This is a genomic window from Kitasatospora sp. NPDC096140 (assembly GCF_040303045.1).
In the GTDB taxonomy this organism is placed as follows: domain Bacteria; phylum Actinomycetota; class Actinomycetes; order Streptomycetales; family Streptomycetaceae; genus Kitasatospora.
In genome coordinates, this window is the sequence record NZ_JBEOUW010000040.1 from 1 (window position 1) to 57,671 (window position 57,671).

Sequence of the window (57,671 nt, forward strand, 5' to 3'; positions counted from 1 at the left end):
CCGGCCTGTCCGTCCACGTCGGCTCCCAGCAGATGACCGCCGAAGCCTGGAGCGCCGCCCTGGACTCCCTCGCCGCCGTCCTGGAAGCCCTCAACCGGCGCGGCATCACCCCCCGGCGCATCAACCTCGGCGGCGGACTACCCGCCCTCGGCGTCCTCGACCGCCACGGCAACCCCCTCGACCCCCCACTCGACAAGATGTTCACCGTCATCCGCGAAGGCACCGACCGGCTGCGCGCCGTCAACGCCGGACCACTGGAGTTCCTCGTCGAACCCGGACGCCACCTGGTCGCCGACCACGGCGCCATCCGCGCCCACGTCGCCCGCCTCACCACCCGCCACCGCCTCGACGGCACCCGCGAGGACTGGCTCTACCTCAGCTGCGGCAAGTTCAACGGCCTCTACGAGATGGACCAGCTCCAGTACCGCCTGGAGTTCCCCGGCCACCCCGGCGGCCAGTTCGTCAACGCCGTCGTCGCCGGCCCCACCTGCGACAGCGACGACGCCTACACCCGCGACGGCGCCCCCGTCCGCGTCCCCCACGCCGTCGCCTCCGGCGACCCCGTCTGGATCCACTCCTGCGGCGCCTACGCCACCGCCTACACCACCCAGGGCTTCAACGGCTTCACCCCCCTACCCCACACCAGCATCGGCGGCGCCCGGACCCCGAACGGAGACCCCGCATGACCGACCCCCGGATCCGACTCCTGCGCGCCGACGACTGGGACACCGTCGTCGCACTCGAAGAACACGCCTACGCCACCAGCGGCCTGTCCGAAGGCCGCGACGCACTCCAGTCCCGACACCGCACCTCACCCTCCACCTGCTTCGTCCTCGACCACGCAGGCCACGTCGGCGGCTACCTCCTCGCCCTGCCCTACCCCCTCCACCACTGCCCCGACCTCCACCACACCGAAAACACCACCAGCGCCGAACAGCCACCCACCACCAACATGCACGCCCACGACCTCGTCATCGCCGAAAACCTCCGCGGCCACGGCCACGCCCACCGCATGCTGCGCCACCTGGAGGCCACCGCCAGGGCGGCCGGCTACCGGACCCTCTCACTGGTCGCCGTCCGCGGCTCGCACGTCCTGTGGACTCCACTGGGCTACCGCGCCCGGCCCGAGACCGACCTGCCCGCAAGCTACGGCGACGAGGCCGTCTACATGACGATGCCGCTGGAGTCTGCCGTTGCCGTCCCGACCCCCGGGCCCTCGCCCAGGGCCGAGGTGGGCTGAGGCGGACGCACGGCGGCCTGCCGGGCTCAGCGATGCGCGAAGGCGATGAGCCGGTCCTCGACCGGCTCATCGCCCGGGAAACGACGGTGCGGAACCGGCGCTCGTCAGTAGCGCCAGCGGACGGCCTCGATGACGTCGGCGTCCGTGTGCATCGCGAACGCCTCCGCCTCCGCGCGCCGGACGGCCAGCACGGTCTCGTAGAGCTCCGGGCCGAGCGCCTGTCGCAGCAGTGCGGACTTCTCGTACGCGTCGATCGCCTCCGGCAGGCTCGCCGGGAGGCGCTCGGCGTCGGCGAGGACGGCGGGGTCGCGCAGGGTCTCGGGCGGGAGGGGAAGGCCGGCGTCGAGGCCGGCGAGTCCGGCGGCCAGCACACCGCCGACCGTCAGGTACGGGTTGGCGGCGGCGTCGAAGCACTTGAGTTCGGCGTTGGCCTGCCGGGCGGCGGAGCCGGCGATCAGGCGCAGCGCCGCCTCACGGTTCTCCAGGCCCCAGCAGCGGTAGGCCCCGGCGAAGTGGCAGGGCACCAGCCGCAGGTAGGAGGCGACGCCGGGCGCGCCGAGGGCGAGCAGGGCGGGCAGCTCGGCCAGCACGCCCGCGAGGAAGTGCTCCGCCTCGGGGTGCAGCCCGTGGCGGCCGGGGCCGCCGTGCGCGAGGTTCCGGCCCTCGCGCCAGAGGCTGAGATGCAGGTGGCCGCCGTTGCCGACCGAGCCCTCGGTGAAGACGGGGGCGTACGAGACCCGCAGGCCGTGCCGGGCGGAGACGGCCCGGATGGTGTGGCGCACCAGCATCGTGGTGTCGGCCGCCTCGACCGGCCCCTCGGCGGCGACGGAGACCTCGAACTGCCCGGCGGCGTACTCGGGGTGGATCTGGAGGACGGCCAGTCCCTGGGCGGTGAGGGCCCGCAGCACCTCGCGCAGGTAGTCGGAGTGCTCGATGAAGCGGGTCATCCCGTACGCGGGCGCGACCGTGGCGGGTGCCCCGGCGGCGTCGGCCACCACCCACTCGATCTCGATCCCGGCCCGGACCGCGAGCCCGCGCTGCTCGACGGCCTCGGTGACCCGGCGGGCGAAGTGGCGCTGGCAGCCGGGGTGCGGGGTGCCGTCCTGGGTGTAGCGGTCGGCCGGGGCCCAGGCCCAGCCGGGCTGGGCGGCGAGCGGGGTGAGCCGGTCGAGGTCGGGGACGAGCCGCAGGTCGCCCACCGGGCCGGTGCTCGAAGGCGCGGTGGTGAAGGTGTCGTCCACCAGGGCGACGTCGAAGCACGGCACGGCGCCGACGCCGTACTCGGCGGCGTGTTCGAGCTGGGCGAGCGGGACGGACTTCACCCGGGTGAGCCCGGCGTTGTCGACCCAGCCGAACACCACCCCGTCGATTCCGTCGGCGGCGAGCTGGGCTTCGGCCGCCCGGGCCTGGGCGGCCCGCTCGGCTGGGGTGTTCGTGGTGGTCATGCGGGCCATGCTGGCGTTCGCGGCGGCCGGTGGGCGAGCTGTCGGCCGGGATTTCACCCGTCCGTGGAAGGTCGGGCCGGCGGGGTGACACGGCACCCGGGGGCGTTGCGGTGACCCCGGGCCGCCGGTCGGGTGCGGGGCGGTCGATTCCGGCGGTTCCGGTCGATTCCGCGGGACGGTTCCGGACGATTCCGTGGGGCGGTCCGGCGTCGGGCCTGGTGGATGGGGGAATGACTCTGGCAGAGATCGGTTTTCGAGCCCTTGCGGAGGACCGATGCGCCGGGACGGACGGGTCACGGACTCCTTGCTCGCGTTACTGAGCCGGGACTGGCTGGGTGTGCCGGTCGCGGTGCTGGTGGTGGCGGTGGGTGGCGTTCTGCTCGGTGTGGGGTCGGCGTGGGCGGTGGTGCTCGGCGGCCTGGTGACGGCCGCCGGTGTGCTGCTGGCGGTGGGAGCCGTGCGGCACCTGGTACTGGTGGCCCGGGAGGCGCGGGCGAATCCGCCGCCGGGGCGGCTGGTCGACGTGGGCGGTCACCGGATGCACCTCCTCGCCGAGGGGGAGGCCGCGGGCGGGCCGACGGTGGTCTGGGTGCCCGGCGGGCACGCCCCCGGTGCGGACTTCCGGGAGCTGCACACGATGCTGTCGGCCCGGGCCCGCTCGGTGCTGGTCGACCGCCTCGGAACGGGCTGGAGCGATGTCGGGCCGTTCCCGCGGACGACGGCGGGCGAGGCGGAGGAGTTGGTGGCGGCGCTGCAGGGGGCGGGGGAACGGCCGCCGTTCGTGTTCGTCGGCCATTCCTTCGGCGGCTTGCTGGTCGCGAACGTGGCCAGGCGCCGGCCGGAGCTGGTGGCCGGGCTCGTCCTGCTGGATCCGACACCGCTGGAGGTCATCGCCTTCGCGCCGCCGAGCCGGCAGCTCGCCGGGATGCGTCGCGGCTTCGTGCGGGCGGCGGTGCGGCAGCTGTTCGGCGCCCACCGCAGTCCCGAGGGCCGGGCCGGGCAGGGCTGCGCCGCCGCGTCGGTCTTCGCCGAGCTGTCGGCGTCCGGGCTGGCGCGGGTGGGCTGGGACACCGTGGTGTACGACGGGGACCTCGGGGACCTGCCGCTGGTGCTGGTGATACCCCGGGACCTCATCGGCGGCGAGGCGGTGCTGGCCGGGGCCCGGGACGCGGTCGAGGCCGAGCGGATCCGCCGCTTCTACCTCCGGAGCCGGACGCGGTACCTGGCGGCGTCGACGGCGTCACGGCTGGTGCACACCCCGGCGGGGACGGGACACGACTTCCCGCACGAGGCGCCCGGGTTCGTGGTCGACGTGGTCGCGGGCCTGGTGCAGGAGCTGCGGGTGGTCAGCCCATGACGGTCCGCGCCGGGTCCGCCCGGGGCGGGCGCCGGCGGGAGAAGGCGCCCAGGTCCACGACGTTGCCGGTGTGCTCGCAGCGGTACCGGAGCGGGTCGCCGTCGTGGTCGTGGCCGGCTTCGACCGAGTCGATCAGGGCGGCGAGGAAGCGGCCCACCAGCGGGGCGTTCTTGAACTGGTTGCCGCTGGTGCCCATGGCGACGTAGTAGCCGTCGAGGGCGGTGCGGTCGTAGATCGGCGTCCAGTCGTCGGCGACGTCGTACACCCCCGCGACCCCGAGCGGCCGGTTGGGGACGCCGATCGCGGGGAGGCGCCGGGCGGCCCGGGTCACCTGGGTGCGGAAGCGGCGGGCGGTGGGGCGGGGGTCGGCCGCGTCCGGGTCGTCGATCCACTCGTGCGGGTCGCAGTCCGGTTCCGTCCCGCCGACCAGGAGGTGTCCGCCCGGGGCCGACCGCAGGTAGGTGCCGAGGTCGAGGTCGGCGACGACCGGCACGGCGGTGTGGCCGGTGGGCAGGGGGACCTGGTGGACCTCCTCACGCAGGGGCCGTACGCGGATCGTGAAGTCGTGGCCGACGCCGGCCAGCCGGTTGAGGCCGCCCGACCAGGGGCCGGCGGCGTTGACCACGACCGGCGCGGCGATCCGCGTGCCGTCGGCGAGCCGGACGCCCGCCACCCGGTCCGCGTGCCGGTCGACGGCCGTCACGGTGTGGTGGAACAGGAAGCGCGCGCCCCGTTCGGCTGCCGCGTCGGCGAGGTTCCGGGCGGCGAGCTGCGGGTCGTCGACGAACCCGGCGTCCGGGGTGAACAGGGCGCCGAGTTCGCCGGCCGGCCCGTCGAAGAAGGCGTCGTCCTCCACCGGCTTCGGCGGCCAGTACCGGCCGGGGTCGATCCCCGGGAGGCGTTCGCGCAGGGTCGGGGTGTCCCATCGCTCGTACGGGACGCCGACGCGGTCGAACAGGGCGGCCACCTCGGCCGGCGCGGCGCCGGGGGAGTCGAGCACGACGGCGCCGGTGCGGTGGAAGGCGGCGAGCGGGTGGCGGTGGGTGAGCCGGAGGTGGTCGGGCCAGGACGTCCAGAGGTGCCGGGCCTCCCAGGCCGTGGCGACGCCGTCGAAGGTGGAGTAGTTGAAGCGGATGATCGCACTGGAGGCGCTGGTGGAGCCGTGCCCGGCGGCGCCCGCCTTGTCCACGACGACCACCCGGCGTCCGGCGCGGGCGAGTTCGAGGGCGACGGCCGCGCCGATCACGCCGGCTCCGACGACCACCGCGTCCGGGTGCCTGGGGGTCATGGGAGCCTCTCCTCGGGTGGGGGCGTGCGCAGGCTCGGTACGGCGGCGAGCAGTTCCCGGGTGTACGGGTGCTGCGGGGCGCGCAGGACGGCCGCGGTGGGGGCGGTCTCCACGATCCGGCCGTGCCGCATGACGGCCACCGCGTCGGAGACGTGGCAGACCGCCGGCAGGTTGTGGCCGATGAACAGCATGGACAGGCCGAGCCGCCGCTGGAGGTCGCGGATGGTGTTGAGCACGGCGGCCTGCACCGAGACGTCGAGCGCGGAGGTGATCTCGTCGGCGATCAGCAGGCCGGGTTCGACGGCCAGGGCGCGGGCGACGGCGACCCGCTGGCGCTGGCCGCCGGACAGCTGCCGGGGCAGGCGGTCCGCGAACCGGGGGTCCAGGCCGACGAGTTCGAGCAGGGCGGGGACGCGCTCGGCACGGGCCCGCCGGTCGAGCCGGCGGAACGCGGTGGCCGCTTCGAGCAGGGTCCGGCGGACGGTCATCCGGGGGTCCAGCGCGGTGTCCGGGTCCTGGAGGACGATCTGGACCAGCCGGCCGAGGCGGCGGCGGTCGCCGATCGTACGGACCCGGACCTCCCGGTCGTCCAGCAGGATCCGGCCCCCGTGCACGGGGGTCAGCCCGACGATCGCGCGGGCCAGGCTCGACTTCCCCGAGCCGGACTCGCCCACCAGGCCGAGCGAGGTGCCCGGCGGGATCTCCAGCGAGACCCCGTCGACGGCGGCGACCGGGCCGCGCGGTCCGCGGTGGCGGACGGTGAGGTCGCAGACCCGGAGTTCGGTCATGACACCACCACCTCCGCCGCCACCGGGTACCAGCAGGCCACCCGGTGGACCGCGTCGAGGTCCCCCAGCGGCGGGGCCTGCTCGGCGCAGTGGTCCCGGCGGCGCGGGCAGCGGGGCTCGAACGCGCAGCCCGGCGCGGTGGCGAGCGGGTCGGGTGGCGCGCCCTCGACCGTCGGCAGCGGCCGGTCGCGGTCGGCGGTGAGGTCCGGCACCGAGGCGACCAGTGCGCGGGTGTACGGGTGCCGGGTGCCGTCGGCGAGGCGGTCGGCGGGCAGGGACTCGACGACGCTGCCCGCGTACATCACCAGGACGCGGTCGCAGAAGCCGCCGACCAGCGCGATGTCATGGCTGATGAACAGGATCGCGGTGGCGGTGTCCCGCCGGAGGTCGCCGAGCAGGCGGGTGATCTGCCGCTGCACGGTGACGTCGAGCGCGGTGGTCGGCTCGTCGGCGATGACGAGGGCCGGCCGCACCATCAGCCCGGCGGCGATCATCACGCGCTGGCGCTGGCCGCCGGAGAGCTGGTGCGGGCGCGAGCGCAGCAGCGCGGGGGGAAGGGCCACCCGGCGCAGCGCCTCGGCGGCCTCGGCCTCGGCCCGGGCGCGGCTCGCGCCGCGGTGGGCCCGGACGGCTTCGGTGAGCTGGGTGGAGATCCGCAGGGACGGGTTGAGCGCGGAGGCCGGGTTCTGGAAGACCGTCGCCAGGGCGGTCGCGAGGTGCCGGTCGCGCTGTTTCGGGGTCATGGTGGCGAGGTCGGCGCCGAGCAGGCGCAGGGTCCGCCGGGTGACCCGGGCCCGTTCGGGGAGCAGGTCGGCGACGGCGAGTGCGGTCAGCGACTTGCCGGAGCCCGACTCGCCGACGAGCCCGACGATCTCGCCCGGGCGCAGGGCGAGGCTCACACCGCGCACCGGCCGGATCGTGCCGTCCGGGGTGGGGAGTTCGACGCTGAGGTCCTCGACCTGGAGCACCAGGCCCTCCTCGGCCGGCCCGCTCGGGGCGGGCGGTGGCGCGGGGGTCCGGGGTGCCGGATCGCGCCCGGCGACGCGACGGGCCAGGACCTCGCCGAGCAGCTGGAAGGTCAGGGCCGCGTAGAGGACGGCCAGGCCGGGGGCGAGCGCGGGCAGCGGGTCGGCGTAGATGCGGTCGAGGCCCTGGTTGAGCAGCTGCCCCCAGTCGTAGTCGGGCGGCTGGACGCCCAGACCGAGGAAGCTCAGCCCGGAGAGCGCGACCAGGGCCGTGCCCGCGGCCGTGGTGGCGGCCAGCAGCAGCGGCTCGGCGATGTTGGGCAGGACGTGCCGCCACAGCAGCCGGTGCCGGCGCAGGCCGAGGACCCGGGCCGCGGCCAGGTGGTCGGTGCCGGCCACGGCGGCGGCGAGGGTCTGGGAGAGCCGGGCGAAGCCGGGGACGCCGGCGACGGCGAGCGCGAGCACCGCCCCGCCGGCGCCCGCGCCGAACACCACCGCGAGGAACATCGCGACCAGCAGCGCGGGGAAGGCGAGCAGCAGGGTGATCAGGCCGGCGAGCAGCCGGCGGGCGCGCGGGCCGACCACGGCGGTGGCCGCGCCGAGCAGGACGCCGCCGGTGGCGCCGAGCACCGTGGCGGCGAGGGCCGGCAGCAGGGAGGGCCGGGTGGCGGTCAGGACCCGGGCGAGCACGTCCCGGCCGAGGTTGTCGGTGCCGAACGGGTGGGCCGCGGACGGGCCCTGGAGCACCGCGAAGGGGTCGGGGCGGTCGGCCGCGGTGCCCCACACGAGCGGTGCGGCCACGGCGAGGACGAGCAGCGACGTCAGCATGACCGCCGAGATCCAGGCCATCGGCGAGCGGGGGTGCCTGGTGGGACGGGGCATCTCAGCTCTCCCGGATCGTCGAACGAGGGTCCAGCACGGCCAGCAGCACGTCGACCAGGAGGCCGGAGAGCAGCACGGCGGTGCCCAGGACCAGCACCATCGCCTGGATCACCGGGTAGTCCTGGGCCACCACGGACTGGGCCATCGCCGATCCGATGCCCGGCCAGGCGAACACCTTCTCGACCAGGACGGTACCGGCGATCATGCCGGGCAGCAGGCTCCCGGCGACGGTGAGCGCGGCGGTGGCCGTGTTGGGCGCGGCGTGCCGCAGGTAGCGGCGGGCGGGGGACAGCCGCTTGCTCCGGGCGGTGCGCAGGTAGTCCTCGCCCAGCACCTTCAGCGCCTCGACCCGGACGATGCGCAGCAGGACGGCCGTCGGCGCGAGGGAGAGCGCCAGGACCGGCAGGACGAGGGACTCGGCTCCCGCCGTGCCGGCCACCGGCAGCAGTCGCAGGCCGACGGCCAGCAGCGCGGTGAGTCCGGCGGCCAGCACGAAGTCCGGCACTCCGGCCAGGCCGGCGGTGACCACGGTGAACGTCAGCTCGCTGCGCGGGTGGCGGCCGTCCCGGGTGCGGACGGCGGCGAGCAGTCCGCCGGGCAGGGCGACGGCGAGGGTGACCAGGAAGGCCAGGGCGGCGATCTCCAGGGTGGCCGGCAGCCGGGTGCGGACCAGCTCCGCGACCGGGGTGCCGGTGACCAGGGAGGTCCCGAGGTCCCCGTGCAGCAGGCCGTCGAGGTAGTGCCGGTACTGGTCGAGGAAGGGCACGTCGAGGCCCAGTTCGTGCCGGCGGGCGGCGACCAGGTCGGGGGCGGCGTCGACGCCGAGGGCGGCGCGGACCGGGTCGCCCGGGACGAGGCGGACCATCGCGAAGGACGCGGTGAGCACGACGGCGAGGGAGAGCAGCAGCCGGGCGGCGCGGCGGCCGAGGAACGCCGTCCACGGGTGTCGCAGCAGGTCGGGCAGGGACAACACGGTGGGCCCCCGGGTCATCGGTGGAGGCGGATGCTGGTGGGGACGAGCCGGCCGCCGAAGGTGGTGGCGAAGGTGGTGCGGTAGCCGTACACGGTGCTCCGGCCGTCCGCGATCGGCAGGGCGGCGGCCGAGCGGAAGAGCGCGGCGGCGGCCCGGTTCCAGGTGCCGCAGCCCTCGGTGTCCGGTTCCCGGAGGGCCTGGGAGACCAGGGCGTCGTACTCGGGGTCGGCGACCCCGGCGAAGTTCAGGCCCTGGGCGGGGGTGGGGCCGGAGAAGAACGGGACGAAGCCGACCGGCAGGGTGAAGCCCGGGGTGCTGCCGACCACGACGTCGAAGTCGCCGGTCCGGTACATGGCGTTGACGAGGGCGGGCAGGCTCTCGGTGACCAGTTCGACGTCCGCGCCGAGCGCCGTCCAGGTCCGGGCCATCAGTTCGGCGGCGGGCGGCAGGGTCGGGCCGAGGTCCGGGCTGGTGATCAGGCGCAGCCTCAGCGGCCGGCCGTCCTTGCCGAGCGGGCCGTCGCCGGTGCGGGTCCAGCCGGCGGCGCGCAGGGCCGCGGGGGCGTCCTGCCCGGGCAGGTTGGCGGTGGCGAGGTCGGCGTGGCAGACGGCGCCCACGGCGCCGAAGTCGCGGGCCGGGTGGCCGGTGCCGCCGACGGCGACGTTGGCGAGCCCCTGGCGGTCGAGGGCGGACACCAGGGCGCGGCGCAGCGCCGGGTCGGCGAGGGGGCGGCCGGGGCGCTGGTTGAAGAAGGTCAGCCCGACCACCGTCGCCACGTCCTCGGCGGCCAGGCCGTGCCCGGTGAGCCGGGCGCGGTCGGGCCCGGTGACGTTCGCGATGTCGAGGCCTCCGGTGAGCAGCAGGTTCGCGGTGGTGGAGGCCTGGGGCACCACGGACAGGACGATCCGGGCCGGCAGGCCGGGTGCGGCGGTGGTCGCCCCGCCGGGGCCCCAGGTGTAGCCCTCGCGGACGGTGAACTCGTAGGGCCCGCCGGGGGAGTAGCGGGTGAGCACGTACGGGCCGGTGCCCTGGGTGGTGCGCTCCAGCGTCTCGGGCCGGTCGAGGCCGGCGGGGCAGACGATCGGCAGCAGCCCGAGAGTGCGGGTCAGGAACGGGAAGGGCGCGGCGGTGGTGACCGACACCGTGCCGGCCCGGTCGTCGGCGTCCGCGGTGAACGGGACGTTCGGCAGGACGGTCCGGGCGCCGGCCAGCCGGCGGGCCGGGTCGCCCGCGTACGTCAGCGCCCGGACCACGGCGGAGGCGGTGAGCGGGGTGCCGTCGGAGCAGGTGACGCCCGGGCGGAGGGTGAAGGTGGCCGCGGTGGTGGTGGCCTGCCAGGAGGAGGCGAGTCCGGAAACGACGGTGCCGTCGGGGGCGACGTCGACCAGCGAGTCGTAGGCGTAGCGGGCCTGACCGGCGCCGAAGGTGGAGTACGGGTCGAAGCTCGGCGTCTCGCTGGACTCGGCGATCCGGACGGTCCCGTGGTCGACGAGCGGGGTGCTCGTCGAGGACCGGGCGGCGCCTCCGCAGCCGGCCAGCGCGACGGCCGCGGCGGTGAGGGCGGCCGCCGGCGCGACCGGCGGAGTGCGTCGGGGCATGGCGGCCATGGTGCCACCGGGTCCTCGCCGTGACGGTTCAACTGACCGGCGCCGCAGTCATGTTCGAACGCCCGGAGCCGCCTGTCGGCCCGGCCGGGAGCCGTGGGCGGCGGCCGGGGAGGGGATCGTGATTCACCCTTTCGAGGGGTGTCACGTCCGTGCGTCCCGGAGCGGGGGCGCTCGGCGGCCGGCCGTCGCCAGGATGGCCGCATGAGCACGAGTGCGAACGAACCGGGCCGGGAGGTCCACCGACTGACGGACCGCTACTGGGGCTTCCTGTCGGAGCGCGATCCGCTGCTGAGGGTCCGCCAGGGACTCCCGGTCGAGACGCTGCCCAGGGCCTCCCCGGCCGAGGCGGATGAGCGGGCGCGGTTCGCCGAGGAGGTGCTGGGCCGGGTGCGGGCGCTCGACGGCGCGGGGCTGTCCGGTGCCGACGCCGACACCGCCGCGTTCCTGGCGGGGCTGGCCGATCAGGAGCTGCGCACCCACCGCAGCTACTGGCTGACGTCCGCGGCCACGCCCTACCGGCTGTTCCCGCTGTCGCTGTACGTCGACGCGGTGCTGCGCCCGCTGTCCTTCGCCCAGCCGTCGGACGTCGAGCGATACGTGGGGCTGGTGCGGGAGCTGGCCGGGGTGGTCGGCTCGATCGGCGACAAGGTGGCGGGTCAGGCGGCGCGCGGCTTCCGGGTGCCCGCCCCGGCGCTGGCCGGAGCGCGCGCCACCCTCGCCGGGCTGCGGACGTCGGTGGCGGGCCGGGTGGAGGTGGCCGAGGACCGGCTCGACGGGCTGGGGCCGGCCGGGCGCGGGCGCCTCCGGGACGGCGTACGGCGGCTGGTCGAGGACGAGTTGACGCCGGGCTTCGACCGGCTGCTCGCCCTCCTCGACGAACCGGCCCACCTGGGCGCGGCGCCGCGGGCCGTCGGCTGGGCGCACTACCGGGACGGCGAGGCGGCGTACCGGGACTTCGCCCGGATCCACAGCGGGGGCGACACCGCGCCCGAGCGGCTGCACGAACTCGGCCGCGAGCAGTGCCGGGAACTCGCCGAGCGGATGCGGGAGGTCCGCGCGACGCTGGGTTTCCACGGCTCGGAGGCCGAGTTCCACGAGCGGCTGCGGACCGAGCCCCGGCTGTACGCCCGGACGCCGGAGGAGGTCGAGGCGCGCTACCGGGGCCACCTCGACCGGCTGGCCCCGGTGCTGCCGCGCCTGTTCGCCACCGTGCCGCGGGCGCCGTACGGGCTGGCCCGGCTGGATCCGGCGCTGGAGCCGGGGATGACCTTCGGCTACTACGAGGCTCCGACGGCGGCCGAGCCGGTCGGGCGCTACCGCTACAACGGCTCCGACCTGGAGCACAGGTCCCTGCTGGGCTCGGCCTCGCTGATCCTCCACGAGCTGGCTCCGGGCCACCACTTCCACCTCGCCCGGCAGGCCGAGGACCGCTCGCTGCCGCAACTGCGGCGCGAGGCGGCGGAGTTCGGTGCCTTCAACGAGGGCTGGGCCGAGTACGCGGCGGGCCTCGGCTGGGAGGCGGGTCTCTATGCGGACCCGTGGGACGCCTACGGGCGCCTGGCGCAGGAGCGGTTCACCGCCCAGCGACTCGTCGTCGACACCGGGCTCAACCTCGGGACGATGGGCCTGGAGCAGGCGCGGGAGTTCATGCGCGCCAACTGCACCGAGGCGGACGGCCAGATCACCTCCGACCTGCTGCGCTACTCGACCGACCTGCCCGGTCAGGCGCTCTCCTACCGGGCGGGCTTCCTGGAGTTCGGCGGGCTCCGGGCGCGGGCCGAGGCGGAGCTGGGGGCCGGGTTCGACGTGCGGGCCTTCCACGAGGCGGTACTGGGAGGCGGGGCGTTGCCGTTCCCGGGACTGCGGCGGAGGGTGGCGCGTGAACTGGGCCTTCCACGTGACTTCGAATGAATATGAAAAGCGGGTCAATGCATTCTTGTCCTGCAGGGCGCGCCGCCATTCAGGGTGCGGGTGCAAGCCATGAACACTCACAAGAGTGAACCGGCGGAGCCCGCTTGGCTCCGGCGGACATGGTTCGACTACGGTGGCCACGAGATCGGGCGGCGCATGCCGGTGTCCGGAATACCGATTCGGTAGGTGAATCCCGGATTCCGAGGTGGAATGCTTCCGTCCACCCGGCTGTGCGCTGCTCCGTGTCCGCAGTGCCCGGGTCCCAGTCATACCTGTGTGTGGAGAGGATGGAGCATCATGCCGCCCGTAGTACCGCCCTTCCTGATCGGCCTCGTGGTCGCGCCCCTGGCCAAGCGTCTGCTCAAGCCGCTGGTGCGAGGAGTCGTCAAGACGTCCGTCGGCATCGCGATGGAGGTGAAGAAGGCCGCGCACGAGGCCGGGGAGAACATCCACGACCTCGCGGCCGAGGTGGCCGCCGACATGATGGCGGCCCAGATCGCCGCCGGTGAGGCCGGACCCCGGCCGGCCGACGGCCAGCGCACCACCGCCGAGGGCGCCGCCCCGAGCAACGCGAAGGACGAGGCCACCGAGCGGGCCCGCCGGGCCGCGGAGGAGGACCCCAGGGCCCCCAAGATCCGCGCGACCGCGGGCGCCGGCAAGACGCACTGACGGCCCGTCCGCAACCCGGCCCGCCGCCGGGCTCGCATTCCGATCGATTGCGAAGGAATGCGCCCCGGCGGCGGGCGACTGCAGGCCCGCCGGCCGCAGCGCATTCGCTTCCCGACATTCCCAATCCGTCGTGTGATCCGTCGTGCCCGAGACGATTTTCCGCGACCTCCGCAAACAGGTGATCGTACACATGCCATCGCTACTGGGTGCCGCAGCCGGATTCCGCTCCGTGGAATTGGACGCGAGCCCGCGCTCGGTCATTCCGGGCCGCCAGCGCTGGGACGTCAAGCTGGTGCTCGGACGGCCCCGGACGGCCGAGGTCCTCGCCGCCGTGCTGCGCCGCATCCCCGGGATCACCGAGGCCCGGGCCAACCCGGTCACCGGCGGGCTGCTCGTCCGGCACGATGCGCGGGTGCGCGCCGCGGACGTCGGCCGGATCGTCCGCAGAGCCGTCAGCCTGGTCGCGGCGGACCCGACCGGCGCAGGGCGCCCGGCACCGGCCCGGCCCGCCGCCGCACCGGCCCCGCGGACGGACCGGGGCCTGGTCGTGCGACCCGTGCTCGCTGTCGGCGGCGGCGTCGCGGCCGGAGTCGCCCTGATCAAGGGCTCGGCACTGAGCAGGCAGCTGGTGGCGGTGGGCGGGGTGGCCGCCGCGACCGCGGCCGTCCTCCGGAACGCCTGGCGCAGAACGGTCGACGCGTCCCGGGACGCGGTCGGCGCCGGCGCCCTGCGCCACCCCCTGCTGGAGATCGTCGGCCCGCACCGCACCCGCCTCTACCGGGCCGCCGCGCTGTCGGTCTCCTGCCAGGTCTCGGAGATGGCGCTCGGCACCTTCCTCGGCTGGACCGGACTGGTCCTCATCAAGGGCGAGGCGGCGCCCCTGGTCAGCCTCGGCCTGACCACCGCGTCCGCCCAACTCTGGGGCCTGGCCGGGCTGGTGGCCGCCGCCTGCGCCGCCGTGGCGGGCCTCTCGTACGCCTCGAACCTCCAGTGGCGCCGGCTCGGCCAGGACATCGAGCACGACTGGCGCAGCCGCACCTACCGGCACGTCCAGCACCTCGAACTGGGACACCTGGAGGGCGAGCGGACCACCCGGGTCGCCGGGGCGCTCACCGACGACGTCGGCCAGCTCGGCGCCTTCTTCGCCGGCCCGGCCAACGACGTGCTGCAACTCGGCACCAGCCTGGCCCTCCTGGTACCGGCGTTCCTCCTGCTGGCGCCGCAGATCGCCTGGATCGCGTTCCTGCCGATCCCGGTCATCGCCTGGCTGTCGCTGCACCACCAGGACAGGGCCGCGGCCGACTACGCCGACACCGGCGAGCACCGCGCCAGGCTGGGCAGCCAGGTGATCAACTCCCTGGAAGCCGGCGCCACCGTCAAGAGCTTCTGCACCGAGGACCACGAGGCCGGACGCGTCGACGAGTTGAGCGCGGCGGCCCGGGAGAGCAGGACCCGGACCGACCGGGGCACACTCCGCCACGCCGAGACCGTCCGGGCCTGCACCACCGCGTCGATGGCCGGCACCCTGCTGATCGGCGGCCGGTCGGTGCTCGACGGCACCCTGCGCTTCGAGGTGTTCAGCCCGCTGATCGGGCTGCCCCAGATGCTGCTGATGCGGATGAGCCGGCTCGGCGGCATCGTCGACCAGTACCAGCGCACCCTCGCCTCCTACGACCGGGTCCAGCGGCTGCGCGGCCTGCCCGTCGAGGCCGACGGCAGCAACGGCACGCTCGACCCCGCCGAGGTGCGGGGCGAGCTCGTCCTCGACGCGGTCACCTTCGCCTACCCCGGCCGGCCGGCGGCGCTGGAGGACCTCTCGCTGACCATCCCGGCCGGGCAGGTGACCGCCCTGGTCGGCGCCACCGGCTCCGGCAAGACGACGATCGCCAAACTCCTGATGCGCTTCCAGGACGCGGAATCCGGCAGCGTCCGGCTCGACGGACAGGACGTCCGCGACCTGCGGCGGCACGACCTGCGCCACGCCATCGGCTTCGTCGCCCAGGACCCGTTCCTCTTCGACGGCAGCATCGCCGACAACATCCGCTACGGCAGCTTCGGAGCCTCCGACGAGGCCGTGCTCCGGGCGGCCGCCATGGCCGAGGCACACACCTTCATCGCGACGCTGCCGGACGGCTACGACACCCTGATCGGCGAACGCGGCGCCGCGCTCTCCGGCGGCCAGCGGCAGCGGATCGCCCTGGCCCGCGCGATCCTCAAGGACCCGCCGGTCGTCGTCCTCGACGAGGCCACCTCCGCCGTGGACAACGAGACCGAGGCCGCCATCCAGCGCACGCTGCGCAGCTTCGCCGCCGACCGGACGATGGTCGTCATCGCCCACCGGCTCTCCACCGTCCGCCACGCCGACCGGATCTACGTCATGGACAAGGGCGGCGTCGTCGCCGAACAGGGCACCCACGACGAACTGCTCGACCGGCACGGACTCTACGCATCCCTCTGGCAGCTCCAGGCCGGCGAACTCGCCGCCTGACCGCAGCCGCCGCGACCGCCCGCCGGCCGACCGCGTGACGACACCGCGGTCGGCGCGGTCCGGCGTGCCCCGCCACCACGCCTGCCCACATCCCCGGAGGTACCCCCATGTCCCGTCGCGACGGTGACGTCCTTCCCCTGACAGCCGCCCAGCGCGAGATCTGGCTCGCCGAGCAGAGCTCCCGGACACCGATCCCGGGCTACCGCGTCGGCGAATGCCTGGAGATCCACGGGCCGGTCGACCGGGAGCTGTTCGAGACCGCACTGCGCCGGGTCGTCGACGAGGTCGACGCCCTGCACGTGACCTTCGTCGACGACGGCGAGGGCCCGCGCCAGGTCCTCCGGAAGAGCTGGGACTGGGCGCCCGCGCACCTCGACCTCAGCGGGGAGCCCGACCCCCGAACGGCAGCCGTCGAGTGGATGGAACGGGACCTGCAGCGCCCGCTGGACCTCGCCCGCGACCCGCTGTTCGGCCACGCGCTGATCAAAGCCGCGCCGACCGAGTTCCTCTGGTACCTGAACTACCACCACGTGGTGCTGGACGCGATCAGCAGCTCCATGCTCCGCCGGCGGGTCGGCGAGGTGTACTCGGCCCTCGCCGAGGACGGCGCCGTGCCGCCGTGCCCGTTCGGCTCGCTGCAGGACCTCGTCGACAGCGACGCCGCCTACCGCGCGTCCGCCGACTTCGCCGCCGACCGCGCCCACTGGACCGGGCGCTTCGCCGACCTGCCCGCCCCGACCCGGCTCACCGACACCTCCGCGACCGACCCGCACCGCGCGCTGCGCCTGGCCGAGGAGCGCGAACTGCGCCGCCCGGACGCCCTGCGGGCCGCGGCCGGCCGTTCCGGCGTCCGGTGGTCCCGGCTGGTGATCGCGGCGACGGCGCTCTACGCCCACCGGATGACCGGCAACCGGGACGTGGTGCTCGCCATGCCCGTCACCGCGCGCCGCGGCGCCGACCGGGACCTCAGGGCCGTACCGGGCACCGTGTCCAACGTGGTGCCGCTGCGGCTGACGGTGCGACCGGACATGCCCTGGCGCGACCTCGTCGCCCAGGCGGCGCGGGAGGTCGAGACGGCCGTCGCCCACGAGCGCTACCGCAGCGAGGACCTGCTGCGCGACCTCGGCGCCCCGGGCGGCATCGCGACGGCGTTCCCGCTGATCGTCAACATCATGGCCTTCAACTCCAGGCCGAGCTTCGCCGGGCACCCCGCCGACGTGCACCACTTCGTGTCCGGCTCGACCACCGACCTCGCCGTCTGGGTCTTCGACTACCGGGACGGCAACCCGCCGCTGCTCCGGCTGCACGGCTCGCCGGAGGCGTACGGCGACGACGACCTCGCGGCCCACCGGCAGCGCCTGCTCGCACTGTTCGACACCGTCGCGGACTGCGACCCGGACGCCCCGGTGGGCCGGATCGGGCTGCTCACCGCGGAGGAACACGGCGCGCTGACGGCCCTCGGCACCGGACCGTTGGCGCAGCCCCCGGCCGCGAGCCTGCCGGAGCTGTTCCGGGAGCACGTGCGGGCGACCCCGGACGCCGTCGCGCTGGTGTGCGGCGAGGTCTCGCTGACGTACGCGGAGCTGGACGCGCGGGCCAACCGGCTGGCGCACGAGCTGATCGCGCGGGGCGCCGGGCCGGAGCAGCTGGTGGCGGTGGCGCTGCCGCGCTCGGCCGAGCTGGTGGTGGCCGTCCTCGCGGTGCTGAAGACCGGCGCGGCGTACCTCCCGGTCGACCCCGAGTACCCGGCCGCCCGCATCGCGTACCTGCTCGACGACGCCCGGCCGGCCCTGGTGGTCACCGACTCCCGCAGCGGGGCCCGCCTGCCCGACGGCGCTCCCGTCGGCCGGCTGGTGCTCGACGACCCGGAGACGGCCGCCCTGCTGGCGGGCCGTCCGGCGGCGGACCCGGCGGTCGCCGTCGATCCGCGGCACCCGGCGTACGTCATCCACACCTCCGGCTCCACCGGACGGCCCAAGGGCGTGACACCGACCCACGGCGGCCTGCTCGACCTGCTCGCCGAGCTGCGGCAGGTGCACTTCGCGTCGGTGCTCGGGGAGCGGCAGCGGCTGCGGGTGGCCCTGACCACCTCGGTGTCCTTCGACGCGTCGTGGAACCAGCTGCTCGCCCTGTTCGCGGGCCACGAGCTGCACGTCCTGGAGCACGCGACCTGGACCGACCCGGACGCCTTCGTCCGCTACGCGGCGCGCTGCGGACTGGACTACATCGAAGCCACCCCCTCCTACCTGCACGTCCTCGTCGCCCACGGGCTGCTGGGTGACCCGGACTGGCGCCCGGCGCTGGTCGCGGCGGGCGGCGAGGCCGTCCCGGAGCAGCTGTGGGAGCAGCTGCGCGCGGCCGAGGGGGTGACCTGCCTCAACCTCTACGGACCGTCCGAGTGCACCGTCAACCCGGTGATCGCGTCCGTGGGTTCGAGCCCGCGCCCGGTGATCGGCCGACCGGCCGCCAACGTCCGGCTGCACGTGCTCGACGGCGCCCTGCGGCCGCTGCCGGCCGGCGTGGCGGGGGAGCTGTACATCGCGGGCGCGTGCCTCGCGCGCGGCTACCTGAACCGGCCCGCCCTGACCGCCGCGCGCTTCGTCGCCGACCCGTACGGGCCGAGCGGATCCCGGATGTACCGCACCGGGGACCTGGTCCGGTGGGGCGCCGACGGCAACCTGGAGTTCCTCGGCCGTCTCGACGACCAGGTGAAGATCCGCGGCTTCCGGGTCGAGCTCGGCGAGATCGAGGCCGTCCTCGCCGAGCACCCGCTGGTCACCCGGACCGCCGCCGTGGTGCGGACCGAGGACGAGCCCCGGCTGGTGGCCTACGCCGTCGCCGAGCCCGGCACCACCGTGACCGAAGCCGTCCTGCGCGACCACCTGCGCGAGCGGCTGCCCCGGCACCTGGTGCCGTCGGACCTCGTGCTGCTGGACGCGCTGCCGCTGACCCCGAACGGCAAGCTCGACCGGCGGGCCCTGCCGGCGCCCGGGCGGCAGTCCGCCGCGCCGGGCCGAGCGCCGCGCAGCGCGACCGAGCACCTGCTCGTCGGGCTGTTCGCCGAGGTGCTCGGGGTCTCCGAACCCGGGCCGGACGACAGCTTCTTCGACCTCGGCGGGCACTCCCTGCTGGCCACTCGGCTGGTCGCCCGGGTCCGCTCGGTCCTCGGCGTGGAGCTGCGGCTCGGCGACCTGTTCGAGGCGCCGACGGTGGCGGAACTGGCGGCAGCGGTGGACGTCGCGGGCCGGGCCCGCCCGGCGCTGGCGCGCCGCGAGCGGCCGGAGACCGTCCCGCTGTCCTTCGCGCAGCGACGGCTGTGGTTCCTGCACCGCATGGAGGGCCCCAGCGCCACCTACAACATCCCGCTGACCCTGCGGCTGTCCGGCAGCCTGGACCAGCGGGCGCTGGCGACCGCCCTGGCGGACCTGGTCGAGCGGCACGAGAGCCTGCGCACCGTCGTCCCGACGGTCGACGGCGTGCCGTGCCAACGGGTGCTGAACCCCGACGAGGCCCGGCCGCGGCTGCGGGTCACCGAGCTCGCCGAACGCGAACTGCCGGAGCGGCTGGCGCAGGCGGCCCGGCACGGGTTCGACCTCGCCGCGGAACCGCCGCTGCACGCCGAGCTCTTCCGCCTGGCGCCCGAGGACCACGTGCTGCTGCTGGTGGTGCACCACATCGCCGGTGACGGCTGGTCGACGGGGCCGCTCTCGCGGGACCTGACGACCGCCTACGCGGCCCGCGCCGAGGGCGCGAAGCCGGAATGGTCGCCGCTGCCCGTCCAGTACGCCGACTACGCCCTCTGGCAGCGGGAGCTGCTGGGGGACGGCTCGGACCCGGACAGCCTGCTGGCCGGCCAACTCGCCTACTGGCGTGAGCAGTTGTCCGGCCTGCCCGAGCAGGTCGAGCTGCCGTTCGACCGCCCCCGGCCGGCCGCGATGTCCTACCGGGGCGCCCAGCTGCCGGTGCGGATCGACGCCGAACTGCACCAGGGCCTGCGGGAACTCGCCCGCGACGGCGGGGCCAGCCTCTTCATGGTGCTCCAGGCCGGACTCGCCGCCCTGCTCGGCAAGCTCGGCGCCGGCACCGATGTCCCGATCGGCACCCCGATCGCCGGGCGCACCGACGAGGCCGTCGACGAGCTGGTCGGCTTCTTCGTCAACACCCTGGTGCTGCGCACCGACCTCTCCGGCGACCCGTCGTTCACCGAACTCCTCGGCCGGGTGCGCGCCGACGCGCTGGCCGCGTACGCGCACCAGGACGTGCCGTTCGAGCACCTGGTGGAGGCGCTCAACCCGACCCGCACACTGGCGCACCACCCGCTGTTCCAGACCATGCTCGCCCTGCAGAACGCGCCGCTCGGCACCTTCGACCTGCCGGGGCTGCGGGTGGCGACCGACCTCGTCCCCACCGGGACGGCCAAGTGCGACCTCACCTTCGTCCTGGCCGAACAGCCCGGCGAGGACGGCCTGTCGGGCGTGCTGGAGTACAGCACGGACCTGTTCGACGCGGCCACCGCGGCCGGGATCGTCGAGCGGTGGCTGCGGCTGCTGCGCGCCGTGGCCGCCGACCCCGGCCGGCGGATCGGCCGGGTCGACGTGCTGTCCGCCGAGGAACTCGGCGCGCTGCTCCCGGCCGGAACGGACCAGGGCGAGGCCCTGCCGGCGGAGGGCCTGACCGCGCTGTTCGAGCGGCGAGTGCGGGCGACCCCGGCCGCCGTCGCCCTGACGGACGGCGACGTCACCCTGACCTACGGCGAGTTGAACGCCCGCGCGAACCGGCTCGCACACGCCCTGATCGACCGGGGCGTGGGCCCGGAGCAGCTGGTCGCGCTGGCCCTGCCGCGCTCGGCCGAGCTGGTCGTGGCGGTGCTCGCCGTGCTGAAGGCCGGCGGCGCGTACCTCCCGGTGGACCCGCGGTACCCGGCGGCCCGGATCGCCTACCTGCTCCAGGACGGCCGGCCCGCACTGCTGGTGACCACCGGCGCGGCCGGTGAGCTGCCCGGAGCGGAGGGCGTGGACCGGCTGCTGCTGGACACCGCCGACCTCGCCGGACAGCCGGACACCGACCCCCGGGTCGCGATCGACCCCGCCCAGGCGGCCTACGTCATCCACACCTCCGGCTCCACCGGCAACCCCAAGGGCGTCGTCGTCCCGCACCGGAACGTGGTGCGGCTGTTCGACACCACCCGCGAGCTGTTCGGCTTCACCACCGAGGACGTCTGGACGCTCTTCCACTCCTACGCCTTCGACTTCTCGGTGTGGGAGCTGTGGGGCGCGCTGCTGCACGGCGGCCGGCTGGTGGTCGTCGACCACGAGACCAGCCGTTCGCCCGGCCGGTTCCTGGAACTCCTCGCCCGCGAGCGGGTGACGGTGCTCAACCAGACGCCCTCGGCCTTCTACCAGCTGATGCAGGCGGACCAGGAGGCGGAGCCCGAACTCGCCCTGCGCACCGTGGTGTTCGGCGGCGAGGCGCTGGAGCACGCCCGGCTGGCGAGCTGGTACGAGCGGCACCCGGAGGACACGCCGCGGCTGGTCAACATGTACGGCATCACCGAGACCACCGTGCACGTCACCCACGCCGCGCTCGACCGCTCCGGCACCGCCGCCGGGCAGATCGGCACGGCGCTGCCGGACCTGCGGACGTACGTGCTCGACGCCGGCCTGCGCCCGGTGGCGCCGGGCGTCGCCGGCGAGCTGTACGTGGCCGGCCCCGGCCTGGCCCGCGGCTACCTCGGCCGGCCCGGCCTGACCGCCGGCCGCTTCGTCGCCGACCCCTTCGGGCCGGCCGGCTCCCGGATGTACCGCAGCGGCGACGTCGTGCGCCGCGCGGCGGACAGCGGCCTGCGCTACGTCGGCCGGGCCGACCAGCAGGTGAAGGTGCGCGGCTTCCGGATCGAACTCGGCGAGATCGAGGCGGCGCTGGCCGCGCACCCCGGCGTCGCCCAGGTCGCCGTACTGGCCCGGCAGGACCGCGCCGACGACACCCGGCTGGTCGCCTACGTGGTGCCGGCCGCCGGAGCCGCGCCGCGCCCGGCCGAGCTGCGCCCCGCCGAGCCGCGCCCCGCCGAGCTGCGCGGGTACCTGGCCGAGCGGCTGCCGGAGCACCTGGTGCCGTCCGCGTTCGTCCTGCTGGACGCACTGCCGCTGACCGCCAACGGCAAGCTCGACCACCGCGCCCTGCCCGCCCCCGACCTCGCCCCCGCGGTCGGCGGCCGCGCGCCGCGCACCGCGCAGGAGCAGGTCCTCTGCGAGCTGTTCGCCGAGGTCCTGGGCGTGGCGTCGGCCGGCGTCGACGATGGCTTCTTCGACCTGGGCGGGCACTCACTGCTGGCCACCCGCCTGGCCGCCCGGATCCGGGCGACGCTCGGCGTGGAGATGCCGCTGCGCACCCTGTTCGAGGCGCCGACCCCGGCGGGCCTGGCCGCCACCCTGGTGGCCGCCGGGCCGGCGCAGGCCGCCCTGGCACGGCGCGAGCGCCCCGAGGTGGTCCCGCTGTCGTTCGCCCAGCGGCGACTGTGGTTCCTGCACCAGCTGGAGGGTGCCGGCGCGAACTACCACATCGCCCTGGCCTGGCGGCTGTCCGGGAGCCTGGACCGGCGGGCCCTGGAGGCCGCCGTGGCGGACGTGGTGGCCCGGCACGAGAGCCTGCGCACCGTCTTCCCGGCGGTGGACGGCGTGCCGCACCAGCGGGTGCTGGACGTCGTGGCGGGGAGCCCGCGGCTGCGGGTGAGCCGGACCACCGAGGCCGGGCTGCCGGCCGTCCTGGCGGAAGCGAAGGACCGTCCGTTCGACCTGGCGGTCGACGTGCCGCTGCGGGTCCGGCTGTTCGAGCTGGCACCGGACGACCACGTGTTCCAGCTGGTGCTCCACCACATCGCGGGCGACGGCTGGTCGCTGGGCCCGCTCGCGCAGGGACTGACCGCCGCCTACGCGGCCCGCTGCCGGGGCGAGGAGCCCCGGTGGGAGGAACTGCCGGTCCAGTACGCCGACCACACCCTGTGGCAGCACGAGCTGCTGGGCGAGTCCACCGACGAGGACAGCCTGTTCGCCCGCCAGGCGGCCTACTGGACCCGGCAGTTGGCGGACCTGCCGGAGCGGATCCAGCTGCCCACCGACCGACCCCGCCCCGCGGTCGCCTCGCACCGGGGCGGCTCCGTGCACGCCGGGCTGGACGCCGAACTGCACCGCGGGCTGCGCGAGCTCGCCCGCCGGCACGGGACCAGTCTGTTCATGGTGCTCCAGGCAGGCCTGGCGGCGCTGTTGAGCAAGCTCGGCGCGGGCGAGGACATCCCGGTCGGCAGCCCGGTGGCGGGCCGGACCGACCAGGCGCAGGACGAACTGATCGGCTACTTCGTCAACACCCTGGTGTTCCGCACCGACACCTCGGGCGACCCGACCTTCGCCGAACTGCTGGGCAGGGTCCGGGACACCGCGCTGGCCGGGTACGCCCACCAGGACCTCCCGTTCGAGCACCTGGTCGAGCTCCTGAACCCGTCCCGGTCGCTGGCGCACCACCCGCTGTTCCAGGTCATGCTGGTGCTGCAGAACGCCCCCCGGGCCGAGTTCGCACCGCCCGGCCTGCGCGTCGACGACGTGCCGTCGGCGTCGACCACCGCCAAGCTCGACCTGATCTTCACCGTGTCCGAGCGGCACGCGCCGGACGGTCCCGCCACGCCGGGCGGCCCGGGAGGCGCCCCCGCGCCGGAGGGGGTCGACGTCTTCGTCGAGTACGCCGGCGACCTGTACGACCGGGCCACCATCGAGACGATGATCGGACGGTGGGAGCGGCTGCTGCGCGCCGCGGTCGCCGACCCGGCGCGGCGGCTCAGCCGGTTCGGCCTGCTCACCGCCGAGGAGCGCGGCGAGTTGACGGCGCTGGGCACCGGCCCGGCGGCCGGGGCCCTCACCGCGGGCATGCCGGAGCTGTTCCGCGCCCAGGTGCGGGCGACCCCGGACGCCGTCGCGGTGGTCGGGCCGGAGGCGTCGCTGACGTACGCGGAGCTGGACGCGCGGGCGAACCGGCTGGCGCACGCGCTGATCGCGCGCGGGGCCGGGCCGGAGCAGCTGGTGGCGGTGGCGCTGCCGCGCTCGGCCGGGCTGGTGGTGGCGATCCTCGCGGTGCTGAAGACCGGCGCGGCGTACCTCCCGGTCGATCCCGGGTACCCGGCCGCGCGGATCGGGCACATGCTCGACGACGCCCGGCCGGTCCTGGTGCTGACCGACTCCCGCACCCGCGGCGGGCTGCCGGACGGCCCGGCCGGGTGGCTGGTCACGGACGCCCCGGAGACGGCCGCCCTGCTGGCGGCCTGCCCGGCGACGGACCCGGCGGTGGCCGTCGACCCCGGCCACCCCGCGTACGTCATCTACACCTCCGGTTCCACCGGACGGCCCAAGGGCGTCGTGGTGACGCACGGCGGCCTGTCCAACCTGTTCGCCAACCAGCGTCCGCTGATGTTCCGCACGGGGGAGCGGGTGCGGATGGGGCTGACCACGTCCGTGTCGTTCGACGCCTCCTGCGACCAGCTGTTCGGCCTGTACGACGGCCACGAACTGCACGTCCTGGACGAGGAGACCTGGTCCGACCCGGACGCCTTCGTCGCGTACGCCGCGCGGGTCGGTCTGGACATGGTCGGCGGCACCCCGTCCTACCTGGAAGTCCTCGTCGCGCACGGCCTGTTGGACCACCCGCGGTGGCGTCCGTCGCTGGTCGGCCTGGGCGGGGAGGCCGTGACGGAGCAGCTGTGGGAGCGGCTGCGCGCCGCCGACGACCTGGTCTCGCTGAACTACTACGGGCCGTCCGAGTGCACGGTGGACTCGGTCGTCGCGCCGCTGGATTCGAGCCCGCGCCCGGTGATCGGCCGGCCGCTCGCCGGCGTCCGGCTGCACGTGCTCGACGCCAGGCTGCAGCCGGTGCCCGCGGGCGTCCCGGGCGAGCTGTACATCGCCGGTGCGGGCCTGGCCCGCGGCTACCTGAACCGGCATGCCCTGACCGCCGCGCGCTTCGTCGCCGACCCGTCCGGGCCGAGCGGATCCCGGATGTACCGCACCGGGGACCTGGTGCGCTGGGACGCCTCCGGCAACCTGGAGTTCCTCGGCCGTCTCGACGACCAGGTCAAGGTCCGGGGCTTCCGGATCGAACTCGGTGAGATCGAGGCGGCACTCGCGGAACACCCGCAGGTCGCGCGGGCCGCCGTGGTCGTCCGGCAGGCCCGGGCCGAGGACCGCCGGCTGGTCGCCTACCCGGTGCCCGTCGCCGGGGCGGAACTCCAGCCGGAGGCGCTGCGGGCACACCTGCGCGAGCGACTGCCGGACTACATGGTCCCGGCCGCGTTCGTCCCCCTGGAGAGCCTGCCGATGACGGTCAGCGGCAAGCTGGACCGCCGGGCGCTGCCCGAGCCCGTGTACACCGCGGCACGGGGCGGCCGGGCCCCGCGCACCGCGCAGGAGCACGTCCTCGCCGAACTGTTCGCCGAGGTGCTGGGCGTGGCCCGGGTCGGCGTCGACGACGACTTCTTCGACCTCGGCGGGCACTCGCTGCTCGCGACCAGGCTGGTCGCCCGGGCGCGCACCACCCTCGGGGTCGAGCTGGAGCTGCGCAGCCTGTTCGAGACCCCGACGGTGGCCGGGCTCGCGGCCGGGCTCGGCGGCGCCGGCCGGGCGCGGCTCGCACTGCGCCGCGCGGAGCGCCCCGAGGTGGTCCCGCTGTCGTTCGCGCAGCAGCGGCTGTGGTTCCTGCACCAGCTGGAGGACGCCGGCCCGGTGTACAACATGCCGCTGGCCTGGCGGCTGTCGGGCGAGCTCGACCGGGCCGCCCTGCACGCGGCCCTCGGCGACGTCGTCGCCCGGCACGAGAGCCTGCGCACGGTCTACCCCCAGAGCGACGGAGTGCCCCACCAGGTGGTGCTGGACGCCGGCGCCGCCGCGCCGCGGCTGCCCGTCACCCGGGCCGCCGAGGCGGACCTGCCGGGGCTGCTGACGGCGGAGGCGGCGCGGGGATTCGACCTCGCGACCGAACCGCCGCTGCGCGCCGGACTGTTCGAGACGGCGCCGGACGAGCACGTGCTGCTGCTGGTGATCCACCACATCGCCGGTGACGGCTGGTCGCTCGGCCCGATGGCCGCCGACCTGGCCGACGCGTACGCGGCCCGCCGCCGGGGCGAGGAGCCGCAGTGGGCGCCGCTGCCGGTGCAGTACGCCGACTACAGCCTGTGGCAGCACGAGCTGCTGGGCGGATCCACCGACGAGGACAGCCTGTTCGCCCGTCAGACGGCCTACTGGAAGGAGACGCTGGCGGGGCTGCCGGAGCAGATCCGGCTGCCCGCCGACCGCCCCCGCCCGGCGAGCCCCACCCACGCCGGCGGCCACCTCGCGATCGAACTCGACGCGGACCTGCACGCCGGGCTGGTCCGGCTGGGCCGGGAGCACGGCGCCAGTGCGTACATGGTGCTGCAGGCCGCCCTGGCCTCGCTGCTGGACAAGCTCGGCGCGGGCACGGACATCCCGGTCGGCAGCCTGATCGCCGGCCGCACCGACCAGGCGCTGGACGACCTCGTCGGGTTCTTCGTCAACACCCTGGTGCTCCGGACGGACACCGGCGGCGACCCGTCCTTCGCCGAGCTGCTGGTCCGGGTCCGGGAGGGCGCGCTCGGCGCGTACGCCCACCAGGACCTGCCGTTCGAGCACGTCGTGGAGGCCCTCAACCCCTCCCGGTCGCCGGACCGGCAGCCGCTGTTCCAGGTGCTGCTCGCGCTCCAGAACACGCCCCGCACGGACTTCGCGCCGAGCGGTCTGGCCGCCGAGATCGTCCTGGTGCGCACGCCCACGACGATGTTCGACCTCGGCTTCCACCTGCTGGAGCGCGGCGGCAGCGGCGGCCCGGCCGAGGGCATCGTCGGGCGGGTCGAGTACAGCACCGACCTGTTCGACCACGCCACGGTGGAGACCCTGGTCGCCCGGTGGCTGCGGCTGCTGGCGGCGGTGGTCGCCGAGCCCGACCGGCCGCTCAGCCGGATCGACGTGCTCACCGCCGAGGAGCGGCACGAGCTGCTGGTCGCGCGCAACGACACCGCCCGCCCGGCGCCCGCCGTCACGTTGCCCGCCCTGTTCGAGGCGCAGGTCCGGGCGACCCCGGAGGCCCCGGCGGTGGTCGTCGACGACAGCGCGCTGACCTACCGCGAACTGAACCGCCGGGCCAACCGGCTGGCCCACGCGCTGATCGCGCGCGGGGTGGGGCCGGAGCAGGTCGTCGCCCTGCGGCTGCCGCGTTCCGCCGAGCTGGTCGTCGCCGTCCTCGCGGTGCTCAAGACGGGTGCGGCCTACCTGCCGGTCGACCCGGACTACCCGGCCGCCCGCATCGCGTACATGCTGGAGGACGCCCGCCCGGCCGTGGTGCTCGACGACCTCGCCGCCGTCACACCGTCCGAGGAGCAGCCGGAGCACGACCCGGCCGTCGCCGTGGACCCGCGCCACCCGGCCTACGTCATCTACACCTCGGGCTCCACCGGCCGGCCCAAGGCCGTGGTGATGCCCGCCGCCGGACTGCTGAACCTGCTGGCCTGGCACCACCGGGCCGTCGGCGGCGAACCCGGTACGCGCGTGGCGCAGTTCACCGCGATCAGCTTCGACGTCTCGGTGCAGGAAGTGCTCTCCGCCCTGCTGTACGGCAAGACCCTGGTGGTGCCGGCCGAGGAGCAGCGCCGCAGCGCCGAACTGTTCGCGCACTGGCTGGACCGGCACGAGGTCGGCGAGCTGTACGCGCCCAACCTGGTGGTCGAGGCGCTGGCCGAGGCCGCCGAGGAGGCCGGGCTGGAGCTGCCGGCCCTGCGGCTGGTCGCCCAGGCCGGCGAGGCGATGCGCCTCGGCGGCGCCGTACGCCGCTTCCGGGCCCGCCGGCCCGGCCGGGTGCTGCACAACCACTACGGCCCCGCCGAGACCCATGTGATCACCGCCTACCAGCTGCCCGCCGACCCGGCGGACTGCCCGGTCCCGGTGCCGATCGGCCGGCCGATCGCCAACTGCCGCGCGTACGTGCTGGATCCGGCCCTGCAGCCGGTCGCCCCCGGAGTGACGGGCGAGCTGTACCTCGCCGGAACGGGGCTCGCCCGCGGCTACCTGAACCGGCCCGGGCTCACCGCGGGACGCTTCGTCGCCGACCCGTACGGGCCGGCGGGCTCGGTGATGTACCGCACCGGCGACCTGGTCCGCTGGCGCGCCGACAGTGAGCTGGAGTTCGCCGGCCGGGTGGACCACCAGGTGAAGGTGCGCGGCTTCCGGATCGAGCCGGGCGAGATCGAGGCCGAACTGAGCGCGCACCCGGGCGTCGCCCGGGTCGCGGTGCTCGCCCGCGAGGACCGGCCGGGTGAGACCCGGCTCGTCGCGTACGTCGTCCCGCAGGCCGCGGCAGGGACGACCGCCGCGGCGCTGGCGGCCCACCTGCGCGACCGGGTGCCGGACCACCTGGTGCCGTCGGCGTTCGTGCTGCTCGACGCGCTGCCGCTGACACCGAACGGAAAGCTGGACCGGGCGGCGCTGCCCGCGCCGGAGCCGGGCCCGACCGCCGGCGGCCGGGCGCCGCGCACCCCGCAGGAGCAGATCCTCTGCGAGCTGTTCGCCGAGGTGCTGGGCCTCGCCGGGGTCGGGGTCGACGAGGACTTCTTCGGGCTGGGCGGGCACTCCCTGCTCGCCACCCGGCTGGTCTCGCGGGTCCGGGCGACCCTCGGCGTCGAACTGGAGCTGCGCAGCCTGTTCCGCACCCCGACACCGGCCGGACTGGCGGCCGGGCTGCACGACGCCGGCACCGCGCGGCAGGCCCTGGTACCCCGGCCCCGCCGCGATCCGATGCCGCTGTCCTTCGCCCAGCGCCGCCTCTGGTTCCTCCAGCAGTTCGGCGCGCCGAGCGCCACCTACCACATGCCGCTGGCCCTGCGGCTGTCCGGCGACCTCGACCGGGCCGCGCTGGGCGCCGCGCTCGCGGACGTCGCGGCCCGGCACGAGACCCTGCGCACCGTCTTCCCGCACCTCGCCGGAATCCCGTACCAGCGGGTGCTGGACGCCGAGGAGGCCGCCGTCCCGCTGACCGTGCACGCGGCCGGCGAGGCGGAGCTGCCCGCCCTGCTGCGCGCGGCGGCGGTCCGCGGCTTCGACCTGACCGCGGAAGTACCGCTGCGGGCCGAGCTGTTCGCGGTGGCGCCGGACGAGCACGTGCTGCTGCTGGTGATGCACCACATCGTCGGGGACGGCTGGTCCATGGGCCCGCTGGCCCGGGACCTGGCCACCGCCTACACGGCCCGGCACGGCGGCGGGGCGCCGGCCTGGCCGCCGCTGCCGGTGACGTACGGCGACTACACCCTGTGGCAGCACGAGATCCTGGGCGACGAGCAGGACGGCCACAGCCTGTTCGCCCGGCAGGTCGCCCACTGGACGGAGGCGCTGGCGGGGCTGCCCGAGCAGCTGCCGCTGCCGGCCGACCGGCCGCGCCCGGCCACCATGTCGTACGGCGGCGACCTGCTGGAACTCCGGATCGACGCCGAACTGCACACGGCACTGGCCGGGTTGGCGCGCCGGTCGGGTGCGACCCTGTTCATGGTGCTGCAGGCGGCGCTGGCCGCGCTGTACACGCGGCTGGGAGCGGGGACGGACATCCCGATCGGGAGTCCGATCGCGGGGCGCACCGACGAGGCGCTGGACGAGCTGGTCGGCTTCTTCATCAACACGCTGGTGCTGCGCACCGACACCAGCGGTGACCCGAGCTTCACCGAGCTGCTGGGCCGGGTGCGGGAGACGGCGCTGTCGGCGTACGCGCACCAGGACGTGCCGTTCGAGCACCTGGTGGAGGTGCTGAACCCGTCCCGCTCGCTCTCCCACCACCCGCTGTTCCAGACCGGACTGGTCGTGCAGAACGCACCGGGCGGTGACTTCGAGCTGCCCGGTCTGCTGGTCTCCGGGGTGACCGTGCTCACCGGGACGGCGCGGCTCGACCTGACCTTCGGGTTCGCGGAGGAGCACGGGCCGGCCGGCGAGCCGGCCGGGCTGAACGGGGCCGTCGAGTACAGCACCGACCTCTTCGACCGCTCGACGGTCGAGGCCCTGGTCGCCCGGTGGCTGCGGCTGCTGGCGGCGGTCGCCGCCGCCCCGGACACGCCGATCGGCGGGATCGACCTGCTGTCCGCCGAGGAGCGGCGCGAGTTGCTGCCGCTGCCCGCCGCCGACGTCGCGGCGGCCGCGGTGAGCCTGCCGGAGCTGTTCGCGGCGCAGGTGGCGGCGACGCCGGACGCGCTCGCGCTGGTGTGCGGCGATGCCGAGTTGACGTACCGGGAGCTGGATGCACGCTCGAACCGGTTCGCGCATGCGCTGATCGCGCGGGGTGTCGGTCCGGAGCAGCTGGTGGCGGTGGCGCTGCCGCGGTCGGTGGAGTCGGTGGTGGCCGTCCTGGGCGTGCTGAAGGCCGGGGCCGCGTACCTGCCGGTGGATCCGGCGTACCCGGCGGCCCGGATCGCGTTCATGCTCGACGACGCCCGCCCGGCCCTGCTGGTCGACGACCCCGCGACGGTGGTCGGGGAAGGCCGGCCGGAGGCCGATCCGGGCGTCGTGGTGGACGCCCGGCACCCGGCCTACGTGATCTACACCTCGGGCTCGACCGGGCGACCCAAGGGCGTGGCCGTCACGCACGGCGGCGTGTCCGGCCTGGTCGCGGCACAGGTCGAACGGCTCGGCGTGGCGCCGGGCAGCCGGGTGCTGCAGTTCGCCTCGCCCAGCTTCGACGCGTCCTTCTGGGACCTGTGCAGTGCCCTGCTGACCGGCGCGGCCCTCGTCCTGGCCCCGGCCGAGGCCCCGCTGGAGGCCCTGACGGACCGCGGGCCGGACGTCACCCACGTGACCCTGCCGCCCTCGGCCCTGGCCGCCCTCCCGGAGGGCTCGCCGGCCGCGACGACACTGGTCGTGGCCGGGGAGGCCTGCCCGCCGGAGCTGGTGGCCCGCTGGGCGCCGGGCCGACGGATGATCAACGCGTACGGCCCGACCGAGACGACGGTCTGCGCGACGATGAGCGACCCGCTGTCGCCCGGCGCGGGCGTGCCGCCGATCGGCCGGGCGGTCGCGGGCTTCCGGACGTACGTGCTGGACGAGCGGTTGCGGCCGGTGCCGCCCGGCGTGGCGGGGGAGCTGTACGTCGCCGGCCCCGGTCTGGCGCGCGGCTACCTGAACCGGCCGGGGCTGACCGCCGGACGCTTCGTCGCCTGCCCGTTCGGCCCCTCGGGTGCCAGGATGTACCGCACCGGTGACGTGGTGCGCTTCCGGACGGACGGTCAGCTGGAGTACGTCGGCCGCGTCGACGACCAGGTGAAGGTGCGCGGCTTCCGCGTCGAACTCGGCGAGGTCGAGGCCGCCCTGGCCGAGCACCCCGCCGTCGCCCAGGCCGCCGTCGTGGCCCGGGACGACCGGCTGATCGGCTACGTGGCGGCCCGTCCCGGCAGGTCGGTGCGGCAGACGGAGCTGGCCGCGCACCTGCGCGAGCGGCTGCCCGACTACCTGGTGCCGGCCGTGTTCACGGTGCTGGACGCGCTGCCGCTGACCCCCAACGGCAAGCTGGACCGCGCCGCGCTGCCCGCTCCCACTGCCGCTGCCGACCTCGGCTCGGCCGAGGCCCGCCGGGCGCCGCGCACGCCGCAGGAGCAGATCCTGTGCGGCCTGTTCGCCGAGGTGCTCGGCGTGCCGCAGGTCGGAGTCGACGAGGACTTCTTCGACCTGGGCGGGCACTCCCTGCTCGCCACCCGGCTGGCCGCGCGGGTGCGCTCGGTGCTCGGCCTGGAGCTCGGGCTGCGCGCGCTGTTCCAGGCGCCCACCGTGGCGGGCCTGGCCGCGGCGCTGGCCGGGGCGGGCCACGCCCGCCCGGCGCTGACCGTGCACGAGCGCCCGGACCGGGTACCGCTGTCCTTCGCCCAGCGCCGGCTCTGGTTCCTGCACCGGATGGACGGCGGCGCCGCGACCTACCACATCCCGCTGGCACTCCAGCTGACCGGAACGCTCGACCGGGCGGCGCTGGACCAGGCGCTGGCCGACGTGGTGGCCCGGCACGAGAGCCTGCGCACGGTGTTCCCGGAGGTCGACGGCGTCCCGTGCCAGCGCGTGCTGGACCCGGCCGCGGCCCGGCCCCGGGCACGGCTGACCGAGCTGACGGAGGCCGAACTCTTCGACCGGCTCGCCGAGTTCGCCCGGCAGCCCTTCGACCTCGGGGCGGAACCCCCGCTGCGCGCCGGGCTGTTCGCCCTCGCGCCGGACGAGCACGTGCTGCTGCTGGTGATGCACCACATCGCCGGTGACGGCTGGTCCACCGGCCCGCTGGCCCGTGACCTGGCCGAGGCGTACGCCGCCCGCTGCGAGGGCCGCTCGCTCGCCCGGCCGGCCCTGCCGGTGCAGTACGCCGACTACACGCTGTGGCAGCGCGAGCTGCTCGGCGACACCGCCGACCCGCAGAGCCGGTTCAGCGAGCAACTCGACTACTGGAAGCGCCAGCTGTCCGAGCTGCCCGAACTGCTCCAGCTGCCCGCCGACCGGCCGCGGCCGGCCGTCGCCGGCTGGCACGGGGACCACCTCGGCCTGGAGCTGAGCCCCGAACTGCACGCCGCCCTCACGGAGTTGGCCCGCAGCACCGGGACGAGCCTGTTCATGGTGCTGCAGGCGGCGCTCGCCGCGCTGTACACCAGGCTCGGCGCGGGGACGGACATCCCGATCGGGAGCCCGATCGCCGGGCGCACCGACGAGGCGCTGGACGAGCTGGTCGGGTTCTTCGTCAACACCCTGGTGCTGCGCACCGACACCGGCGGCGACCCGAGCTTCGCCGAGCTGCTGGGCCGGGTGCGGGAGACGGCCCTGTCGGCGTACGCACACCAGGACGTGCCGTTCGAGCACCTGGTGGAGGTGCTGAACCCGTCCCGCTCGCTCTCCCACCACCCGCTGTTCCAGACGATCCTGGCCGTGCAGAACGCGCCGATGGGCCGCTTCTCGCTGCCCGGACTGGAGGTCGCTACCTACGCGGTGGCCACCGGGACCGCCAAGTTCGACCTCGGGGTGAGCCTGGTCGAGCAGTTCGCCGAGGACGGGAGCCCGGCCGGGATCGTCGGCGCGGTCGAGTACGCCACCGACCTGTTCGACCGCTCGACGGTCGCTGCCCTGACCCGGCGCTGGACGCTCCTGCTGGAGGCCGTCACCGCCGACCCGGAGCAGCCCATCGGCGCGATCGACCTGCTCGACGCCGATGAGCGGCACCGGCTGCTGGAACAGGGCAACGCGACCGCCCTCGACGTGGGCGCCGTCCCGGTGCCGAAGGCCTTCGCGGCGCAGGTGGCGGCGACGCCGGACGCGGTGGCGCTCGTCCACGGCGACGTCGAGTTGACGTACCGGGAGCTGGACGCGCGCTCGAACCGGTTCGCGCATGCGCTGATCGCGCGGGGTGTCGGTCCGGAGCAGCTGGTGGCGGTGGCGCTGCCGCGGTCGGTGGAGTCGGTGGTGGCCGTCCTGGGCGTGCTGAAGGCCGGGGCCGCGTACCTGCCGGTGGATCCGGCGTACCCGGCGGCCCGGATCGCGTTCATGCTCGACGACGCCCGCCCGGCCCTGCTGGTCGACGACCCGGCGATGGTGACGGACGTCCAGGCGTGGCCCGACACCGACCCGGAGGTCGCCCTCGACGTGCGGCAGCCGGCCTACGTGATCCACACCTCGGGCTCGACCGGCCGCCCCAAGGGCGTCGTGGTCGCGCACGGCGGTGTGGCGAGCCTGGTCGCCGCCCAGATCGAGCGGTTCGCGATCGACCCGGACAGCCGGGTGCTGCAGTTCGCCTCGCCCAGCTTCGACGCCTCGGTGTCGGAGATCTACACCGCCCTGCTGCGCGGCGCGGCCCTGGTGCTGCCGCCCGCGGCGGACCCGGTCGCCGCACTGAGCGACCCGGGCCTCGCCGTCACCCACGTCACCGTGCCCCCGTCCGTCCTGGCCGCCCTGCCGGAGGGCTCGGTGGCCGCGTCGACGCTGGTCGTGGCCGGAGAGGCGTGCCCGCCGGAGCTGGTGGCCCGGTGGGCCCCCGGACGCCGGATGATCAACGCGTACGGCCCGACCGAGACCACGGTGTGCGCGACCATGAGCGACCCGCTCACCCCCGGCTCCGGCGTGCCGCCGATCGGCCGGCCGATCACCAACGCCCGGGTCTACGTCCTGGACGAGCGGCTGCGGCCGGTGCCGCCCGGCGTGCCCGGCGACCTCTACGTCGCCGGCGCCGGCCTGGCGCGCGGCTACCTGAACCGGCCGGGGCTGACCTCCGGACGCTTCGTCGCCTGCCCGTTCGGCCCCTCGGGCGCCAGGATGTACCGCACCGGTGACGTGGTGCGCTTCCGGACGGACGGTCAGCTGGAGTACGTCGGCCGCGCCGACGACCAGGTGAAGGTGCGCGGCTTCCGCGTCGAGCCCGGCGAGATCGAGACGGCCCTGACCGAGCACCCCGCCGTCGCCCGGGCCGCCGTACTCGCCCAGGACGACCGGCTGATCGGCTACGTCGTCCCGCGCCAGGAGGCGTCCCGGGACAGCGGCGTCGAAGCGGACCACGTGGACGAGTGGCGGGGCATCTACGACGCCCTGCCCATCGCCCCCGAGGAAGCCGCCTTCGGCCAGAACTTCGTCGGCTGGAACAGCAGTTACGACGCCGCCCCGATCCCGGTCGAGCAGATGCGGGAGTGGCGCGACGCCACCGTGGACCGCATCCTGTCGCTGCGCCCCCGCCGGGTGCTGGAGGTCGGCGTCGGCACCGGCCTGCTGCTCTCGCAGGTCGCGCCGCACTGCGAGACCTACTGGGCGACCGACTTCTCCGCCACCGCGATCGACGCGCTCACCGCCCAGGTCGCCCGGCAGCAGGACCTGGCCGACCGGGTCGTGCTGCAGACCCGCCCGGCCCACGACACCGACGGGCTGCCGGCCGGGGACTTCGACACCATCGTGATCAACTCGGTGGTGCAGTACTTCCCGTCCGCCGACTACCTCGCCGACGTGATTGGGAAGCTGATGCGGCTGCTCGCCCCCGGCGGCGCCCTCTTCATCGGCGACGTCCGGAACCTGCGGCTGCTGCGCCCGCTGGCCACCGCCGTCCGACTGCACCGGACCGGCGACGACGGCGACCTCGCGGCGGTGCGCCGCGCGGTCGAGCAGGCCGTCCGGGTCGAGAAGGAACTCCTGGTCGACCCGGACTTCTTCACCGCCCTGCGGGCGCACGGCACGGACATCGGCGCGGTGGCCGTGGAGGTCAAGCGCGGCCGGCACCACAACGAACTGACCCGCTACCGCTACGACGTGACGCTGTACGAGCAGCAGGCCGTACCGGTCGAGCCGCTGGACCTGGCGTGGGGCCGGGACATCGCCGGCCTGGCGGAGCTGCGCGAACTGCTCGGGCGGCCGGGCACCGGAGCGGTGCGGCTCACCGGCACTCCGAACCGCCGCGTCGCCCGCGAGGCCGAGCTGGACCGGGCGGTGCGCAACGGGGACGGCCCGCTCGCCGAGCTGCTGGAGCGGCTGCACCGGCCGGACGACGGCGACCTGCCCGACCCGGAGGACTTCCACGCCCTCGGCGGCGAGTTCGGCCGCCGGGTGCACCTCACCTGGTCGGCCGGGGCACCGGAAGCCCTCGACGTGCTCTTCACCGACGGGCTCTCCACCGACGGGCCCGTCACCGAAGGACCGGCGGACGCACCCGTCGAGGCCCACCGCCCGACCCGGACCGGCCGGCCGCTGTCCTCGCTGACCAACCGCCCGACCGGCACCCGGGGCACCGGCGCCCTCCTCGGCGAACTCCGCGACTGGCTGCGCGGCCGGCTGCCCGACTACCTCGTCCCGTCGGCGTTCGTGGCGCTGGACGCACTGCCGCTGACGGCCGGCGGCAAGCTCGACCGCCGTGCCCTGCCCGCCCCCGACCTCGGCCCGGCCGCAGCCGGGCGGGCCCCGCGCACCCCGCAGGAGCAGCTCCTCGCCGAACTGTTCGCCGAGGTGCTCGGGCTGGCCCAGGTCGGCGTCGACGACGGCTTCTTCGACCTCGGCGGGCACTCCCTGCTGGCGACCCGCCTGGCCTCCCGGGTCCGGGCGACCCTCGGCGCGGAACTGGAGGTCCGCACGCTGTTCGAGGCCCCGACCGTGGCCGCCCTGGCGGCCTGCCTGGACGGCTCCGGAACGGCACGCCCCGCGCTGACCGCCCGGCCCCGCCCGGAGCACGTCCCGCTGTCCTTCGCCCAGCGCCGCCTGTGGTTCCTGCACCGGATGGACGGGCCCAGCGCCACCTACAACATGCCGCTCGCGCTGAGCCTGACCGGCGAACTCGACCGCTCGGCCCTGCACGCCGCGCTGGCGGACGTGATCGCCCGGCACGAGAGCCTGCGCACCGTCTTCCGCGAGACGGACGGCGTGCCGTACCAGGTCGTGCTGAGCGCCGCCGAGGCACACCCGGCCCTGCCGGTGGCCGAACTCGACGAGAGCGAACTGCCCGGGCGACTGGCGAGGGCGGCCCGGCGCGGCTTCGACCTGGCGGCGGAACCGCCGGTCCGGGCGGAGCTGTACGCGCTCGCCCCCGACCGGCACGCGCTGCTGGTCGTGGTGCACCACATCGCCGCCGACGGCTGGTCGATGGGCCCGCTCTCCGGCGACCTGGCCGCGGCCTACGCGGCACGCTGCCGGGGCGAGGAGCCGCAGTGGTCCCCGCTGCCGGTGCAGTACGCCGACTACACCCGCTGGCAGCGCGACCTGCTCGGCGACGCCGCCGACCAGGACAGCCTGTTCACCCGGCAACTGGACTACTGGAAGGACGATTTGGCCGGCCTGCCGGAGCAGCTCCAGCTGCCCGCGGACCGGCCCCGGCCGCCGGTGGCCTCCCAGCTGGGCGACCGGGTCGCGGTCCGGCTGGACGCCGAACTGCACCGGGCGCTGCGGGACCTGGCCACCGAACGCGGCGCCAGCATGTTCATGGTGCTCCAGGCCGGCCTCGCCGCGCTGCTCACCCGGCTCGGCGCCGGCACCGACGTCCCGATCGGCAGCCCGATCGCCGGCCGCACCGACCAGGCGCTGGACGAACTCGTCGGCTTCTTCGTCAACACCCTGGTGCTGCGCACCGACACGAGCGGCGACCCGGCCTTCGCCGAACTGCTCGGCCGGGTGCGGCAGAAGGCGCTCGCCGCGTACGACCACCAGGACGTGCCGTTCGAGTACCTCGTCGAAGCGGTCAACCCGGCGCGCTCGCTGGCCCGCCACCCGCTGTTCCAGGTCATGCTGGCCCTGCAGAACGCGCCGCTGGGCGAGTTCGCGCTGCCGGGGCTGGAGACCGGCCACCTGGAGGCGCCGACCGGGACCTCCCGGGTCGACCTGACCTTCAGCCTGGCCGAGCAGTTCCGCGCGGACGGCCCCTCCGGGCCCGGCGGCCCGGGAGGCGCCCCGAGCCCCGACGGGCTGGTCGGCGCGGTGGAGTACGCCACCGACCTGTTCGACGCGTCCACGGTGGAGCTGCTGTTCGACCGCTTCGCCCGGCTGCTGCGCGCGGCGGTCGCCGACCCCGACCGGCCGATCAGCCGGATCGACGTCATCTCCGACGAGGAACGCCACCAGCTGCTGTCCGGGTTCATGGGCGTCGCCGCCGAGCTGCCCGAGGCCGCGGTGCCGGAGCTGTTCGCCCGCCAGGCCCGGACCACCCCGGACGCGGTGGCCGTCGTGGCGGGCGGCACCGAACTGACCTACCGGGAACTCGACCTGCGGACCGACCGCCTCGCCCGGGCGCTGATCCGCCGGGGCGTACGGCCGGAGACGCCGGTCGCGGTCATGCTGGACCGCTCGGCGGAGCTGGTCGTGGCGATCCTCGCGATCGTCAAGGCGGGCGGCGCCTACGTACCGCTGGACTCGCGCTTCCCGTCCTCCCGCATCGAGCTGATCCTGCGGGAGACCGGCGCCGCGCTCGTGCTCACCGAGGAGGTGCTGACCGCCCTGCTGCGGGCCGAGCCCGATCCGTCCGCGGCCGGTCCGTCCGGGGCCGGTCCGTCCGGGGTCGGTCCGTCCGGGGACGGTCCGTCGCGGGTCGGACCATCGGGGGTCGACGTCCCGTGCGACCCGCGGCAGGTGGCGTACGTCCTGTACACCTCCGGCTCCACCGGGCGGCCGAAGGGCGTGGCCGTCACCCACCGCGACGTGGTGGGCCTCGCGCTCAGCCCCGAATGGCGCGGCGGCGGACACGAGCGGGTGCTGATGCACTCCCCGACCGCCTTCGACCTGTCGACCTACGAGCTGTGGGTACCGCTGCTCAACGGCGGCCGGATCGTGGTCGCACCGCCGGAGCAGCTCGACATCGACCTGCTGCAGCACACGGTCGCCACGCACGGGGTGACCGGACTCTGGCTGACGGCCGGCCTGTTCCGGCTGGTCGCCGAGGAGCGCCCGGGCCTGCTCGCCGGGGTGCGCGAGGTGTGGACCGGCGGCGACGTGGTCTCCCCGGCGGCCGCCGCCCGGGTGCTCGCCGCCTGTCCCGGCATCGAGGTGGTCAACGGATACGGGCCCACCGAGGCCACCACCCTGGCCAGCTGCCACTCCGTGCGCGCCCTCTCCGAGCAGGCCGCCTCCGTGCCGATCGGCGCGCCGATGGCCAACATGCGCGCCTACGTCCTCGACGACCACCTGCGGCCGGTGCCGACGGGGATGGTCGGCGAGCTGTACCTCGCGGGGACGGGCGTGGCCCGCGGCTACCTCGGCCGGCCCGGCCTGACGGCCGAGCGCTTCACCGCCGACCCGTACGGGCCGCCCGCAAGCCGGATGTACCGCACCGGCGACCTGGCGTGGTGGCGGGCCGACGGCACGCTGGAGTTCGCCGGACGCGCCGACCACCAGGTCAAGCTGCGCGGCCTGCGGATCGAGCCGGGCGAGATCGAGGCCGTCCTGGCGGGCTGCCCGGGAGTCGCCCAGGCGGCCGTCGTGGCCCGCGAGGACCGGCCGGGCGACAAGCGGCTGGTCGCCTACCTGGTGCCCGCCCCCGAGGGCGCGCCCGAGCCGGGCGAGCTGTCCGGCCGACTGCGCCGCGACCTGCCCGACTACATGGTGCCGGCGGCGTTCGTCACCGTGGACGCGCTGCCGTTGACCGCGAACGGCAAGCTCGACCGGGCCGCCCTGCCCGCCCCCGAGTACGGGGCCTCGGACGCCGGGCGCGGCCCCCGGACGCCGCAGGAGCAGCTGCTGTGCGGCCTGTTCGCCGAGGTCCTCGGCCGGGAGCAGGTGAGCATCGACGACGGCTTCTTCGACCTGGGCGGTCACTCGCTGCTGGCCGCCCGGCTGGCCTCCCGGGTCCGCGAGACCCTGGGCCTGGAGCTGGGACTGCGGATGCTGTTCGAGGCGCCGACCGTGGCCGGGCTCACCGAACGGCTGCTCATGAACGATCCGGAGGACGCCCTGGACGTGGTGCTGCCGCTGCGCACGACCGGCACCGCCACCCCGCTGTTCTGCATCCACCCCGGCGGCGGCATCAGCTGGTCGTACAGCGGGCTGCTGAACCACGTCGGCCCGCAGCACCCGGTCTACGCCATCCAGGCGCGCGGCCTCGGCCGGCCCGAACCGCTGCCGACGTCCTACGAGGAGATGGCGGCCGACTACGCCGACCACATCCGGAAGATCCAGCCGGAGGGCCCGTACCTGCTGCTCGGCTGGTCCGCCGGCGGGCTGATCGCCCACGCGCTGGCCTGCGAGCTGCAGTCGCGCGGCGAGCGGACCGCGCTGCTGGCGATCCTCGACGCCTACCCGGTGAAGGACGTGACCTTCGAGGAGGTGCCCGTCCCCACCGAGCGGGACGTGCTCGTCGGGGTGCTCGACGTCGACCCGGACGAGCTGGGCGACCGGGACGTCACCTACGCCGAGGTCGCCGAGGTGCTGAACCGGCGCGGCAGCGCGCTGGCCGGCCTGACCGAGCGGCAGATCGAGGTGGTCGTCCAGATCATGATCAACAACGCGCAGCTGGCGGTCGACTTCGTCCCCGCGACGTTCGACGGGGACCTGCTGCTCTTCAACTCCACGATCGACCGGACCGAGGACAACGCCGGGCCCGAGATCTGGCAGCCCTACGTCACCGGCCGGATCGAATCGCACGAGGTCACCACCCGGCACAACCGGATGACCCAACCCGGCTCGCTGGCCCAGATCGGACCGGTCCTGGCCGCCAGGATCGCCGAGGCGGCCGGTGACACCGCTGATTCCCACCACCAGGAGGACTGACCCATGACCAACCCCTTCGACGACCAGGACGGCACCTTCCTCGTGCTCGTCAACGACGAGAACCAGCACTCGCTGTGGCCGCAGTTCGCGGACGTCCCGGCCGGCTGGACCGTCACGCACGGCCCGGACACCCACGCCGCCTGCCTGGAGTACGTCGAGCAGGCCTGGACCGACATGCGGCCCAGGAGCCTCGCCGACGCCATGGACGGCCGGCGGTAGCCGACGTGACCACCACCGACACCAGGGACGGGGCCCGCGGCAGCGCGGGCCCCGCCCGGCCCTCCGCGGACCCCGCCGGGCCCCGCGACCTCGCCGCGGACCTGCTCACCCCCGAGGCCCGGCGGGACCCGTACCCGTTCTACGCCCGCATGCGGCGCGAGAGCCCGGTCCACCGCAGCGCCGACGGCATCTGGTACCTCACCCGGTACGCCGACGTCGAGGCCGCCCTGGGCGACCTGCGACTGTCCAACGACCGGGACCGGATGACCCGGGCCTACGTCGCGCTCGGCGGCGACCTGAAGGCCCTCAGCCGGCTCACCGACCGGCTCGGCCGGGTGATGTCCAACACGGACCCGCCGGACCACGCCCGGCTGCGCAAGCTCGCCAACCGCGCCTTCACCGCCCGCCGCGTCGAAGCCCTGCGCGGTGGCATCCAGCGGATCGTCGACCAGCTGATCGACCGGGCCGTCCAGGCCGGGCCGACCACGGACCTGATCGAAACCGTCGCCGCCCCGCTGCCGATGTCCGTCGTCTGCGAGCTCTTCGGCATCCCGCCGGAGGACCGCCCGCAGGTCGAGACCTGGTTCAGCCGCTTCGGCCGGCTGAGCGAGGACCTCGACAAGACCGAGGAGGCGATCGGCGAGTACGAGGAGTACCTCGCCCGCCTCATCCGGCACCGCCGGGCCGACCCGGGCGACGACCTGATCAGCGCCCTGGTCGCCACCCAGGCGCAGGACGACCGGCTCACCGACTCCGAACTGCTGTCCACCTGTTTCGTCCTGATCACCGCCGGCGACGAGACCACCACCCACCTGATCGGCAACGGCGTGCTGGCCCTGCTGCGCCACCCCGACCAGCTGGCCCGGCTACGGGCGGACCCGGGGCTGATCCGCGGCGCCGTCGAGGAGCTGGCCCGCTACGACACGGTGACCCAGGCCATCGTCCGGGTCGTCGCCGAGGACCTGGAGATCGGCGGACGGACGCTGCGCGCGGGCGAGCTGGTCTACCTGTTCCTCGGCGCGACCAACCGCGATCCCGAACGCTTCGAGGACCCCGACCGGCTGGACCTCACCCGCCCCGGCAACCGGCACCTCAGCTTCGGCAACGGCCCGCACTTCTGCCTCGGCGGCCCGCTGGCCAAGCTCCAGGCGGAGGTGGCCGTCGGCACGCTGGTGCGTCGGCTGCCCGAACTGCGGCTGGCCGACGGGGCACCGCTGGACTGGCGGCCCAACCCCCTTCAACGGCGGCTGTGCGCCCTCCCGGTCACCCACTGACCCCATGAACGACGACGAAGGAGAACCAACCGTGGCCCGAGAGTTCGAGGTCCGCAAGGAACAGGACCTGCCCGCCACGCCCGAACAGGTCTGGGCCGCGGTCGCCACCGGCGCCGGCAACCTCGGCTGGCTGTACCCGATGGAGGTCGAGCCGCGGGTCGGCGGAAAGGTCACCCGGGCCGAGAGCACCGTCGTGGCGTGGGAGCCGCCGAGCCACTTCGCCGTCCGCGCGACGCTCGGCGACGAGTTCTCCAACACGCTCAGCTACCGGATCGAGCCGGCGGACGGCGGAACGAGCCACCTGCGGATGGGGATCCACTGGGTGCACGAGGGCGTCTGGGACGACGTCTGGGACCGGAAGGCGGACGCGGCCGAGAAGCACGTCCACTTCTACCAGCACGGCCTCGCCGAATACCTGCGGCACTTCGCCGGCCGCCCCGCCGTCTACGTCACCGCCCGGCGGACCGAACCCACCGCCGACCCGGCCGACTTCGCCGCACTGCGCCGACGCCTCGGCCTCGCGGAGGACGCGGCCGTCGGCGACCGGCTCGCACTTCACGTCCCGGGCCGGGACGGCGGCCCGGAGGAGGCGGTCGTGGACTGGCTCAGCGCCGACTTCGTCGGCCTGCGCGGCCCGGACGCGCTCTACCGCTTCTTCAACGGCAGCACCTGGAACACGCCGATCTGGCTGGCCCACCACCTGTTCGCCGAGGACACCGACGAGCAGCGGGCCACCGAGGCGTGGACCGCCTGGCTCAACGACACCCAAGCCTAGGACCCCGATGCCAACCTCCACGGAAACCCTGCTCTACGCCGCCGAACTCGTCGAGGAGGACGGCGCCTTCACCCTCGTCGTCCAGGACGTGCGGCGGGGCACCGTCCAGACCACGCCGGTCCCCAGGAGCATGGTCGACCGGCTCCCGGTCTTCCTGTCCGCGCTCAGCGCCAAGCTCAACCCGCCGGCGTCGCGCAGCCGTTGGTAGACCGCCCGGCAGGCCGGTGCCGTCCGGGTGCGTCCGCACCCCCTCGGCACCGGCCTCGCCGTTCCGGCCGGGTGCCGCCCCGGCTCCGGCGGGGGAGGTCCGGTCCGAATGGTCGGGGTTTCAGGGGTGTAGGGGTGTCAGGGGCGTCAGGTGTCCTCGCCGAGGTCCTGTTCGCACCAGATGGTCTTGCCCGTCCCGGTCTGCCGGGTGCCCCAGCGCTGGGTGAGCTGGGCGACCAGCAGCAGGCCCCGGCCGCCCTCGTCGAAGGTGCGGGCCCGGCGCAGGTGGGGGGCGGTGCTGCCGGTGTCGGAGACCTCGCAGATGAGTGAGCGGTCGTGGATGAGCCGTAGGCGGATCGGTTCGCTGCCGTAGCGGATGGCGTTGGTGACGAGTTCGCTGACGACCAGTTCGGTGACGAAGGCGACGTCCGCCAAACCCCAGGCCGTCAGCCGGCGGACGGCGTCGACGCGGACGGTGGCGACCTGCGCGAAGTCGGCGGGCACCGTCCAGGTCGCGACCCGGCGGGGGTCCAGGCGCCGGACCCGGGTCAGCAGCAGGGTGGCGTCGTCGGCGGGGTTGCCGGGCGGCAGGGCGTCGACGATCCGGTCGCACAGGGATTCCAGCGAATCGTCCACGGGAGGGAGGGCGTGCCGCAGGGCGTCGAGGCCGGTGTCGACCGAGCGGCGCCGGGTCGCGACCAGGCCGTCGGTGTACAGGGCGAGCAGGCTCTCCTCCGGCAGTTCGGTGTCGACGGCTTCGAAGGGCAGCCCGCCCAGCCCGAGCGGGGGACCGGCGGGCAGCCGGAGGACGACCGGGTCGAGGCCCGTGCCGGCCAGCACGGGGGCCGGATGGCCGGCGGTGGCCAGCGTGCAGCGGCCCGACACCGGGTCGTACACGGCGTAGAGGCAGGTGGCGGTGACCTCCCCGGCGGTGACCTCCCCGGCGGTGACCGCGTGCGGGTCCGTCGCGGTGTCCGTGTCCGGGTCCGTCACTGTGCCCGCGTCCGGGTCCGTCGCGGTCTCGGAGGCCAGTCGGATGACCAGGTCGTCGAGCTGGGTGAGCAGCTCGTCCGGCGGGAGGTCCACGTCGGCGAGGGTCCGCACGGCCGAGCGCAGCTGGCCCATCGTGGCGGATGCCCGCAGGCCGTGCCCGGCCACGTCGCCGACCACCAACGCCACCCGTGCGCCGGAGAGCGGGATCACGTCGAACCAGTCGCCGCCCACGCCGAGCCGGGGGTCGGCCGGCAGGTACCGGAAGGCGGCTTCCACGGCGGAGTGCACCGGCAGCCGTCGCGGGAGCAGGCTGCGCTGCAGGGTGAGCGCCGTGCCGCGCTCGTGGGCGAAGCGCCGGGCGTTGTCCACCGCGACCGCAGCCCTGGACACCAGTTCCTCGGCCAGCGCCAGGTCTTCGGACCGGAACGGCTCGCCGTTCCGGAAGCGGACGAACTCCACCAAGCCCAGGGTGGTGCCCCGGGCGATCACCGGAACCTGGATCCAGGAGTGGAAGCCGTACGCACGGCTGTTCGCGGCCCGGAGGGGATCCTCGGCCAGCCACGTCGTGACGGCCGCGTCCTGCGCCTGGTGCAGCCCGGAACGCCCGGTCGCCAGGCTGCGCAGCGGGGGCGAGTCCGGCGGGAGGACGTCGATCTCGCCCACGCGGACCACGGCCTCCGGCACGCCCGCCAGCACGGACTGGTGTGCCGCGCGGCGCAGTACGCCGTCGGTGACCGGTCCGGGCGCGGGCTCCCGGCCGCCCGCGACGCCGTCCAGCAGGTCGACACTGACGAAGTCGGCGAGCCGGGGCACCGCCACGTCCGCCAGCTCCTGTGCCGTGCCGGTGACGTCCAGGGTGGTGCCGATCCGGGCGCCCGCGTCGTACAGCAGCCGCAGCCGCTCCCGGGTCTCTTCGGCCAGGCCGGCCACCGCGCGCAGCTCGGTGGTGTCCCGCAGGGTCGCCACGAGACCGGCGGGCCCGCTTCGGACGGTCATCGGTCGGAGGTTGACGGCCACCAGGCGGTCCCCGGCCGGGTGCACCTCGTCGGTGACGGTCCGCCCGGAGGCCAGCAGTTCGGCCATGCCCGGGTCCAGCCCCAGCTCGTCCACCCGTCGGCCCTGCGCGTCCGGGCTCAGGGCGAGCAGCTGCTGCGCCTCGTCGTTGGCCAGCACCAGCCGGTGGTCGGCGTCCAGGATCAGGACGCCTTCGCGGACCGCGTGCAGTACGGCGTCGTGGTGCTCGTACATTCGGGTCATCTCGATCGGGCCCAGGCCGTGGGTCTGGCGGCGCAACCGGGTGCTCACCAGGACCGCCCCGCCGGCGGCGAGGACCAGCGCGCCGGCCGCGGCGCCGAGCAGCACCGGCAGCTGGTGGTTCACGGTGGCGCTGATGCCCGTGGTCTGGACGCCGGTGGAGACCAGGCCGACCACGGTGCCGTTCGCGTCCTTGACGGGGACGAGCGCCCGGACCGCGGACTGCGGGGAGCCGGTGAAGACCTCGGTGAAGGACTGCCCGGCCGCGGCCCGGGCGATGTCGCCCTGTGCGCGCTGGCCGATCAGGCCGGGCACCGGGTCGGTGTAGCGGATCCCGCCGGTGCTCAGCACGTCGACGAAGTCGACGCCGGAACCCTGCTGGGCCGCCAGGGCGAGGGGCCCGAGCGCCGCGGTGGGGTCGGGCGACTGCAGCGCCTGCACCAGGCCCGGAGCCTGCGCGAAGCCCGTCGCGACGGCGAGTGACCTGTGCCGGGCGTCGTTCTGGGCGTCGTTCACGGTCTTGAGCACCAGGACGGTCCCGCCGACCACGGCGAGCAGCAGCAGGACCGCCAGCTGCCAGAGGAAGGTCTGACCGGCCACGCTCCGCGGGCCGAAGTGCGAGGTCGGTCGCGTCCGTGCGGTCCGTCGGCCGGTCGGCTGCGGGTTCTCGGCCGGCTGGGGCGGCGCAGGGCGGTGCCCGCGCCGCGGCCGGCCGCCCGGCGGCCACAGGGAGCGGAATGTGCGCATACGCGACTCCTACCCGCCCAGTCAGCGACCGCACGTCGTGCCCGGGGCGTCGGCCGTCGGCCGCGGACCGGCCGGGAGCCGTGGGGGGAGAGCGCGGCGGGTCGCGCCGCCGGCCCGCCGTCGCCCGGAACCCGCAGGTCAGCGCACGAGGCCGCGGCCGCCCGGCAGTCCGGCCGCGCGGCTTCAGCGGGCGGCCGGGGAGCGTGGGCGCCGGGAGACGGTTGCCGGGGTGGTCCCGGACCGCGTCACCAGCGGGTGGCGCGGTCACGGTCCGTGAGTCGACTAGTGCTTGACGGCGACACCCGCGTAGAACGACACCTGGGCGTCCGTGACCCCGTCCGGCAGCCGGCCGGGGGCGTCCTCGTCCGGGCGCCAGCGGTGTGCGGGCACGACTCCCGGTTCCAGCAGCTCCAGCCCGTCGAAGAGGGTCTCGAACTCGGCGCGGGGCCGCAGCCGCAGCGTGGTGCCCGCCTTGTTGTAGATCTCCTGCACCATCGGCGCGCCCTCCGGGTCCAGCTCCGCCGTGGCGTGCGAGAGCACCAGCGCCGAGCCCGACGGCAGCGGCTTCAGGAGCCGCTCCACGATCGCGCGTGCCTCACCGAGGTCCGGGACGAAGTGCAGCAACGCCACCATGGACAGCACGACCGGCTGCCCCAGGTCGAGCGTCCGCGCCACCTCGGGGGCGTTCAGGATGGTGTCCGGATCCCGCACGTCGCCGTGGACGTACGCCGTCCGCCCCTCGGGTGCGCTGGTCATCAGCGCCCGCGAGTGCGCCAGCACGATCGGGTCGTTGTCCGCGTAGACGACCCGCGCCTCGGGAGCCACCGACTGCGCGACCTCGTGCAGGTTCGGGGAGGTGGGGATGCCCGTGCCGACGTCCAACCACTGGCGCAGGCCCCGCTGCGCCAGCGTCCGGGTCGCCCGGTGCATGAACGCCCGGTTCGCCCAGACCGCGATCCGCATGGTCGGGAACACCGTGAGCACGCGCTCGGCGGCCTCGCGGTCCACCTCGTAGTGGTCCTTGCCGCCGAGGAACCAGTCGTACATGCGGGCGCTGTGCGGTATGTCCTGCCGTATGACGGTGCTGAGCGGCTTCTCCAGGCCCTGGTCTTCCACGTTCATCGCCGCCGCTCCCCGCTCTCTCCCCACGACCACACCAGGGCCGAAAGGACGATATGACTTGACGTACGGTCAGTAGTGTGACAGGTGAGGCGGGCAAGGTGGTAGTACCCGGAGATTCTGTCCGGGGTTCGGGGCCCGGGGTCCGGGGCCCGGGGGGAGATCCATCGAGCGCGCACCGACCCCTGTCGGCAGGCACCCGGGGCCGACAGAATCACCCGTATGACAACCACCACGGTCGCGCCGCCCACCGGTGCCACTCCCGTCGACCTCGCCAGGGGATTCCTGACGGGTGGTGTGGTCGGGGTGTCGCTGGCCGCCTTCGTCGTCGGCTGCACCCTCGGGAAGGTGCCGCTGATCGTCGCCGGTCCGGCCCTACTTGCGGCCTACGGGCTGCTGTTCCGCCTCGCCGGCGCGCCGCGCCGGGCCCGGGAGGGGGCCCTGGCGCCCCGTACGGCGCTGGCGCTGATCGACGCGCTGGAGGTGCAGAAGGGCGAGGAGACGGACGTCCCGGTGCGGTTCGACCTCACCGTCGCCCCGGACCGGGCGCCGGCCTTCCGCATCCGGATCACCCAGGACGTGCACGTCTCCGAACTGCGCGACCACCGGGCGGGCGCGGTCCTGGTGGTCCGGTACCCGCCGGACCGGCCGTGGCTGGTGCGGATCGTGAAGCGGCCGACCCCGGAGTGGGAGGAGCGGGCGGCCGGCGCCGTCCTGGAGTCGGCACCCGGGCCGGCCGTGGCGGCCGACCGCCAGGACGGCTGCGCCTGGAGCCTCGTCACCCTCCTCGGGGTGCTGCTCGGCGCCGCCGCCGTGGTCCTGCTCCTGCGCGCCGAGCTGTTCGGGAAGGACACCGACGCGCCCGACGGACGCTCCGCCTCCGTGACCTCGTCGAGTACGAGTACGAGCACGGTCACGAGCACCGGCACGGTCTCCTTCGGCCCGGGCCGGTCGATGCTGGACCGGGGCGCGCTGCGGGCGGCCGTCGACTCGCTCACCGGGGGCGGGGGCGGGGGCGGGGACGGCAAGTCGGCGCTCACCGTCGTCGTGCAGGAGCAGCTGCTGACGGTCGTGTTCTCCCCCGCCGGGGCGGACGCCCCGGCGTTCGACCCGCGCTCGCTGCCCTTCGACCGGGTGCCCGCGCTGGTCGAGGAGGCCAGGACCACGCTCGGCGTCGACTCGCCGCGGACCTGGCAGCTCTCCGCGGAACGCCTGACCGGCGCCCTCACGATCAGGATCAGCGTGGCCGGGGCCGGCGGCTCGGCCTCCCTGGAGGCGGACGGTCAGGGCGTGGTGGTGCGGCGCAGCCCGGCCCGCTGAGGGCGTGCCGGAGGGGTCGGCCGCCGCGGTGCGGCCCGGTGGGGCAACGGGGTCGGAGCGACAGGAGGGATGGGCGCATGGGGTGGCACGGGTACCTGGCGCTGTGGTGCGCGGTGCTGGGCGCGGTGGCGCTGGTGGGGTACGGCCGGTCGCTGGCCGGGGTGACCAGGGCGCAGCGGATGGTGCGGGTGCGGGGGCGGATCGAGCGGGTCCGGGAGCCCCGGCACGGCGGCTCCCGGCGCGGGGGGATCGCGGTGGTGGTCTCCTACCGTGAGCCGTCCTCCGGTGCGGAGGTCACCGTGACGAACGACGGTGAGCGCGGCGAGCTGATCACCGCCGCGTGGACGGGCCGCGAGATCGGGGTCAGCTACCCGCGCGGGAGGCCGCACGACTACCGGTTCAGCGACGACCCGGAGGCGGGCGGTCGCGGGCTGGGCTGGCCGAACGCGGCACTCCTCCTGATTTACGTCGGCCTGGTGGTCGTCGCCTCGGTCGACTGGGGCTGGCCGTGGGCGCTGGTCGGCGTCTGCGGGCCGTGGGCCCTGGTCGGTCTCTGCTACCTGCCGGGGAACGTACGCGACGCCCGGCACCGCCGCGAGCAGCTGGCGTCGATGGTCGCCGTCCCGGGCCGGATCGTCGCGGTGCTCAGGGACGTCAGCACCGACGCGGAGGGCAGCACCTCCACCACGATCACGCCGGTGGTGGCGTTCACCACCCGCGAGGGCGCAGCCGTCACCGCCCACTGCGACTCGGGGGTGCCGGACCCGGCCGGGTCGTACGGGCGGGAGCTGACGGTGCACTACCCGGAGGACGATCCGGCCCGGTTCGTGCTGGACCACGCGGCCCGGCAGCGCTCGGTGCGCTCGGACGTCGCGGTCAACGTGGTGTTCCTGGTCCTCGTCGCGGCGGCGGCCGTCGTCGGCGTCGTCCTGCTCTGACCCGCAGCGGCCCCCGCCGGCCCCGCCGACCGCGGCGGGGCCCACAGCGGCGGCTACGGCATGACCGGCAGCCTGGTGCCCGGCACCGGCTTGCGGCTGACGACGGTGGACCGGACGGACACGGTCTACGCCGGGTTCCGATCCGGTGCCTTCGGAGGGGGAAGCCCGGGTTCGGTCATCGACGCCCAGCGCGTGGTCGTTCGGATCACCCCGCGGAAGATCGTCGGGCGGCTCTGAGCGCACCCACCACCATGCTGTGCCCCGCGACCGGACAGGCCGCGGGGCACACGCACCACCCGATCAGGGACGAGCCGGAGGTCGGCGCTCCGCGGCCCGCAGCCGGCCTCACGGCCGGCGTTCCCGTGGAGCGTTCTCGTTCCCGCCGTGTGATCGCTTGCCCCGGCGGCGAAACCAGCACAACCGCCCCGGCTCACTCGCGTTCCTCCCCCCGGCCACGACAGCGAACGCCCGGAACGCCGAGGAACCGGGCTCGGAGGCGCAGGCCGGAGCCCATCGGGCGGCATGCGGGGGCATCTTGACAGCTCGGCGTCATGAACGGCGCACTCGCCCTGCCAGGCAGCCCCCGCCACCGGTGTTCCCGTGGCAACCGGTCAGCGCGGTGACCGGCGAGGGGTCCACCGCCCGTGAGGCCCACCCGATGCCGCTCAGCCGGATGCCGGGGACACAGCTCCCAGCCCGAAGTACTCGATGGCCCGCACGGCGACCTCATCGGGTTCCAGATGGGTGTTGTCGATCAGCAGGTGTGCCTCGGGGATGTGGGCGAAGTCGTCGACGGAGTTGAGGCGGTACCGGGCGTCCATGCCGGTCAGGTTGGCGTCGGACCACTGCAGGTCGCGCTTGGAGGCCTTCTCCGCCAGGCGGGACTCGCCGGCGTTGCGCTGGAGCCGGACGCCCTGGTCGGCGGACAGCTCCAGGAACAGCACGCGTGAGCCCCGGTCGCGGAAGGGGGCCGCGTAGCGTTCGACGAGTGCGGCGTCGGCGGGGTCGTCGAAGTCCCAGACGAGGGTGAACACCAGGCCGGGCAGGTCGCTGGCGGCGGCCTCGGCGAAGATCTGTTCGCGGAAGCCGTGGTTGAGCCGCTGGAACTGCGGCGACTCGTAAGGGAACAGCCGCAGCAGCGGTTCGATGGTCAGGTGGTTGTGGAAGAGCTTGAAGCCCGTGCGTTCGGCTATCGCGCCGCCTACGGTCATCTTCCCGACCGCGGCCGGGCCGATGACGAAGAGCAGGGTCGGGGCAGTGCTGTCGGACATCGCGCCAGAATAGGGGCCCGTCGCGATCTTCGTCGACCCGTCGCTCGGCCGGACCCACGTCCCCACGGCGACACCGGCGATTCCCACCACCCTGCGGCCGCCCCTGCCCGTCCGCACGCCGGCACCCGACACGGCTGCCCCACCCGGGCCACCCCGGCCGCGACGGCCTCGTGCGGGGTCAGGGAACGGGCAGCGCGGCCCACACGGTCTTGCCTCCCGAAGCCGGGGCGGCGCCCCAGTCCGCGGTGAGCCTGTCCACGACGTGCAGGCCGTGGCCGCCCGGCTGCGCCGGCCGCCAAGGGCGCACCACCGGCGGGTCGGCGGCGGTGTCGCTCACCGCGACGATCAGCACGCCGTCACGGACGTCGACGTCCAGGCGGGTGGGACCGGGAGTGTGCCGGCAGGCGTTGGTGAGCAGCTCGCAGGCCACCAGGAGCACGTCGTCCCGTCTGCGCTCCGCGGTGGCCCCGCCGGTCGGGGGGATGGCGCCCAGCACTCCCCGCAGGTGGGTCATGGCCGGTTCCAGCACGCTGCCGGAGTCGCAGTCGAGCGGGAAGCACCAGTGTTCCGTCATGCCGTCCACGGCCTTCACCTCCCGCAGCTGAACGAGCACCCGGACCGGGCGGAGCACCGGCGGCCGGTGCCGGACACCGGGCGTGTTTCCGCGATCACCCCGTCCTAATCGCGGCCTGCCTTCGTTCCCCGGGCCTCCGCGGGCGGGTGCTTCGCTCCCGCAGGGGCGGGCAGACGCAGGACGCGCCGACCGCGGGAGCACGATCCGGCGCCGGAAAGGGGCCGATCATGGAAACGGGCCTGAGCACCAGACGCCGCCCGGCACCCCCGGGCACGCGCGTCCTCGCCCTGACCGGTCACGCCGACCTGGACACCGCCCCGGCCCTCGCCCGGGCCCTCGGTGACGCGCTGACCGCGACGCCCGTTCCCGGCACCCTCGTCGTCGACTGCCGCGACCTGACCTTCTGCTCCTCCTCCGGCCTCAACGAACTTCTCAAAGCCCGCCGGGCCGCCGGCGCCGCCGGCACCGTCTTCCGCCTCGCCGCCCCCGGCCCCCAGGTCACCCGCCTGCTGCGGGTCACCGAAACGGACACCGTCTTCGACATCATCCCGACCGTACCCACCCCGGCCGTTCCCGACCTGGACCCCCTGTTCTGACCCCACGGACGGGACCGCCGGCCGACGATGCGCCGGCTCTCCGCAGAACTCGTCCGAGCCCCCGGCCGTGAGGACGGCCGCCGGACGGACCGGGCGCGGCGGCCGGGCCCGCTGGTGGCCCGAGAGCCTGACTCAGGCGGCTCACGTGGTCGCCATCGAGTTCGCCACCATCGCGTCGTCGGGCCGGGCCGACGTGATCAGCCCGATCCTGCGGGCCAAGGGTTTGAGGATGCCGCAGGTGGCCAGGCGCCCGGTAGGGCGTCGCCGTATCGCCTCCGAAAGGGGCTCAGCAGGGCGGCGACGCCCGTCGGGCCCGACATCGCCTGCGGACCACCGGCCCGGCGCCGACGCCGGCCGTGACCGTGTCGCGCGAGCGGCAGCCGGACCGGCAGCGGGACCGGCGCGACGAAGGAGGACGTGATGGCCCGACCCATGTGGACCGGCGTGCTCACGTTCGGCCTGGTCACCGTGCCCGTGGCCCTGTACTCCGCCACCCGGTCCCACGACGTGCGCTTCCATCAGCTGCAGCGCGGCACGTCCGACCGGGTGCGCAACAAGCGGGTCAACGAGCGCACCGGCAAGGAGGTCGAGTTCGCCGACATCGTGAAGGGCTACGAGGTCACCGACGGCGAGTACGTGATCGTCGAACCCGACGAGCTGGAGCAGATCTCCCCCGGCCGCTCCCGCACCATCGACATCTCCGGCTTCGTCGACCTGGACGACGTCGACCCGATCTTCTTCGACCGCACCTATTACCTCGGCCCGCGCGGCATGGAGTACCAGAAGGTCTACGGGCTGCTGGTCGAGGCCCTGGAACACGCGGGCAAGGCCGGGCTGGCGATGTTCGCGATGCGCGGCAAGGAGTACCTCACCGCGGTGCGCTCGGACCACGGGCTGCTGGAACTGCACACCATGCACTTCGCCGACGAGGTCCGCGACCCGCGTCGCGAGGTCGACAACCTCCCGGAGAAGACGAAGCTCACCGCGCAGGAGGTCAGGACCGCCGAGCAGCTGATCGGCATGCTCGCCATCGACTGGCAGCCCGACGAGTGGCACGACACCTACGAGGAACAGGTCAGGAAGCTCGTCGAGGACAAGCTCGCCGGCCGGGAGATCGCCGTCTCCAGCGGCCCCGCCCCCGAAGCCACCAACGTCATCGACCTCATGGACGCCCTGCGCCGCAGCCTCGACTCCGCCCGCAAGGACGAGCCCGCCGGGCAGCCGAAGAAGTCCACCGCCCGCACCCGCGCCCCCGGTGTGGCAGGCGCCCCCAAACGGACCGGCGGCAAGAAGAGCACCTCCACCAAGACCACGGCGAAGCGCACCAGCCCGACCGGCAAGCGGCAGTCGTCCCAGCTCACCAAGGCCGAGCTCTACCAGCGGGCCACCGACCTCGACATCCCCCACCGCTCCACCATGACCCGCGACCAGCTCCAGCACGCCCTCGAACAAACCGGGCGCCCCAGCCGCAGCGCCTCGTAGACAGCACACCGCCACGGTCCGGCGTCCCGGGGACCTCCGCCGGCGGACCGGGCCCCGCGGCTCCCGGTTCCTCGCGGTTCCTCGGCCGTCGCGCCGGAGTGTGGGTGGGCAGCGCCGAGGATCCGCCGGTCGGTGTCGGTGTGGGTGTCGGTGTGAGGGACGCCGCGATCGGGGCAGGCGCGGGGCATGGTGAGAATCGGATACACGCTGATGACCGAGCAGCGCGGCCCCCGTGACCTCGTCGCGGACGCCGTGCGCGCCGAGCAGGCCGGGTTCGACTTCTCGGTGATCTCGGACCACTCCTTCCCCTGGCTGGAGGAGCAGGGACACGCCCCGTACGCGTGGGCGGTGCTCGGCGCGGCCGCGCAGGCCACCTCCCGGATCCCGCTCATGACCTACGTGACCTGCCCGACGTTCCGCTACCACCCGGTGGTGGTGGCACAGAAGGCCGCCACCGTGCAGTTGCTCTCCGAGGGCCGCTTCCGGCTCGGTCTGGGCAGTGGTGAGAACCTCAACGAGCACGTGGTCGGCCGTGGGTGGCCCGCGGCGCCGGTGCGGCAGGCGATGCTCGACGAGGCGGTGCAGATCATCCGGGCCCTGTTCGACGGCGGCTACGTCACCCGTCGGGGCCGGTACTTCGACATCGAGGGCGCGCGGCTGTGGGACCTCCCGGAGCAGGTGCCGCCGATCGGGCTCGCGGTCTCGGGCCCGGACTCCTGCGAACTGGCCGGGCGGCTGGCCGACTTGGTCATCGCGGTGGAGCCGGAACCGTCGTTGATCGCCGGCTTCGCGGCGCACGGCGGAGCGGGGAAGCCGGCCGTGGGCCAGCTGCCGGTGTGCTGGGACACCGACCGGGACGCCGCCGTGCGGAGGGCCCACGAGCAGTTCCGCTGGTTCGGTGGCGGCTGGAAGGTCAACGCCGAGCTGCCCGGGACGTCGGGTTTCGCCGCCGCGAGCCGGTTCGTCCGCCCCGACGACGTCGCCGGGGCCATTCCGTGCGGCGACCGGACCCAGGACTTCGTCGAGGCGGTACGGCCGTTCGTCGACGCCGGGTTCGGGGAGATCGCCCTCGTGCAGGTCGGCGGCGACAGCCAGCCCGGGTTCCTCACCTGGGCCGAGGACAACCTCCTGCCGGCACTCCGTACGGCGTTCTGAGCCCTCGTCGCCGACGGCGCGGACCACCGGTGCGGGGGTCCGCGGTAACCACGCCCCGCGGAAGATCTCGCCCTTCGGGGACGGGTTGACGACTGGGAGTTCGGGTTTCCGACAGAAGCTGCACGCCTTGTCTGCGTCGGGGCGTCCCGAGCACAGGAGGCGCCGGCGCGGGGAGCGCGGCAGGTTTGGCTGCTGCGCTCCCCGGCCGGCGAAAGAGCAGGTCAGCGCACGCGGCCGCGGGGCTTCAAGGGGATTCCCGGGAGCTCCGGGGCGGGCAGTCGGTCGCCCGGGTAGCCCTCGACGGCGCCGTAGCGGTCGGGGTTCGCGGAGCTCATCCAGTCCTCGCGGGCCCGGACGATGTCCTCGTGGGACCGCCCGATGAAGTTCCACCACATACCACGTGATCCGCGTTTCTTCGCAGGTCAGGGGCGTGGTGGACCATCTGCGGTCAGCAAATCGTCAGCATTGGACGCGATGGAGACCGCACACGATGGCACCCAGGACCCTGGCCCACGGCATGGGCACCTTCTTCAAGACCTGCGAGCACCCGCAGTCGCGGTGGTCGAAGTGCCCGCACACCTACGTGATCCGCTTCCGCAACGCCTCCGGACGGCAGACCGAGGAGTCCGGCTTCGCCACCCAGGACAAGGCGATCGACCGGCTCACCGAGATCTACCGGGCGAAGCGCGAGAACCCCTGGAGCCAGAGCAAGGCCGAGCGCAACCGCAAGTACGGTGCGATGAACTTCGGGACGTACACCGAGGAGTGGAAGGCCGGCCAACGCGCGCTCGCCCCGGCGTCGCTGCGGCACCTCGACTCGCTCCTCGAACACCACCTCTACCCCGCGTTCCACAGCCGTCGGATGGCCACCTTCGACCACAAGGTCGTCGACGCGTTCATCCGGACCATGGAGCGCAACGGTGTCGGTCTGGCGACCCAGGCCAACGCCTTCGACAAGCTCAAGTCGATCCTGCTCGACGCCCACCGGCTCGGCCTCTACCCGGAGAACCCGCTCGACGGCGTCACCCCGCCCCAGTACGACCCGAAGCGCGCGGTCATCCCGTCGCTTCCCCAACTCGGCGGGATACGCGAGGCCGGCGACGAGACCTTCAACCTGGTCGCCGAGCTGATGAGTGGCTGCGGCCTGCGCAACGGCGAGGCCCTTGCCGTCAACATCAACAACATCGTCGCCGACGACGTCTACCGCGTCACCGAACAGGTCAACCAGACGACCAAGGACTACGCGCCGCTCAAGCACCGCAAGGAGGGCGACTACCGCGACGTTCCGCTGCCGTCCCGGACCCGGATCCGCCTGCTGACGTACGCGGACACCCACGGCACCATCGATGGCTACCCGCTCCGCCACCCGCTGGACATCAGCAAGCCCTACCCGTCCTACTACCTTCAGAACCAGTGGGACCGGATCAAGCGGGCCGGCGACGTCGACATCCCCGAGGGCATGACGATCTACGGCCTGCGGCACTTCTTCGCCTCGAACTGCCTCAGCCACAACATCCCGATCACCGACGTCGCCGAGTGGATGGGGCACAAGAGCATCGACGTCACGTTCAAGATCTACCGGCACCTGATGCCCGGCTCGATCGGCCGCGCCGCCCAGGTCCTCGACCTCGGGCTCGCGGCCTGAAATGCGTGGGGCCCTGTTCGCCGAACAGGGCCCCACGCACCGCGTCCTCCGGTGTCAGCCGCCGGACATCCGCTGCTGCTTCACCCAGGCGTTGACCTCGGTGACCTTGAACTGCAGCTTCGCATTGCGCCCGCTTCCGAAGCGGTAGGGGACGAGGCCGACCCTGGGCGCCTCTCGGTAGACCCACTGGATGGACATGTTCAGGTGCTCCGCGGTCTGCTTGACAGTCATGAACTGCGGTGACATGGAATCTCCTCTGCGCCGGACGGTCGCCGGTGGGCCTTCCCGGAGGTCCAAAGCTGTGCCAACAGCCGCGGTTCGGGAGTGCTGTGATTCCGTGATAGTGCGTCGTTGCTCTACCGATCAAGACTTCAACACCGGGCACGCTGCCCCGGTGACACTGTGCCGAGGTCGAGCCGGACCGGTAGAGGGCTGACCCGGGGCGGCCGGGTGGATGCGGTGGGCAGCGGCTTCATTTTCCTGATCATGAAGAGCCCAACGATCACCCCCCCCGTCACAGGGCGCGGCCGTTGCTCGCCACGGACAGGTCCCGATCTCCTCGCTGGCGGTGTGCGCCGTGGTAGGGCAGAGGCCATGGTCCCTCGCTGGCCGGGATCGAACGCTGCAGGTGTCGAGCGCCGTGTGCTGAGGGCGAAGCCCGGGAGCGGGCAGGCGGCCCGTGGGCCCGAGCGTGAGTGCCTGCGCCCGTGGACGCTCTATCCGATGCCGTGTGCGTCACTCTCCTCGACTCGCACGAAGCGCGCCGGATCCCAGGTGTAGAGCCGCCAGGTACCGCCGTCGAACGGGACCGGTACGGGGTCGCCCGACTCGTCCTCGCGGATCCAGCGTAGGCCGACGCGCCGGGACTTGCCCTCGGCTCCGGTGATCTCGGTCCGGACGGTGCAGACAGCGGCGGCCGTGACAGAGATCCGCTCGACACGGAAGGCACTCAGCGGATGGTGCTCGTAGGCGAGTCGTACTTCGCGGGGTGCCGCCTTGCCGTGCTTCCGATGGAGCTCCACTGTGATCAGTGGAGCCATGGCATCAAAGTTCCGTCGGCTCCACGCGCGGAGGAATACCTCGGACGCGACGCTCGCGGGGTGGGTCGCGAATGCGTCATCCGTTGTCGCGAGTGACGCCGGGCCCAGCGGTGGGTGGGACCTCTTCGGTGAGGACGAAGGTCCTGGATGGTCTGGGGCAGGTAGGCGAGGGTCGGCATGGAGGACTGGCCGTCCGAACCCTGGCCCGGATCCTCATGCCCTCACTGCGGGTCGGACGCCTGCCCCGGGGCTCGCCCGGGGCAGGCGCCGTCGTCGGCCCGGAGGCACCGTGTGGAGTCAGTTGGCCAGGCTGAAGTCGCCGCCCACCGGGGCGGCGATCTTGTCGACGCCGGTGAGGGCGGTCAGCGTGGTGACCGGGGTGCTGCTGTCGGTGGTGGTGCCGTTGCCGAGCTGGCCGGAGCCGTTGTTGCCCCAGGAACGGACGGTGTTGTCGCCGAGCAGGGCGACGGTGTGCTCACGGCCACCCGTCACCAGCTGGATTCCGGAAAGGCCCGGGACCGGCACCGGCGTGATGCGGTAGTCCGTCGTCCCGTCGCCGATCTGGCCGGAGGTGTTCTGCCCCCACGCCTTGAGACGGTTGTCGCTGTCGGTCACCGCCATGCTGTGGTTGCAGCCGGCGGCGATCTGGGAGACGCCGCCGAGCCAGATCCCCTGGGTGTCGACCGGGGTGTAGCGGCTGATGGTGCTGTTGTCACCGAGCTGGCCGGTGGCGTTGTAGCCCCAGGCCTTCACGGCGTTGCCGCTCGTGGGCTTGCCCGTGGTGGTCGGCGGGCCGACCAGGGCGAGGTTGTGGTTGCAGCCCGCCGCGATCCGGGTCACCCCGGTCAGGTTGTTGACCGGGAACGGCACGTTGCGGCTCGCCGAAGTCCCGTCGCCGAGCTGGCCGTTGATGTTGTAGCCCCAGGCCCACACAGTGCCGTCCTCGCGTAGCGCGATGCTGTGGTTGAGGCCGGCGGCGATGGCGGTCACCTTGTTGAGGCCCTCGACCCGGACCGGCACGCTGCTGTCCGTGTTGGTGCCGTTGCCGAGTTGTCCGTAGTTGTTGCGCCCCCAGGAGACCACCGTCTGGTCGGCGAGCAGCGCCAGGCTGTGCGCCCCGCCCGCGGCGATGTCGGTGGCGTTGGAGAGGTTGACCACCTGGCCGGGTGCGTTGTGGCTGAACACCGATCCGTCG

31 protein-coding genes and 1 pseudogene (1 of these 32 running past the window's edge) are annotated in these 57,671 nt (G+C 74.5%); 18 read left to right on the forward strand and 14 right to left on the reverse strand.

The genetic code is table 11. From position 1 onward, the window contains the following. Both ABT048_RS31920 and ABT048_RS31925 read left to right on the forward strand, forming a co-directional pair. On the forward strand, window positions 1–686 hold a 686-nt coding region (locus tag ABT048_RS31920), incomplete at its 5' end, for a type III PLP-dependent enzyme domain-containing protein (protein WP_502894100.1). Then, the gene (locus ABT048_RS31925; protein WP_350525044.1) at window positions 683–1,240 is read left to right on the forward strand and encodes a GNAT family N-acetyltransferase; all 558 of its coding nucleotides are present in this window, start codon (window positions 683–685) and stop codon (window positions 1,238–1,240) included. The genes ABT048_RS31920 and ABT048_RS31925, both read left to right, overlap by 4 nt. 104 nt (window positions 1,241–1,344) lie before the next feature. Here ABT048_RS31925 and ABT048_RS31930 read toward each other — a convergent pair whose 3' ends face one another. Then, window positions 1,345–2,685 (reverse strand): type I glutamate--ammonia ligase, encoded by a 1,341-nt coding sequence (locus tag ABT048_RS31930; protein ID WP_350525045.1) that lies wholly within the window; start codon window positions 2,683–2,685, stop codon window positions 1,345–1,347. 274 nt (window positions 2,686–2,959) lie between these two features. Here ABT048_RS31930 and ABT048_RS31935 point away from each other — a divergent pair, with 274 nt between their 5' ends. Then, the gene (locus ABT048_RS31935; protein WP_350525046.1) at window positions 2,960–4,042 is read left to right on the forward strand and encodes an alpha/beta fold hydrolase; all 1,083 of its coding nucleotides are present in this window, start codon (window positions 2,960–2,962) and stop codon (window positions 4,040–4,042) included. On the opposite strand, the gene ABT048_RS31940 is transcribed toward ABT048_RS31935, so the two are convergent. Genes ABT048_RS31940 through ABT048_RS31960 form a run of 5 tightly spaced genes read right to left on the reverse strand, consistent with a single transcriptional unit; the run spans window position 4,032 to window position 10,536 of the window. Further along, window positions 4,032–5,330, reverse strand: coding sequence for an NAD(P)/FAD-dependent oxidoreductase (locus tag ABT048_RS31940; protein WP_350525047.1), 1,299 nt, complete (start codon window positions 5,328–5,330; stop codon window positions 4,032–4,034). The two genes, ABT048_RS31935 and ABT048_RS31940, sit on opposite strands and share 11 nt — an antisense overlap. After that, the gene (locus ABT048_RS31945; protein WP_350525048.1) at window positions 5,327–6,118 is read right to left on the reverse strand and encodes an ABC transporter ATP-binding protein; all 792 of its coding nucleotides are present in this window, start codon (window positions 6,116–6,118) and stop codon (window positions 5,327–5,329) included. Before ABT048_RS31945 ends, ABT048_RS31940 begins: the two co-directional genes overlap by 4 nt. Next, on the reverse strand, window positions 6,115–7,965 hold the full coding sequence (locus tag ABT048_RS31950) for a dipeptide/oligopeptide/nickel ABC transporter permease/ATP-binding protein (protein ID WP_350525049.1): 1,851 nt from the start codon (window positions 7,963–7,965) through the stop codon (window positions 6,115–6,117). The genes ABT048_RS31945 and ABT048_RS31950 overlap by 4 nt, the downstream gene beginning before the upstream one ends. 1 nt (window position 7,966) lies before the next feature. Beyond that, window positions 7,967–8,956 carry an ABC transporter permease gene (locus tag ABT048_RS31955; protein WP_350525050.1) on the reverse strand — a complete coding sequence of 330 codons (990 nt, stop codon included), beginning with the start codon at window positions 8,954–8,956 and terminating at the stop codon, window positions 7,967–7,969. Beyond that, window positions 8,953–10,536: an ABC transporter substrate-binding protein gene (locus ABT048_RS31960; RefSeq protein ID WP_350525051.1), complete on the reverse strand. Its 1,584-nt coding sequence runs from the start codon at window positions 10,534–10,536 to the stop codon at window positions 8,953–8,955. The genes ABT048_RS31955 and ABT048_RS31960 overlap by 4 nt, the downstream gene beginning before the upstream one ends. A gap of 210 nt (window positions 10,537–10,746) precedes the next feature. Between ABT048_RS31960 and ABT048_RS31965 the strand changes: the two genes are divergently transcribed. The 8 genes from ABT048_RS31965 to ABT048_RS32000 all read left to right on the forward strand — a co-directional run bounded on the left by ABT048_RS31965 (window position 10,747) and on the right by ABT048_RS32000 (window position 42,343). Then, window positions 10,747–12,456, forward strand: coding sequence for a DUF885 domain-containing protein (locus ABT048_RS31965; RefSeq protein ID WP_350525052.1), 1,710 nt, complete (start codon window positions 10,747–10,749; stop codon window positions 12,454–12,456). Window positions 12,457–12,753: 297 nt separating this feature from the next. Next, window positions 12,754–13,125, forward strand: coding sequence for a DUF5132 domain-containing protein (locus ABT048_RS31970; protein ID WP_350525053.1), 372 nt, complete (start codon window positions 12,754–12,756; stop codon window positions 13,123–13,125). Window positions 13,126–13,354: 229 nt separating this feature from the next. Next, window positions 13,355–15,613 (forward strand): ABC transporter ATP-binding protein/permease, encoded by a 2,259-nt coding sequence (locus ABT048_RS31975; RefSeq protein ID WP_350525054.1) that lies wholly within the window; start codon window positions 13,355–13,357, stop codon window positions 15,611–15,613. Window positions 15,614–15,720: 107 nt separating this feature from the next. Further along, window positions 15,721–39,867, forward strand: a complete 24,147-nt coding sequence (locus ABT048_RS31980) for a non-ribosomal peptide synthase/polyketide synthase (protein ID WP_350525055.1) — start codon at window positions 15,721–15,723, stop codon at window positions 39,865–39,867. A 3-nt stretch (window positions 39,868–39,870) separates the two neighbouring features. Then, the gene (locus tag ABT048_RS31985) at window positions 39,871–40,086 is read left to right on the forward strand and encodes an MbtH family protein (protein WP_350525056.1); all 216 of its coding nucleotides are present in this window, start codon (window positions 39,871–39,873) and stop codon (window positions 40,084–40,086) included. A 5-nt stretch (window positions 40,087–40,091) separates the two neighbouring features. Beyond that, entirely contained in the window at window positions 40,092–41,360 is a 1,269-nt protein-coding gene (locus tag ABT048_RS31990; protein ID WP_350525057.1) for a cytochrome P450 family protein, read from the forward strand. Between the two features lie 31 nt (window positions 41,361–41,391). After that, the gene (locus tag ABT048_RS31995) at window positions 41,392–42,135 is read left to right on the forward strand and encodes an SRPBCC family protein (RefSeq protein ID WP_350525058.1); all 744 of its coding nucleotides are present in this window, start codon (window positions 41,392–41,394) and stop codon (window positions 42,133–42,135) included. Window positions 42,136–42,142: 7 nt separating this feature from the next. After that, complete coding sequence (locus tag ABT048_RS32000; protein WP_350525059.1) at window positions 42,143–42,343, forward strand: hypothetical protein; 201 nt, start codon at window positions 42,143–42,145, stop codon at window positions 42,341–42,343. Between the two features lie 146 nt (window positions 42,344–42,489). Here ABT048_RS32000 and ABT048_RS32005 read toward each other — a convergent pair whose 3' ends face one another. Then, a complete protein-coding gene (locus ABT048_RS32005) occupies window positions 42,490–45,189 on the reverse strand; it encodes a SpoIIE family protein phosphatase (RefSeq protein WP_350525060.1) in 2,700 nt (899 codons plus the stop codon). Between the two features lie 429 nt (window positions 45,190–45,618). Further along, a complete protein-coding gene (locus ABT048_RS32010; RefSeq protein ID WP_350525061.1) occupies window positions 45,619–46,458 on the reverse strand; it encodes an SAM-dependent methyltransferase in 840 nt (279 codons plus the stop codon). Between the two features lie 219 nt (window positions 46,459–46,677). Here ABT048_RS32010 and ABT048_RS32015 point away from each other — a divergent pair, with 219 nt between their 5' ends. From ABT048_RS32015 to ABT048_RS32025, 3 genes are all read left to right on the forward strand, one after another. Next, window positions 46,678–47,775 (forward strand): hypothetical protein, encoded by a 1,098-nt coding sequence (locus ABT048_RS32015; protein WP_350525062.1) that lies wholly within the window; start codon window positions 46,678–46,680, stop codon window positions 47,773–47,775. A 77-nt stretch (window positions 47,776–47,852) separates the two neighbouring features. Continuing rightward, on the forward strand, window positions 47,853–48,713 hold the full coding sequence (locus ABT048_RS32020) for a DUF3592 domain-containing protein (RefSeq protein WP_350525063.1): 861 nt from the start codon (window positions 47,853–47,855) through the stop codon (window positions 48,711–48,713). A gap of 60 nt (window positions 48,714–48,773) precedes the next feature. Continuing rightward, window positions 48,774–48,950: a hypothetical protein gene (locus ABT048_RS32025; protein ID WP_350525064.1), complete on the forward strand. Its 177-nt coding sequence runs from the start codon at window positions 48,774–48,776 to the stop codon at window positions 48,948–48,950. Window positions 48,951–49,378: 428 nt separating this feature from the next. Here the strand turns inward: ABT048_RS32025 and ABT048_RS32030 are convergent, their stop codons facing one another. Together ABT048_RS32030 and ABT048_RS32035 are read right to left on the reverse strand one after the other, a co-directional pair. After that, window positions 49,379–49,984, reverse strand: coding sequence for a hypothetical protein (locus tag ABT048_RS32030; protein ID WP_350525065.1), 606 nt, complete (start codon window positions 49,982–49,984; stop codon window positions 49,379–49,381). A 178-nt stretch (window positions 49,985–50,162) separates the two neighbouring features. After that, window positions 50,163–50,558 carry an ATP-binding protein gene (locus tag ABT048_RS32035; protein WP_350525100.1) on the reverse strand — a complete coding sequence of 132 codons (396 nt, stop codon included), beginning with the start codon at window positions 50,556–50,558 and terminating at the stop codon, window positions 50,163–50,165. Between the two features lie 227 nt (window positions 50,559–50,785). Here ABT048_RS32035 and ABT048_RS32040 point away from each other — a divergent pair, with 227 nt between their 5' ends. The 3 genes from ABT048_RS32040 (at window position 50,786) to ABT048_RS32050 (ending at window position 53,791) form a co-directional block, all read left to right on the forward strand. Continuing rightward, entirely contained in the window at window positions 50,786–51,154 is a 369-nt protein-coding gene (locus tag ABT048_RS32040; RefSeq protein ID WP_350525066.1) for an STAS domain-containing protein, read from the forward strand. 420 nt (window positions 51,155–51,574) lie between these two features. Then, complete coding sequence (gene ku / locus ABT048_RS32045) at window positions 51,575–52,636, forward strand: non-homologous end joining protein Ku (RefSeq protein WP_350525067.1); 1,062 nt, start codon at window positions 51,575–51,577, stop codon at window positions 52,634–52,636. A gap of 186 nt (window positions 52,637–52,822) precedes the next feature. Next, complete coding sequence (locus ABT048_RS32050) at window positions 52,823–53,791, forward strand: TIGR03557 family F420-dependent LLM class oxidoreductase (RefSeq protein WP_350525068.1); 969 nt, start codon at window positions 52,823–52,825, stop codon at window positions 53,789–53,791. A gap of 221 nt (window positions 53,792–54,012) precedes the next feature. Here the strand turns inward: ABT048_RS32050 and ABT048_RS32055 are convergent. Beyond that, window positions 54,013–54,186 (reverse strand): annotated as a pseudogene (locus ABT048_RS32055) (pirin family protein); the annotation flags it as partial. Window positions 54,187–54,281: 95 nt separating this feature from the next. On the opposite strand from ABT048_RS32055, the gene ABT048_RS32060 reads away from it, so the two are divergent. Next, window positions 54,282–55,436 (forward strand): tyrosine-type recombinase/integrase, encoded by a 1,155-nt coding sequence (locus ABT048_RS32060; RefSeq protein WP_350525069.1) that lies wholly within the window; start codon window positions 54,282–54,284, stop codon window positions 55,434–55,436. A gap of 54 nt (window positions 55,437–55,490) precedes the next feature. On the opposite strand, the gene ABT048_RS32065 is transcribed toward ABT048_RS32060, so the two are convergent. The 3 genes from ABT048_RS32065 to ABT048_RS32075 form a co-directional block, all read right to left on the reverse strand. After that, a complete protein-coding gene (locus tag ABT048_RS32065; protein ID WP_350525070.1) occupies window positions 55,491–55,682 on the reverse strand; it encodes a helix-turn-helix domain-containing protein in 192 nt (63 codons plus the stop codon). Between the two features lie 470 nt (window positions 55,683–56,152). Then, window positions 56,153–56,458: a hypothetical protein gene (locus tag ABT048_RS32070; RefSeq protein WP_350525071.1), complete on the reverse strand. Its 306-nt coding sequence runs from the start codon at window positions 56,456–56,458 to the stop codon at window positions 56,153–56,155. Between the two features lie 315 nt (window positions 56,459–56,773). After that, a protein-coding gene (locus ABT048_RS32075) for an RCC1 domain-containing protein (protein ID WP_350525072.1) crosses the window boundary here: on the reverse strand, window positions 56,774–57,671 show its 3' portion. 338 nt of this gene lie beyond the right edge of the window; 898 of the gene's 1,236 nt are visible here — the last part of the coding sequence; the start codon falls outside the window, past its right edge; its stop codon occupies window positions 56,774–56,776.

Bases quoted from the DNA above. Each gene is read 5' to 3' on its own strand.
- ABT048_RS31965 (WP_350525052.1), top strand. From the start codon at position 10,747: ATGAGCACGAGTGCGAACGAACCGGGCCGGGAGGTCCACCGACTGACG.
- ABT048_RS31935 (WP_350525046.1), top strand. From the start codon at position 2,960: ATGCGCCGGGACGGACGGGTCACGGACTCCTTGCTCGCGTTACTGAGC.
- ABT048_RS31930 (WP_350525045.1), bottom strand. From the start codon at position 2,685: ATGACCACCACGAACACCCCAGCCGAGCGGGCCGCCCAGGCCCGGGCG.
- ABT048_RS32035 (WP_350525100.1), bottom strand. From the start codon at position 50,558: ATGACGGAACACTGGTGCTTCCCGCTCGACTGCGACTCCGGCAGCGTG.
- ABT048_RS31950 (WP_350525049.1), bottom strand. From the start codon at position 7,965: ATGCCCCGTCCCACCAGGCACCCCCGCTCGCCGATGGCCTGGATCTCG.
- ABT048_RS31945 (WP_350525048.1), bottom strand. From the start codon at position 6,118: ATGACCGAACTCCGGGTCTGCGACCTCACCGTCCGCCACCGCGGACCG.
- ABT048_RS31940 (WP_350525047.1), bottom strand. From the start codon at position 5,330: ATGACCCCCAGGCACCCGGACGCGGTGGTCGTCGGAGCCGGCGTGATC.
- ABT048_RS32010 (WP_350525061.1), bottom strand. From the start codon at position 46,458: ATGAACGTGGAAGACCAGGGCCTGGAGAAGCCGCTCAGCACCGTCATA.
- ABT048_RS32065 (WP_350525070.1), bottom strand. From the start codon at position 55,682: ATGTCACCGCAGTTCATGACTGTCAAGCAGACCGCGGAGCACCTGAAC.
- ABT048_RS31925 (WP_350525044.1), top strand. From the start codon at position 683: ATGACCGACCCCCGGATCCGACTCCTGCGCGCCGACGACTGGGACACC.
- ABT048_RS32015 (WP_350525062.1), top strand. From the start codon at position 46,678: ATGACAACCACCACGGTCGCGCCGCCCACCGGTGCCACTCCCGTCGAC.
- ABT048_RS32025 (WP_350525064.1), top strand. From the start codon at position 48,774: ATGACCGGCAGCCTGGTGCCCGGCACCGGCTTGCGGCTGACGACGGTG.
- ABT048_RS32030 (WP_350525065.1), bottom strand. From the start codon at position 49,984: ATGTCCGACAGCACTGCCCCGACCCTGCTCTTCGTCATCGGCCCGGCC.
- ABT048_RS32040 (WP_350525066.1), top strand. From the start codon at position 50,786: ATGGAAACGGGCCTGAGCACCAGACGCCGCCCGGCACCCCCGGGCACG.
- ABT048_RS31970 (WP_350525053.1), top strand. From the start codon at position 12,754: ATGCCGCCCGTAGTACCGCCCTTCCTGATCGGCCTCGTGGTCGCGCCC.
- ABT048_RS31985 (WP_350525056.1), top strand. From the start codon at position 39,871: ATGACCAACCCCTTCGACGACCAGGACGGCACCTTCCTCGTGCTCGTC.
- ABT048_RS31960 (WP_350525051.1), bottom strand. From the start codon at position 10,536: ATGCCCCGACGCACTCCGCCGGTCGCGCCGGCGGCCGCCCTCACCGCC.
- ABT048_RS31955 (WP_350525050.1), bottom strand. From the start codon at position 8,956: ATGACCCGGGGGCCCACCGTGTTGTCCCTGCCCGACCTGCTGCGACAC.
- ABT048_RS32060 (WP_350525069.1), top strand. From the start codon at position 54,282: ATGGCACCCAGGACCCTGGCCCACGGCATGGGCACCTTCTTCAAGACC.
- ku (WP_350525067.1), top strand. From the start codon at position 51,575: ATGGCCCGACCCATGTGGACCGGCGTGCTCACGTTCGGCCTGGTCACC.
- ABT048_RS31980 (WP_350525055.1), top strand. From the start codon at position 15,721: ATGTCCCGTCGCGACGGTGACGTCCTTCCCCTGACAGCCGCCCAGCGC.
- ABT048_RS32020 (WP_350525063.1), top strand. From the start codon at position 47,853: ATGGGGTGGCACGGGTACCTGGCGCTGTGGTGCGCGGTGCTGGGCGCG.
- ABT048_RS32000 (WP_350525059.1), top strand. From the start codon at position 42,143: ATGCCAACCTCCACGGAAACCCTGCTCTACGCCGCCGAACTCGTCGAG.
- ABT048_RS32050 (WP_350525068.1), top strand. From the start codon at position 52,823: ATGGTGAGAATCGGATACACGCTGATGACCGAGCAGCGCGGCCCCCGT.